Source organism: Pseudomonas canadensis (assembly GCF_030980095.1).
GTDB lineage: Bacteria > Pseudomonadota > Gammaproteobacteria > Pseudomonadales > Pseudomonadaceae > Aquipseudomonas > Aquipseudomonas canadensis.
In genome coordinates, this window is sequence record NZ_CP133298.1 from 5828014 (window position 1) to 5884411 (window position 56398).

The following is a 56398-nucleotide window of genomic DNA, read 5'->3' on the forward strand; positions in this document are numbered from 1 at the left end:
AGGTCAATCAGGTGCCTTCCACCGGCAAGATTGTCATCGGGCAGATCCATGCCTATGACAGCCAGAAGCCCCTGATCAAACTGGAGTATCAATTCAAGGAAAAGACCCAGACCGGCAATATCGTCGCCAAAGTGCGCATGCGCCCGGATGAGGATGAAGGACGGGTGATCATCGTTGCGTCGAATGTGCCGCTGGAGAAGAGCTTTACCTACGTGATCAACCTCAACAAAGCCGGACTGCTCAGCGTGTATGCGGCGGATGGGGAGTGGAATGAGCGCATTGGTGCAGCGTGGGGAGCGAAGCCGTTGTACTTCAAGGCAGGCGCCTATGTGCAGGATAACAGTGGGGATAGCAAGGAAGGCGCACGGGTGACGTTTGCCAAGTTGGATATTGATCACGACTGAATCGCAGCCACAAAAAAAGCCCGCATCGCTGCGGGCTTCTTTTATAAACGCTGAGGCTTAATTCACCTTGGCGTTCAACTCACCTTTCAAATAACGCTGGTACATCGCTTCCAACGAGATCGGTTTGATCTTCGAAGCATTACCGGCAGTGCCAAAGGCCTCGTAGCGCGCGATACACACATCACGCATCGCGGTCACGGTCGCGCCGAAGAACTTACGCGGGTCGAACTCGCTTGGGTTGGTGGCCATCAGGCGGCGCATCGCGCCAGTGGACGCCAGACGCAGGTCGGTGTCGATGTTGACCTTGCGCACGCCGTACTTGATGCCTTCAACAATTTCTTCAACCGGCACGCCGTAGGTTTCTTTGATGTCGCCGCCGTACTGGTTGATGATTGCCAGCCACTCTTGCGGGACCGAGGAAGAACCGTGCATCACCAGGTGGGTGTTAGGGATGCGCTTGTGGATTTCCTTGATGCGGTCGATGGCCAGCACGTCGCCGGTAGGCGGCTTGGTGAACTTGTAAGCGCCGTGGCTGGTACCGATGGCGATGGCCAGGGCGTCAACTTGGGTCTTTTTCACGAAGTCCGCGGCTTCTTCCGGGTCGGTCAGCATTTGGCTGTGATCCAGCACGCCTTCGGCGCCGATGCCGTCTTCTTCGCCGGCCATGCCGGTTTCCAGAGAACCCAGGCAGCCCAGCTCGCCTTCAACCGATACGCCGCAGGCGTGGGCCATGGCCACGGTTTGTTGGGTGACACGTACGTTGTACTCGTAGTCGGTCGGGGTCTTGCCGTCTTCGCCGAGGGAACCGTCCATCATCACCGAGCTGAAGCCCAGTTGGATGGAGCGCTGGCACACGTCAGGGCTGGTGCCGTGGTCCTGGTGCATGCACACCGGGATGTGCGGGAATTCTTCGATTGCGGCGAGGATCAGGTGACGCAGGAACGGGGCACCGGCGTATTTGCGGGCACCGGCCGAGGCCTGGACGATCACGGGGGAGTCGGTCTTGTCAGCGGCTTCCATGATGGCGCGCATCTGCTCAAGGTTGTTGACGTTAAAGGCTGGGACGCCATAGCCGAACTCGGCTGCGTGGTCCAGCATTTGACGCATGCTGATAAGTGCCATTGTGTTGTCTCTCCCGGTCGAGGGTCGTTAATCGTGCAAGCCTGCCGTAGCGGCGGCTGCTATTCAAGTTATTGCCGGCCAGGCTTTCAATACCTGGCCTGCTGAATCGTTATTGCTGTCAGGCTTACTGCGCTTTGCAGCCGCGCCCGATCAAATCATCGGTGGCAACCCAGTAAACCAGGCCTTCCTCACCTTTTGTGTGAAACGCCAATTGGCCGTCGCTGTACAGCACGCCCGAGGCGGCAACGTCCTGCTTGAGGCGGTAAACCTGGTCGGAACCGCCCAAACGGACATCCACCTCGGATTTGGCCTGATTAGCAAAGCGCCAGTTCACCTCGGCTTTGCTGTCGCAGGTCCACGTGGTCCACTTGTCGGCAGTTTCTGCCTTGTTGCTGAACAAGTTCATGCTGCTGCAGCCGGCCAACAGGGCCAGGGCTGCCAGGGCGAAAACGCCTTTCATTGCCAATCCTCGTGAGGCGACCGATGGCCGCCAGTTGATCAGACCCGTCAAGGGCAACCCTGTTCCTGACCGTTGGGCGCGGCGTCGTATTTCTCCAGCCGTTCGTTGCCGATGCGCTTGTTGATCACCGGCATGGTCTCGGCTTGCCAGTCCGCCTGGTAGCAGCTCTTTTTCTGCTGTGCCGCAGGCTTGCCAGCGTCCGGCTCTGCGTTTGGCGTGCTGCCGCAGCCGGCCAACAGGCCCGCTGCGATCACCATTGCCAACGACTTGATCATGGGAACACTCCTTTTCCGGATCACGAGCCTCAGCCTTTGGCTCGGGTTTCCAACACTTCCACGGCCGGCAGAACTTTGCCTTCGACGAATTCAAGGAACGCGCCGCCACCGGTAGAAATGTAGGAGATTTGGTCAGCAACGCCATATTTATCGATAGCTGCCAGGGTGTCGCCGCCGCCGGCGATGGAGAAAGCCGAGCTTTCTGCGATGGCCTTGGCCAGCACTTTGGTGCCGTTGCCGAACTGGTCGAACTCAAACACGCCAACCGGGCCATTCCACAGAATGGTCTGCGAGGCTTTCAGCAGTTCGGCGAAGTTGGCTGCGGTTTGTGGGCCGATGTCCAGGATCATGTCGTCGGCGGCCACATCAGCGATCAGCTTGACGGTGGCTTCGGCGCTTTCGGCAAATTCCTTGGCGACCACTACGTCGACCGGCAATGGCACGCTGACTTTGGCGGCGATGGCACGGGCCGTGTCGAGCAGGTCCGGTTCGTACAGGGACTTGCCCACCGGGTGACCGGCTGCGGCCAGGAAGGTGTTGGCGATGCCGCCACCGACTATCAACTGGTTGCAGATCTGGCTCAGGCTGTTGAGCACGTCCAGTTTGGTGGACACCTTGGAGCCGGCCACGATGGCAGCCATTGGCTGAGCCGGAGCGCCCAGCGCCTTGCCCAGTGCGTCCAGTTCAGCAGCCAGCAGCGGGCCAGCGGCGGCAACCTTGGCGAACTTGGCCACGCCGTGGGTCGAACCCTCAGCACGGTGAGCGGTGCCAAACGCGTCCATCACGAACACGTCGCACAGCGCCGCATATTGCTGGGCCAGTTCGTCGCTGTTCTTTTTCTCGCCCTTGTTGAAGCGTACGTTTTCGAACAACACGATGTCGCCAGCTTTCACGTCCACACCGCCCAGGTAATCAGCCACCAGCGGCACGTCGCGGCCCAGGGCCTTGCTGAGGTAATCGGCGACAGGCTTGAGGCTGTTTTCGGCGGAGAACTCACCTTCGGTCGGACGACCCAGGTGGGAGCAGACCATCACGGCCGCGCCTTTTTCCAGGGCCAGCTTGATGGTCGGCAGCGAGGCCAGGATTCGCGCATCGCTGGTGACAACACCGTCCTTGACTGGGACGTTGAGGTCTTCGCGGATCAGTACGCGCTTACCTTGCAGATCGAGGTCGGTCATCTTCAACACGGTCATGGGTCGCAGTTCCTGAATTACTGTTGAGGTTGTTTAGAGGCGATGTGCAGATAATGTTCCGCAACATCCAGCATTCGGTTGGCAAAGCCCCATTCGTTGTCGAACCAGGCCAGGATGTTCACCAGCCTCGGGCCGGAAACGCGGGTCTGGCTGGCATCGACAATTGCCGAATGCGGGTCATGATTGAAATCGCAACTGGCGTGCGGCAACTCGGTGTAGGCCAGCAGGCCTTTGAGCGGGCCGCTGGTGGCGGCGTCGCGCAGGATCCGGTTGACCTCTGTCGCATCGGTGTCACTGACGGTTTGCATGGTGATGTCCAGGCAGGACACGTTCACCGTCGGCACCCGTACGGCTTTGGCCTGGATTCGCCCGGCAAGTTCCGGCAACAGTCGTTCGATACCGCGAGCCAGGCCCGTGGACACCGGAATCACTGACTGGAACGCCGAACGCGTGCGACGCAGGTCTTCATGGTGATAGGCGTCGATCACCGGCTGGTCGTTCATTGCCGAGTGAATCGTGGTGATCGACACATAATCCAGGCCAATCGCCTGATCCAGCAGGCGCAACAGCGGCACGCTGCAGTTGGTGGTGCAGGAAGCGTTGGACACCAGCAGCTCATCGCCGGTCAGGCAATCCTGATTGATGCCGTAGACGATGGTGGCGTCGACATCCGCCTCGCTGGCCATCGGCTGGGAAAACAGCACACGCGGTGCGCCGGCGTCGAGGAAACGCTGGCCGTCGGCACGGGTGTGATAGACACCGGAACATTCCAGCACCAGGTCGACGCCCAATGCCTTCCAGTCGATGCCTTCGGGGGTGGCACTGCGCAAGACCTGCACGCAGTTGCCATTAATGTGCAGACAATCGCCTTCGACCCGTACTTCGCCGGGGAAGCGACCGTGGGTGGAGTCAAAGCGTGTCAGGTATTCGATGCTGGCCATGTCGGCCAAATCATTGATCGCGACAATTTCAAACCCGGCCGCCGCCCCTCGCTCGAACAGAGCACGCAAGACGCAACGACCAATGCGGCCGTAGCCGTTGAGTGCAACTTTGTAGGGACGCGGTTGAGGCATGGGGTTCTCGCATTATGGGCGACACAAACCATTGTAGGAGCTGGCTTGCCAGCGATGAGGCCATCAGCTTCAACATGGATGTTGGCTGGACGGACGCCATCGCTGGCAAGCCAGCTCCTACAAGGGGTGCGGCGGCCAGTCGACCACCGCGTTCGCGCTTTAGTCTTCCAGCAGCTCTTCAGCCTGACCCAGGATGTTTTCCAGGGTGAAACCGAACTCTTCGAACAACGCTGGCGCCGGCGCCGACTCACCGTAGGTGGTCATGCCAATCACGCGGCCTTCCAGGCCCACGTACTTGTACCAGTAGTCGGCATGCGCCGCTTCGATGGCAATGCGCGCGCTGACCTGCAACGGCAGCACCGATTGCTTGTAGCCGGCGTCCTGGGCTTCGAACACGCTGGTGCACGGCATGGACACAACGCGTACGTTGCGGCCTTGGGCAGTCAGCTTGTCATAAGCTTGAACGGTCAGGCCCACTTCGGAACCGGTGGAGATCAGAATCAGCTCCGGCTCGCCGATGCAGTCCTTGAGCACGTAGCCGCCACGGCTGATGTCGGCGATCTGCGCGTCGGTACGCACTTGGTGCTGCAGGTTCTGACGCGAGAAGATCAGCGCCGAAGGGCCGTCCTTGCGCTCGATGGCGTGCTTCCAGGCCACGGCGGATTCCACCGCGTCGGCTGGGCGCCAGCAATCCAGGTTCGGCGTGGTGCGCAGGCTGGTCAGCTGCTCGACCGGCTGGTGCGTCGGGCCGTCTTCACCAAGGCCGATCGAGTCGTGGGTGTACACGTGGATCACGCGCTTCTTCATCAGCGCGGCCATGCGTACAGCGTTGCGGGCGTATTCCATGAACATCAGGAAGGTCGCGCCGTAAGGCACCAGGCCGCCGTGCAGGGATACGCCATTCATGATCGCGCTCATGCCGAACTCACGTACGCCGTAGTACATGTAGTTGCCGCTGGCATCTTCCGCCGACACGCCCTTGCAGCCTTTCCACAGGGTCAGGTTGGAGCCGGCCAGGTCAGCCGAACCGCCGAGGATCTCCGGCAGCAGCGGGCCAAAGGCGTTCAGGGTGTTCTGGCTGGCTTTACGGCTGGCGATGGTTTCGCCCTTGGCCGCGACTTCGGCGATGTAGGCCGAGGCTTTTTCCGAGAAGTCGGCAGGCAGGTCACCGGCGAGGCGACGGACCAGCTCATTGGCCAGCTCAGGGAATTCGGCGGAGTAGGCCGCGAAACGCTGGTCCCACTCGGCTTCGGTGGCCAGGCCTTTTTCCTTGGCATCCCATTCGGCGTAGATGTCGGCCGGGATTTCGAACGGGCCGTGGTTCCACTTCAGGGCTTCACGGGTCAGGGCGATTTCCGCATCACCCAGGGGGGCGCCGTGGCAGTCTTCTTTGCCCTGCTTGTTCGGCGAACCGAAACCGATGGTGGTCTTGCAGCAGATCAGGGTTGGCTGCGCGCTCTTGCGAGCGGTGTCGATGGCGGTCTTGATCTCTTCCGGATCGTGGCCGTCGACGTTGCGGATCACCTGCCAGTTGTAGGCTTCGAAACGCTTAGGGGTGTCATCGGTGAACCAGCCTTCGACTTCGCCGTCGATGGAGATGCCGTTGTCATCGTAGAACGCGATCAGCTTGCCCAGGCCCAAGGTGCCGGCCAGGGAAGCGACTTCGTGGGAAATGCCTTCCATCATGCAACCATCACCCAGGAACACGTAGGTGTGGTGATCGACGATGTCATGGCCAGGGCGGTTGAACTGCGCGCCCAGGACTTTTTCAGCCAGCGCGAAGCCAACGGCGTTGGCCAGGCCTTGACCCAGGGGACCGGTGGTGGTCTCGACGCCTGGGGTGTAGCCGAATTCCGGGTGGCCCGGGGTGCGGCTGTGCAGTTGACGGAAGCTTTTCAGGTCGTCGATGGTGACGTCATAGCCGGTCAGGTGCAGCAGCGAGTAGATCAGCATCGAACCGTGGCCGTTGGACAGCACGAAGCGGTCACGGTCGGCGAACGACGGGTTGCTCGGGTTGTGTTTCAGGTAGTCACGCCAAAGCACCTCGGCGATATCCGCCATGCCCATCGGGGCACCGGGATGGCCGCTGTTGGCTTTTTGCACGGCATCCATGCTGAGGGCACGAATGGCGTTGGCACGCTCACGACGGCTGGGCATCGCTGATCTCCTGGGGTTTGCTGAAAAGAAACGGAAAAAAGGACCGGCATTTTCCCTCAGCCACCGCCTGCGGGCAATGACAGATAGTCACTTGAGGACGTTTTTCCTGTGCTTTGGTCATCAATCCCTTGCAGAAACCTTTAGCCGGTTCGTCTAAAGGTTATAGCGGCGGCTTATAACCGCCACTTATCGATCAATATCAAAACTTTTTGATATTGGCCTTGCGATGCATTCCGCCCGTCACTAGACTGCTGGCCTTATGAATCTACCCATGCCCTCACTGCGCCCCGACGACGGCGATGAACTGGCAGCCTTGTGCAAGGCCGCTGGCGATCCGTTGCGCTTGAACGTGTTGCGCGCACTGGCCAACGATTCCTTCGGCGTACTGGAACTGGCGCAGATCTTTGCCATCGGCCAATCCGGCATGAGCCACCATTTGAAGGTGCTGGCCCAGGCCGACCTGGTGGCTACCCGCCGGGAAGGCAATGCGATTTTCTACCGCCGCGCGCTGCCCCATACCGAGCTGCTGGGCGGCAAACTGCACGCAGCCCTGCTTGAAGAAGTGGATAACCTGAGCCTGCCGGGCGACGTACAGTCGCGCATCGGCCAGGTGCATGGGCAACGCGCCGCCGCCAGCCAGGATTTTTTCGCACGGGTTGCCGAGAAATTTCGCGCCCAGCAAGACCTGATTGCTGGCCTAGCCCAATACCGCGACAGCGTATTGGCGCTGCTCGACAAATTGAGCTTCAGTGATGACGCCACGGCACTGGAAGTCGGCCCTGGCGACGGCGGTTTCCTGCCAGAGCTGGCACGGCGTTTTCAGCAAGTCACAGCGTTGGACAACAGTCCGGCGATGCTCGAACTGGCGCGCCAGCTCTGCGAGCGTGAGTCGCTGGGCAACGTCAGCCTCCAATTGGCCGACGCACTGAACAGCACAAATTTAAAGGCCGACTGCGTGGTGTTGAACATGGTCTTGCACCATTTCGCCGCCCCCGCCGACGCCCTCAAGCAAATGGCCGGGCTGCTGCACCCCGGCGGTAGCCTGTTGGTTACGGATTTATGCAGCCACAACCAGAATTGGGCCAGGGAGGCCTGCGGTGATCTCTGGTTGGGTTTTGAACAGGATGATCTGGCCCGTTGGGCCACCGCTGCGGGACTTGTTCCCGGGGAAAGCCTCTATGTAGGTTTACGTAATGGTTTCCAGATCCAGGTCCGCCATTTTCAGCGGCCGGCTGGCGACACTCACCATCGGTAAATATCAGGAAAACATCGAGATGAGCGAATACTCCCTTTTCACCTCCGAGTCCGTGTCTGAAGGGCATCCGGACAAAATCGCCGACCAGATTTCTGACGCGGTACTGGACGCCATCATTGCTGAAGACAAGTTCGCCCGTGTGGCGTGCGAGACTCTGGTGAAAACCGGTGTAGCGATCATCGCTGGCGAAGTGACCACCACCGCCTGGGTTGACCTGGAGCAGATCGTTCGTGACGTGATCACCGACATCGGCTACACCAGCTCCGACGTCGGCTTCGACGGCGCGACCTGCGGCGTGATGAACATCATCGGCAAGCAGTCCCCGGACATCAACCAGGGTGTCGACCGTGCCAAGCCTGAAGATCAAGGCGCCGGCGACCAGGGCCTGATGTTCGGCTATGCCAGCAACGAAACCGACGTGCTGATGCCTGCGCCGATCACCTTCTCGCATCAACTGGTACAGCGTCAGGCCGAAGCGCGTAAATCCGGCTTGCTGCCGTGGCTGCGCCCGGACGCCAAGTCCCAGGTGACCTGCCGTTATGAAGGCGGCAAAGTCGTCGGTATCGACGCTGTCGTACTGTCGACCCAGCACAACCCGGACGTGTCCTACGCCGACCTGCGCGAAGGCGTGATGGAGCTGATCGTCAAGCACGTGCTGCCGGCCGAACTGCTCAGCAAGGACACCCAGTTCCACATCAACCCGACCGGCCAGTTCATCATCGGCGGCCCGGTAGGTGACTGTGGCCTGACCGGTCGCAAGATCATCGTCGACAGCTACGGCGGCATGGCCCGTCACGGCGGCGGCGCGTTCTCGGGTAAAGATCCATCCAAGGTTGACCGTTCAGCGGCCTACGCAGGTCGTTACGTGGCGAAGAACATCGTCGCCGCCGGCTTGGCCGAGCGCTGCGAGATTCAGGTTTCCTACGCCATTGGTGTGGCCCAGCCTACGTCGATCTCGCTGAATACCTTCGGCACCGGCAAGATCAGCGATGACAAGATTGTGAAGCTGGTGCGTGAGATCTTCGACCTGCGCCCTTACGCGATCACCACCATGCTCGACCTGCTGCACCCGATGTACCAGGAAACCGCAGCCTACGGCCACTTCGGTCGTACCCCTGCGCAGAAGACTGTCGGCGACGACACGTTCACCACCTTCACCTGGGAAAAAACCGACCGCGCCAACGACCTGCGCACTGCCGCCGGCCTGTAATCGCTATCGATGCACAAAAGCCTCGCCGGATTATTCCGGCGGGGCTTTTTTATTGCGCGACGACCTTCACGCTTTTTGGATCCAAAGCTTGCAGGCCAAATGATGGCCCCTTAGAATCCGCGCCCTCTCGGGCCCTTCACCTTATTTGGATATTGCCCTGCGCCAGCCCGGGACTCATCAGTGCGCAGGCAATCGAACATTGAGGTTTTTCATGCGCATTTCCACGCTCGCCCCTGCCGCCCTTCTGCTCAGCCTGTTCGCCCTGCCGGTAAACGCCGCTGACCTGAGCGCACTGAGTGGCGCCCTGAGCGCCCAACTGGGTGGCGGCAACTCCGGCGATTGCCAGAAACAAGCCAACGACCTGCAAGCCAAGATCGAGGCCGCCGAAGCTCAGAAAGACACCCTGAAAGTGAAGGCCTTCAAAGCCGCGCAGGACCAGATCAACAAAGGTTGTGACAAACTTTCTGAAGCCCAGGCCAAAGCCGACGCAAAGCAGCAAACACAGGAGGCCAAGGCAGATAAGCCAGACGCCGTGAAGGCCCTGGGTGGTCTGTTCAAGTAAATAGAAACACCCAGTAAAAAGCCCCGCAACGTCGGGGCTTTTTTGTGCCTGAGTGGATCATTTAGGCTGGGCACCCTTTTCGAGCAAGGATGCTCATGATGTATTTACTGCTAGCGCTTTTACTCAGCATTTTACCCAGCGTGGCGTGGGCCGAGGAGTGTCCCGACGCAGACCGGGCACAGGTCAAGACCTTGGCCGAACAGATACGCTTGTGGGACGACAGCTACCACCGCCTCAACCAATCCCCCGTCAGCGACGAACTCTATGATCAGGCGCGTCAACGCCTGGCCCGCTGGCGCCAATGTTTCCCCGATGCCCTAACGAAACCCGACAAGCCACTGGCGGGTTCACGCGGCACCCAAGCTCACCCCATTGCCCATACGGGTCTTGAGAAGCTGCTAGATGAACAGGCGGTCGATACCTGGCTGCAAACACGCGAAGAGGTATGGATTCAACCCAAGGTGGATGGCGTGGCAGTGACGCTGGTCTATCAACGAGGTCGCCTACGGCACGTGATCAGCCGGGGCGACGGCTTGATGGGCCGCGACTGGTCAGTGTCCGCGCGCAGGATCCCCGGCATTGTCCAGCAACTGCCGGAGCCTATCGACCTGGTGCTGCAAGGCGAACTCTACTGGCGACTCGACGACCATGTGCAATCGGCAAACGGCGGGCTCAATGCCCGCAGCAAGGTGGCCGGGCTGATGAGCCGCCTGCATCTGAGCGACGCCGACGCAGCCGGTATAGGCCTGTTCGTGTGGGCGTGGCCGGAGGGGCCTGACTCGTTTACCGAGCGCCTGGCCACACTGGCACGCTGGGGTTTTACTGATAGCCGACGCTACAGTCAGCCCATCCGGGATATCGCCGAAGCCACGCACTGGCGCACCTATTGGTACAACCATCCATTGCCATTCGCCAGCGATGGGGTGGTGCTGCACCAGGCGCAGCGCGCACCCGCCAAACGCTGGCAAGCCAGCGAACCTTATTGGGCGGTGGCCTGGAAGTATCCGGCTGCCAAGGCCCTGGCACTGGTGCGCAGTGTGCAATTCAAGATCGGTCGCACCGGACGCATTACACCCATGCTTGAGCTGGAACCCGTGCGGTTGGATGACCGGCAGATCAGCCGGGTGAGTACCGGTTCATTGAAGCGTTGGCAAGCGCTGGATATCCGCCCTGGCGACCAGGTTTCCATCAGCCTGGCGGGCCAGGTGATCCCGCGACTGGATGAAGTCATCCTGCGAAACACTCACCGGGCAGACCTGAAAGTGCCTGACCCACGGGACTTTCATGCCTTGAGCTGCTGGCAACTGGACCCTGGCTGCGAAGAGCAGTTACTCGCGCGCCTGACCTGGCTGAGCAGCAATCAAGGCCTTGCATTACCCCATATAGGCCGCGAGACCTGGAACATATTGATCCAGGCCGGTCTAATCGCAGGCTTTCTCGATTGGTTAACCCTGGATGCGGCAGAGCTTGCTAACATTGATGGCTTGGGTGATCGCAGCCGCGCGCGCGTGCTCGAAAGCCTCCACAACGCGCGGCAACAGTCCTTTGCTCAATGGCTCAAAGCCTTGGGCGTACCGCCTGCGGCACGCAACAACCTGGAAGGCGACTGGCAGACGCTAGTCGCGCGCGACACCCAGGCCTGGCTGGCCATCGATGGCATCGGCCCGGGCCGCGCGGCGCAACTGAGCGCTTTTTTCCGCGACCCGCAAGTACGGGCCTTGGCAAACACATTACACGTGGCCGGCATCGACGGTTTTTGAACCCGAGCCGACCACCAGATTGCGACCTTGGAGCTCCACATGAAATTTCTAGCCCCCTTTGCCCTGTTGACCGTCGCAAGCTTCATGGCGACCCCCCTGCTGGCCGCCGAAGAGGCCCCTCAGCTCACCGGCTGCGCCGCCAAGCGCCAAGCCATCAGCACGCAGATCGAACAGGCCAAAGCCCACGGCAACAGCGCCCAGCAAGCCGGCCTGGAAAAAGCCCTGAGCGAAGTCACCGCCAATTGCACCGACGCGTCCTTGAAGAAGGAGCGCGAAAACAAGGTGCTTGATGCCAAGCATGAAGTCAGCCGCCGTCAGGCCGACCTCGACAAGGCCATGAAAAAAGGCGACGCAGACAAGATCAACAAACGTAAGGACAAACTCGCCGAGTCCCGCAAAGAACTGCAGGACGCGGTGGAAGAACTCGATCAGTAAAACCGTCAGTGGTCCCGGAACTGCTTATGGCAGGCGCTGCAGGCATCTTCGACTTTCTGCACTGCCGGCCCCAGGTTGCTGGCTTTGTAAGGCTGAACCTGGCTCGCGGTCACCAATTCACCGGTGGCCGCTTCAAGGTCGCGGGCCAGTTGCTGGAATTGCGCCTGCTTCTGCCAGACATCATCCTTGGCACTGGTGTGATCTTCTTCGCGCACACTCGGAAAATGCTTCCAAGGCTCATGGGACAACGCGTCCAACTTGACCGCACCTTCGGCAAATTTGGCACCGTCGAACGGGATACGCCCACGCAGCATGCCGCCCAGGTCTTCGCCGGTCTTGAGCATCTGTTTGAAGATCGCCTTGCGCTGGCCCAGCGGCGAATTCGGATCCACGCCGCCACAGGCGGACAGTGTCAGGCAGGCCAGCAATACAACAGTCAGTCTTTTAAAAGTCATGGTTGCTTCGAGGTCACGGGAGACGGCGGCCAGTATCCTCGCCTCGCCCGCAAAGACCAATAGCCCTATTAATAATAAGGGTTGCCCAGCAGCGTTGCGACGCGGGCAACCGCTTCAGGAAGTGTTTGTATGAATGTCACCTTGAAACCCTGGAGCCGGCGCCTGGCGTGGGCTCTGCCGATGATCGCACTGCTGGCCGGCTGCGACGCGGGCAAAGAAACAGCCCAAGATGAAACACCCAAGCCCCACGCCGTCGCCACTTATGTCAATGCGCCGTGGGAAGCGTTGCCGGCGGTGTCCGACAGCGACTTGCTGGCGGGATTTGAATCCTGGCGCAGCGCCTGCCAACGCCTCAAGGCGGACCCGATCTGGGGTGCGACGTGCGCAGCCGCTGCGACCGTGCCCGCAAATGCGGCGGCGGTGCGGGGCTTCCTCAAGGAACGTCTGGATGTGTTCGGCCTGCGCTCTGCCGACAACACGCCCAACGGCTTGATCACCGGCTACTACGAACCGGTCTACCCCGGCAGCCTGACCAAGACCGCCAAAGCCAACGTGCCGGTATACGGCGTGCCAGACGACCTGATCATCGTCAACCTGGAAAGTATCTACCCCGAACTCAAGGGCAAGCGCCTGCGCGGTCGCCTGGAAGGTCGTGTGCTCAAGCCTTACGACGATGCCAACGCCATCAACGGCCAGGGTTCCACGGCCAAACCGATTGCCTGGCTGACGGACCCGATGGACCTGCAATTCCTGCAAATCCAGGGATCTGGCCGCATCCAACTGGCGGGTGGGCGCCAACTGCGCGTCGGTTATGGCGACCAGAACGGCTACCCCTATCGCCCTATCGGCCGCTGGTTGGTGGAGCAAGGCGAGCTGAAGAAGGAAGACGTCACTATGGGTGCCATCAGTGCCTGGGCCAAGGCGCACCCGCAGCGCATTCCGGAACTGCTGGCGAGCAACCCGAGCTACGTGTTCTTCAGCGCGCGCCCCGACAGCAACGAAGGCCCGCGCGGCTCGTTAAACGTGCCATTGACCGCCGGCTACAGCGTGGCGGTGGATCGCAAGGTGATTCCGCTGGGCAGCCTGTTGTGGCTGTCGACCACCAAGCCCGATGGTTCGCCAATCGCACGGCCCGTTGCGGCACAGGACACCGGTGGCGCGATCACGGGTGAAGTGCGTGCAGATTTGTTCTGGGGCACCGGCGATGCGGCGGGTGACCTGGCTGGGAATATGAAGCAGCAGGGGCAGATCTGGATGTTGTGGCCAAAGGGTGCAGCGTTGCCCCAGGTGCCGGATGTGAGTCCCGGGAGCTGAAGACGCTCTGCCCAACTCAATGTATTGGGGTGAGCAGGCTTGCTGTGGTGAGCGGGCTTGCCCCGCGCTGGGTGGCGAAGCCGCCCTAAAACCATACGCCTCGGCGCGCCTGAAGCAATGTGGTGAGGCTGATAGGGGCTGCTGCGCAGCCCAGCGCGGGGCAAGCCCGCTCACCACACAAGCCCGCTCCCACAGGGGATCTTCATCAACCCGTCAGATCGAGACGAAGAAGAAACTCGCAATCAACACCATCCCCACGAACCACACCAGCGAACGCAGCATCGCCCAGTCTGCCAGGTAGCAGATGATGTACAGCAGGCGGCTGGTGATAAACAGCACGGCCAGCACATTGATGGTCACCAATTCGGCCGTGCCGGCCAGGTGCGCGATGATCACTGCCGCCGCGAAGGCCGGCGTGACTTCGAAACTGTTGAGCTGGGCACTGTGGGCACGCTTGGCAAACCCTTCAAGGGTGTCCAGGAAAGCACGCGGGTCATGGTTCTGCCGTGGGCCGAACTTGCCACCGCTGAACTTGGCCACACCTGTGCACAGGTAGGGTAGAAAAATTGCGATCAACACACACCAGAAAGCGACCGTCATCACACATTCCTTTTGTAGTTTTAAACAGCGATTAGAGTTTTAGCACTATAAATACCAAACCGCACTCACCCGCTATGAGCCCTGGCTCACCCAAAGGTTCTATGGCGTTTTATCCAATGCCTTGCAACATCGCGTCTGTGGCGCGGTCCATCCCCCCAACAACGCACTGCCACCCAACTTCCAAGGACCCCGGATGCTTGAACTTGTCGCCGCCTTTATTTGCCTCACCACCCTGCTCACCTATGTGAACTTCCGCTTTATCGGTCTGCCGCCCACCATCGGTGTGATGGTCACGGCCCTGTTGTTTTCGCTGATCCTGCAAGGCTTGAGCGTTCTCGGTTACCCAGGCCTGGAAGAGCGCATCCAGCAGTTGATCGGCCAGATCGACTTCGGCGATTTGCTGATGAACTGGATGCTGTCGTTCCTGCTGTTCGCCGGCGCCCTGCACGTGAACCTGAACGACCTGCGCAGCTATCGCTGGCCCATCGGCCTGCTGGCGACCTTCGGCGTATTGATCGCGACCGGGGTGATCGGCAGCCTGGCGTATTACATCTTCGCCCTGTTTGGTTGGCATGTGAGCTTCCTTTACTGCCTGCTGTTCGGTGCGCTGATTTCGCCTACCGACCCGATTGCGGTGCTGGGTGTATTGCGTACGGCCAATGCCTCGAAACCGCTGAAAACCACCATCGTCGGCGAATCGCTGTTCAACGATGGCACCGCCGTGGTGGTCTTCACCGTATTGCTGGGTATCGCTCAATTGGGTGAAACGCCCACCCTCGGCGCCACCGCCATGCTATTCGCCCATGAAGCCATCGGCGGCGTGGTGTTCGGCGGGCTGATTGGCTACCTGGTCTACCTGATGATCAAGAGCATCGAGCAGCACCAGATCGAAGTGATGCTGACCCTCGCCCTGGTGATCGGCGGCTCGGCGATGGCCACCGAACTGCATGTCTCGGCACCGATTGCGATGGTGGTCGCCGGCCTGATCATCGGCAACCTGGGCCGCAAGCTGGCGATGAATGACATGACCCGTCGCTACCTCGATGGCTTCTGGGAATTACTCGATGACATGCTCAACGCCCTGCTGTTCGCCCTGATCGGCATGGAACTGCTGCTGTTGCCGTTCAACTGGCTGCATGTATTCGCCGCCAGCCTGCTGGCCGTGGCAATCCTGTTGTCGCGCCTGTTGACGGTGGCCCCGGCGATTCTGTTGCTACGGCGCTGGCGCACCGTGCCGCGCGGCACCATCCGCATCCTCACTTGGGGCGGTTTGCGTGGCGGAGTCTCGGTGGCACTGGCACTGGCTTTGCCGCTGGGTCCGGAACGCGACCTGCTGCTGAGCATCACCTACATTGTGGTGCTGTCGTCGATCCTGTTGCAGGGCTTGACCATTGGTAGAGTCGTAAAACGCGTAGCCGAGCCGCAGTAAGCCTTACACCACACGTTTGTCCATCGACGCTCTGCACAGGTGTTCAAGCAGATGCCGCATCGCCACCGGGCGGCGCGGCGTCGAGCTATGCATGACAACCAAGTCCCGCGCATAGCGCGGCGCGTCGTCGACCGGCAAGACGGATAGGCCATTGCATGACATCCCCGCCCACTGCGGTACCAGTGATACACCCATGCCTTGGGCGACGAGTATGGCAATGGTTTCCAAGGCATCCAACTCGCACAACACCTGTGGATCAAACGACTGGTCCTCCAGATAACGCTGGGCAATCTGCCCACCCCAGGACCGAGCGTCGTAGCGGATCAGTGACTGTTCACGCAGCAATGCTTCCAACGTCCGCGTTCCCCACTCCGTGGGCGCAATCAGAATCAACGGTTCGACCCGCAACAAAGTCGCCGTCAACGCCTTGGGCGGCTGAAACGGTGGTCTGACAAGAATCACCGCGTCCAATTCTTGGGTCAGCAATCGTTCATAGAGGCTTCTGGAATCTCCTGGTGTGATCTTCAGTCTCAGCCTCGGTGCCGACAGCGCCATTCGCTCGATCGCTTCTGGCAAGACGCCGGTCAATGCCGTTGAAATAGCACCAATCTTGATCTCTCCCGATAAACCATCTTGGCTCAGGTCCTCCTGCAACTCGCGCGCCTGCTCAATGACTGCCTGAATCTTTGGTAACAACAGCAGGCACTGGTCCGAGGCACAGGCACCATGCGCCGAGCGCATAAGCAGCGTGCAACCCAGCGTCCGCTCAAGCGCCTTGATCCGTTGGCTGATCGCCGCCGCCGTACGGTTTTCACGTCGTGCGGCCGCAGCAATGGAGCCGGCTTCAATGACGGCGACCAGGCTTCTCAGGAATCGAACATCCATAAGTTTTCCTTTCGCTCAGACCAAGGCGAATCCGTTTTACCCGGATATACGGTCTGTTTAATTTGAGGGCTCCCCCACCCGGAGATCCCCCATGAACAGACCTTTCCACGCTGCATACCATGTTTATGACCTAAACCAGGCGCGCATTTTTTATCGAGATGTTTTGGGCTGCACGGAAGGCCGTAGCAGCGAGACCTGGATCGACTTCGATTTTTTCGGCAACCAGCTTTCACTGCACCTGGGCACGCCCTTTCCCACCACGCGTACCGGCCTGGTAGGTGAGCATCATGTCTTGATGCCGCATCTTGGCGTCGTGCTGCCGCTTGAGGAGTGGACGGTGCTGGCCGAACGTCTCACCCACCTGGGCACGCCCTTCGAAATCCCGCCCGTGATCCGCTTCGCCGGCGAGCCGGGCGAACAACGCACCCTGTTTTTTCTCGACCCCAGTGGCAACCCCATCGAAGTGAAAGGCTTCAAGGACTACGCAGGACTGTTCGCGCAGTAAATCCCTGACAACGACAACAATAAAGGGCTACCCCCCATGACCATCAGAAAACCAACCAGCCTTGTCACCCGCATCATGATCGGCCTGGCGGCCGGGATAATTGTCGGCATCCTGCTCAACCAGTTCCCCGAACATAAGGCCTGGTTCATTGACAATCTGCTGCAACCGGCAGGTGACCTGTTCATCAAGCTGATGAAGATGATCGTCGTGCCTCTGGTCTTCGCCTGCATGACGGTCGGCATTGCCGGCATGGGCAATCCTGCCGCCCTGCGGCGCGTCGGCATAAAGACCTTCGTTTATTTCTTCACGATCACCAGTATTGCAATCGTGTTCGGCCTGGTGGTTGCCAATGTCGTCGAGCCAGGCGCAGGTGCCGAGTTCGCCAGCACGCTGCAGACGCCGGTCACAGGGCTGGTCGCCAACGGCACCACGCAGAACCTGGGCCAAACGTTACTAGCGATCGTGCCGGATAATGTCGTCCTGGCCATGTCGCAGGGCAAGCTGCTCTCGGTGCTGTTTTTCGCCATTCTGTTCGGCTGTGCGCTGTCCATGCTGCCCGAGGAGCGCAAAGCGCCGTTGATCAGTGTGATGCAAGGCGTCTCCGACACCATGTTCAAAGTCACCCACCTAGTCATGCGTTACTCGCCGATTGGAATTTTCGGACTGATCGCGGTCACTGTCGCCAGCTATGGCCTCAATGCCTTGCTGCCATTGGCCAAGCTGATCGGCACGACGTATGTGGCGGTGCTGTTATTTGCATTGTGCGTATTGGGCGCTGTCGCACGGCTGGCGGGCGTGCGCTTTTTCCACTTGGTGCGAGAAATACGCAGTGAGTTGCTACTGGCCTATAGCAGCGCCGCCTCGGCAACGGTAATGCCTCAACTGATCGAGAAGATGGAGCGCTATGGCGCGCCACGCCCTATCACCAGCATGGTTATCCCGCTGGGCTACTCGTTCAACCTGGATGGTGCATCGCTGTTTGCCGCCCTGGGCACATTGTTCATCGCCCAAGCGTATGGCATCGACTTGAGCCTGGCAGATCAGGGCATGCTGATATTGATCATGGTGTTGACTTCGAAGGGTGCAGCGGGCGTACCAGGCTTCATGTTTATCATCCTTACTGCGACCTTGACCACAGCTGGGCTCCCCGTGGAGGGCGTGGCGATCATCGCAGGGGTCTATCGCCTGATGGATATGCCGGTCACAGCTTTGAATGTACTGGGCAACGCGTTGGCCCCCTTGGTGATTGCCCGGTGGGAGGGTCAATTGAAGGCGCCTGACAGTACAACAGCGGTCGAGCCCGCCAGCGCACCGTTCAATGCCTGACGGCTCTATTCCAAACGCCCCGCAAAGCGTGCGCTCGAGCCTTTGCGGGGCGATTTCAGATCTTTTCCTTACGCTGAGGGTGCTGTTTCCCTGCGCCTGGGTGAGTACCAGAAGGCGCCTTGGTTTCGCTGCGAATCTGCGCGTGGCTGATCAACGCAAAGATAAAGCTGCCGCCGATGATATTGCCTGCCAAGGTCGGTCCGGCAAACACCAGCCAGAAGTCCTTCCACGCCAACTCGCCAGCAAACACCAAGTACGACACTTCCGCCGAGCCCACCACGATATGGGTAAAGTCCCCCAGCGCCATCAGGTAGGTAATCAAGATGATGATGAACATCTTGGCGCTTTCCATCGATGGGATCATCCACACCATGGTCGCGATCATCCAGCCGGAGATGATGCCTTTGGCGAACATCTGGCCAGCGTCGTTTTCCATGATCTTGCGCCCGATCTCGAGGAAGGCCTGGTCAGTCCGGGTATCGAAGATCGGCAGGTGCAGCATCACATACGCCACCAGCAGGGTGCCGCACAGGTTGCCGACCAGCACCACTGTCCATAACCGCAACAGTCGCCCGGCGTTGCCCAACGTGGGCTTGCTCATTACCGGCAACACGGCCGTCAGGGTGTTTTCAGTAAACAATTGCTGGCGCGCAAGGATCACCGCCAGGAAGCCTGCGCAGTAACCAAAGCTGGCGATCACCTTGAACGCTTCACCATCCGGCAGCCGCGAGTTCAGCAACCCCATCGCCATCAGCGACAACCCCATGGTCAACCCGGCTGCCAAGGCCGACCACCACAAGGCGGCGACGCTGCGCTCCAACTCCTGGTCGCCCTGGGTGCGAATGATTTCATGCAACACCGCCGCTCGAGGCGGCTGATTCTTGTCGACGTCCTGCTGCTCTTCCTGCGACAGGTTGGGGGTTTTGCCTGATTCGTCAGTGGCCATGATTTTCCGGAGTCCAAAGGGTGCGTGTAGCTACGACACGCCGCCGCGATGGCTGTTCAGTGGCCAGGCAACTAAACCTGCAACCTCCAGGCCTTGGCCATCTCCACGGTGGTTGAACGGAAGGCCTTGTCCCAGGGTTTGTTACGCGCCTTGTAACTGTCAGCGAGGGTGTCGAGTACCCGGTTGAATGCGGCGGGGGTGGTGGCCCATGCCAGGTCCTGAGCCGCACGGTGCAACAGTTCAACATTGGATTTGGGCTGGCCGGGTCGAAACAGCGACGGGTAGATCACCTCCCGCGTAAAGTTTTCAGCTTTTATCGCAATATCACGCACGCTCATCTCAGCGACAGCACTGCCAATGACCTTGGATATCGGCAATGCACCGCCTGCGATCTGCCTCGCCGCCACTTGCAGCAACTGCTGAAAGTTGGGTTGATTGGCGACGTTGAGGCGTCGCGCCAACCAATCAATTTGCTCAGGACGCTGGGCCAGGGCATCGAGATTACGCAGGGACGATAAGATTCTCGGCGTGAGCACCAGCGCGCCCTTTGCCTGGTTAGCCTCGGCAATCGAGGCATCCAGTACTTGCAACGCCTGTTGCGCGGTTTTCCGAAACATCAGCACATCCGAGGCGGCCGGGTCTTTTTGCAGCGCTGGCTGCACGCTGGCAAGCATTGCATCATCCATGGCCAACACCGCATCACTCAGCGACTGGAACGAGTGCTGCTCCAGTGCCGTGGTGCGGCGCTCCAAATGCGCATCTACCACCTGGCGCGCCTTCGCTTGCAGATGTTGCTTCTGCTCATCCTGCATCGTGAAGTTGACCGTGCCCGTGAGCAGCCCTCGAAAATCGCCTTTTTCGGTCTTCAGGGGCAATGTCACGATCTGCTCGGCGAACGCCTCGAGCTTTTTGTCTTGGAAGGCTCCAGCAGCCGTATGCGCAACGCCTGTGATGCGATCTGCCACACTGCCGAGAAAACTGCCAGTGCGCGCTCGCGTATCAGGTGCGTCGGACTCGAACTTGACGATCAGCGACTCAGACTTGGCCAGAGGGCTCTCGGGAAACACCCGATCCACCACCCCTGGAGCCGGGGTATTGAGCAGCAAGCCACCGTCCTTGAACGCGGTGCTTTCAGCTGAAGCCTGAAAACCGTGCCCTTGTTCCACCGGGCTTTTGAACACCAGTGGCAACGAACCGGAAATATGCGCCGCCCGGGCGATGTCCATCTGCGGGGTCAGGCTGGCATTGAACACCACCAACTGAGGACGGCCAGCGAACATGCCGGTGCCGGTGATGTTGAGTTGCTTGATTGCGGGAATGTGTCGGTTCAACACCTCAAGATCGCCAAACGTAGGGCCACTACCGGCACTCAACCTGTCAGCAATGCGCATGACTTCGGCCGAGCGGGTTTCCCGAGGGGTTTGCGCGATATGCCCCAGAATCGACCGGCGCGACTCGTTGCGGACCAGTTCCTCAAGGGGAAATGCCTCACTCTGCAGGCGCGGCAGCAAGGTCATCAACAACTGAGAGGTACTGCCGACGGCGCCGGGCAAGCGCCCCACAAGCTTGCCCAATGTCGAACTGGCTTCCTGCATCCAGGCCGTCACCGCGTCTTTGCTGTTCAGCTGGCTGGGCAAATCTATACCGTCCGACAACCGGTCGAACGCTTCAGCGCCCATGCCACTGGCAATCAAGGCCGCCGAAATCGCACCGGCAGATGAGCCGGAGATCGATTGGATACCTTGCAACTTCTGGGCATCTTCAAGTGCCCGCACCACCCCTGAGAAAGCAATGCCCTTGGCGCCACCCCCACTGAGTACCAAGCTGGTGACAGGGGGTGCCGATAAAAACACGTCTACCCGTCCCCGCTGATCACGCATGAGTGTCACATTGCGCGCGCCAACCCCCTCCACCAGCGGCGCCCCGACCGCTTGATGGGTCGTGGAATACGCCTTTTCAGTCAATGAGGGTTGGGTCTTGGCAATCGAGTTAAACACTTTCATCCACGGGCTCTCTCTACAGGGTGTAGTCCTGAGTGATGAGAGCGCCCGGGAAAGATCCGCGCGGAATGATTTGGTAAAGCAAATCAGGCCGCTGCTGGTTTACTCGGGAAGGCTATCGTCCTTGAATTGGTCCTTCACATACCTGATCTCGGTGCGACCGTGGGGCGCCGGCAAACCGTCTTCGCCCAGGTTGACGAAGACCATCTTCTCTACTGTGAGGATGCTTTTGCGGGTGATTTTGTTGCGCACTTCACAGGTCAGGGTGATGGAAGTGCGACCAAATTCGGTAGCCGTAATGCCCAGTTCGATGATGTCGCCCTGGCGCGAGGCGCTGACGAAGTTGATTTCGGAAATGTACTTGGTCACCACGCGCTGGTTGCCCAGTTGGACAATGGCATAGATCGCGGCTTCTTCGTCGATCCAGCGCAGCAGGCTGCCGCCGAACAGAGTGCCGTTGGGGTTGAGGTCTTCGGGTTTTACCCATTTGCGGGTGTGGAAGTTCATGGTCACTCCAAAGCGTCTTGCCGAATGATGGGCAACATCATGGCAGAGCCTGGGCCCAAGCTCTATGCGCCATTGCCTATCAACCCCATCAGCGATCTTCATATGGCCGACGGAAAGGCTTGGGAAGTCTGACGCACACAGCTATAATCGGCGCCGTTTCAAAACGGTCATCTCTAGTTGATACCGTTCTCCCGCCACCTGTCCGAGGGGCGCTGCAGCAGGTTCAACCTGTCAGGCTCGGATGGGGCGTTGTCCGGCCTGGTTAGCCAGTTGGATACTAAACGCACAACGGCGCCCATTCGCACACTACGAATGGAGGCTCTTCATGAGCGCAGTAAACACGCCTGCAGATTTCAACGACTACAAAGTCGCCGACATGTCCCTCGCCGCCTGGGGCCGTCGCGAAACCTTTATCGCCGAATCCGAAATGCCTGCCCTGATGGGTCTGCGCCGCAAGTACGCGGCTGAGCAGCCGCTCAAAGGCGCGAAGATCCTCGGCTGCATCCACATGACCATCCAGACTGCCGTGCTGATCGAAACCCTGGTTGCCCTGGGTGCCGAAGTACGTTGGTCGTCTTGCAACATCTTCTCGACTCAAGACCAGGCCGCTGCCGCTATCGCTGCTGCCGGTATCGCCGTATTCGCCTGGAAAGGCGAGACCGAAGAAGAGTACGAGTGGTGCCTGGAGCAAACCATCCTCAAGGATGGCGCGCCTTGGGATGCCAACATGATCCTCGACGACGGCGGTGACCTGACCGAGCTGCTGCACAAGAAGTATCCGCAGATCCTGGACCGCGTCCACGGTGTAACCGAAGAAACCACCACCGGCGTACACCGTCTGCTGGACATGCTGGCCAAGGGCGAGCTGAAAATCCCGGCCATCAACGTCAACGACTCGGTGACCAAGAGCAAGAACGACAACAAGTACGGCTGCCGTCACAGCCTGAACGATGCCATCAAGCGCGGCACCGACCACCTGCTGTCGGGCAAGCAAGCCCTGGTGATCGGCTACGGTGACGTGGGCAAGGGTTCGTCCCAGTCCCTGCGTCAGGAAGGCATGATCGTTAAAGTCTCCGAAGTTGACCCGATCTGCGCCATGCAAGCGTGCATGGACGGTTTCGAAGTGGTTTCGCCGTTCATCAACGGCCAGAACGACGGCACCGAAGCGAGCATCGACAAGGCGCTGCTGGGCAAGATCGACCTGATCGTGACCACCACCGGCAACGTGAATGTTTGCGACGCAAACATGCTCAAAGCTCTGAAGAAGCGTGCTGTTGTCTGCAACATCGGCCACTTCGACAACGAAATCGACACCGCTTTCATGCGCAAGAACTGGGCATGGGAAGAAGTGAAGCCACAGGTACACAAGGTTCACCGTACCGGCGCAGGTGATTTCGACCCGCAGAACGATGACTACCTGATCCTGCTGGCTGAAGGCCGCCTGGTTAACCTGGGCAACGCCACTGGCCACCCAAGCCGCATCATGGACGGCTCGTTCGCCAACCAGGTACTGGCGCAGATCTTCCTGTTCGGCCAGAAATACGCCGACCTGTCGCCTGCCCAGAAGGCCGAGCGCCTGACCGTGGAAGTACTGCCGAAGAAACTCGACGAAGAAGTGGCCCTGGAAATGGTACGTGGCTTCGGCGGCGTAGTGACTCAACTGACCAAGACCCAGGCCGACTACATCGGCGTGACCGTTGAAGGTCCGTTCAAGCCGCACGCTTATCGTTACTAAGTAACCGGCTCTCTCCCTGTCGGAGCGGGCTTGTGTGGGAGCGGGCTTGCTCGCGAATACGGAGTGTCAGTCGAAGCAATCATGACTGACCCACCGCATTCGCGAGCAAGCCCGCTCCCACATTGACGGTGTAAGCCTTCCAGTTTTGAGTTTCCAAGGATACGACCATGTCCCAAGATCGTCGCTACAGCTTCGAGTTCTTCCCGACCAAGACCGATGCTGGGCATGAAAAACTGATGGCCACGGCCACCCAGTTGGCCAGCTACAACCCCGACTTCTTTTCCTGCACCTACGGCGCCGGCGGCTCGACCCGTGACCGCACGATCAACACCGTGTTGCAGCTGGAAAGCCAAGTCAAAGTTCCCGCCGCTCCGCACTTGTCGTGCGTGGGCGACAGCAAGGACGACCTGCGCGGCCTGCTGACGCAATATAAGGCCGCCGGCATCAAGCGCATCGTCGCCCTGCGCGGCGACCTGCCGTCCGGTATGGGTATGGCCAGCGGTGAGCTGCGCCACGCCAATGACCTGGTGAGCTTCATCCGTGAAGAAACCGGCGACCACTTCCATATCGAAGTGGCGGCGTACCCGGAGATGCACCCCCAGGCACATAGTTTCGAAGACGATCTGCAGAATTTCGTGCGCAAGGCCAACGCCGGCGCCGACAGTGCGATCACCCAGTACTTCTTCAACGCCGACAGCTACTTCTACTTCGTCGAGCGTGTGCGGGCGATGGGCGTGAACATCCCGATCGTGCCGGGCATCATGCCGATCACCAACTACAGCAAGCTGGCGCGCTTCTCCGACGCCTGCGGTGCAGAGATCCCACGTTGGGTGCGCAAACAACTGGAAGCCTATGGCGACGACGTCAAGAGCATCCAGGCGTTTGGCGAGCAGGTCATCAGCACTATGTGTGAAGATTTGTTGCAAGGTGGCGCGCCAGGGTTGCACTTCTATACCCTGAACCAGGCTGAACCCAGCCTTGCCATCTGGAACAACCTCAAGCTGCCACGCTGAAGTTTGTCCGACTGTGCCAAGGCCTTCGTCTCTACGAGGGCCTTCGCCGTTTTACGTGCCCACGGAACCCAGCAGTCCATGAATACAGTGCCCACGACTTCCCGCCCACAACTGGTCTACCTGGTCTTCGGCTCCGAGACCTACCACCAGGAAGCGGTGTTCAGCATCGCCAGTGCGCTGGCCTTCCTGCGGGACACCCCGGACGCCGCCGTGGATATCCAGGTATTCAGCGACAACCCCGAGCCCTATCGCCTTTTACCCGTGCGCGTACGCCCGCTGGACGAAGCCACGCGCAAGCGCTGGAGCGAGCCCCACGGCTATCACTTCCGCACCAAGCATGTGGTGTTGCGCCAAGTGCTGGAAGAGTCCCCGGTGGCCATGCTGATCGACACCGACACCTTCTTCCATCATTCACCCATGGACCTGTTTGAGCGCGTGCAGCCTGGCACCCTGTTGTGCAACGCCTTCTACACCAAGTACGGCGATAACCACGAAAGTATCCTTTACACCGCCTTGCACCAGCGTCTGTTGGATATGGGTGTGGCCGACGATGACATGATGACCCTCAATTCCGGGGTCATGGGCCTGACGCAACAGGACGCGCACATCCTTGATCGCTCCATCGAGCTGATGGACGAACTGTTTCCCCATGCCCAAGGCGCCTACACCCTCGAAGAGTTCTGCCTGTCGATCGCGGCCTATCGCACGGTCAACGTGCGCGAATGCCCGGACCTGATCCATCATTACTGGAGTCGCAAGCAACTGTTCCGCGCCAAGGTCAAGGCCTGGATCGCCAAGCATGCGTCAGCCCCGACCAGCGCATTGGCACTGGCCGACACTCGCCAGGTCTCCTCACACCTGCCACGCCCTCCCCGCCTGCAACGCCTGCTGTACAAGCTGATCACGCTGGTATTGCCCAAACACCAGCAGCAGTTCATCCGCGAAATTCTCTATGGTTGCTACGAGCACGAGAACGAATTCGACCAAGCCTGTGGCCCGGTTTGGTGGGACAAAGCCCGACAGAACCTGGAAGAACGCCAGAAACGCCCGCTGGAAGCCCACCAGTTGGAACACTGGTTCGCCAACCCCGTGGTGCGCCTGATTCTCGGCGAACGCCGCGCGGCGATCTATGAGCATTTGATGAGGTCGCCGACCCAATAGCCCCGCCTGCGGATGCGCGTGCCAGAGCTTCTCTTTAGGGCAGGAGCATCGTAACCTCAGGGCATGCCCGTCATTCTCAAGTTGTTGACCGCCGCCCTCTTTACTTGCCTGAGCCTGGCCGCTTATGGCGAGAAACTGCGTATTGTGACCGAGCCCTGGGCGCCTTATGTGTACGACGACAAAGGCACCATGCGCGGCCTGGACTACGAAGCCACCGTCATCGTATTCCAGCGCCTGGGCATTGAGGTGCAATGGCAGTTCCTGCCCTGGAAGCGCTGCCTGGCCATGCTCGACCAAGGGAATGCCGACGGGGCGCTGGATATTTTCCACAGCCATGAGCGCGACGCATTGCTGCTGTACCCCAGCGAACCGCTGTCGGAGGTGGAGTTCGTGCTGTTCTACGCCAATGAGCGCCCCCACCCCGTTCAAAGCCTCGAAGATCTGCGCGGCCTTACTGTCGGTACGTCGCCGGGGTATCTGTACGGCGCAGCATTCAGCGATTCCACCCTGTTCAACCGCGAGCCTGCCCCCAGTCATGAGGCCAACTTCGGCAAATTGATGCTCGGGCGCATCGACATGGTGATCACGGACCGCCGGGTGGGCCAGCATGTGATCAAGGCGCTGGGCCTGGAAGGCAAGGTCAGCCAGGCTCCCGTGGTGGTCAGCCGCCAGCAGCAGTTCCTCGCGGTGCGCCGTGGCGCGGGCATGGACCTGTTGGTACAGCGCTTTGCCGCCGAGCTCAAACGCTTCAAACAAGAACCAGCCTATAGCGTCTTGAGCGCCAAATATGGTGGAATCCAAGCGATTACGGGGTCTGGACACACCGTTGAGCAGCAGGAAAGCAGCGCGCCGTGATTGCTCTGTTATACTCCGGCCTTTCCGCCAGGCTCACGCCCGGCCGCTGAGGTCTTGAAAAAGGCACCCAACCCCGCTACAGCGCAGCTTTCAGCCCGCGCGAGCCGGTGGAGTGCCCGCCAGACGCAGCAGGACCGGACGGGATTTCGCTCCCCTAAGCGTCATTCACGCCCGGCAAGATTATCCCTTTGGGCCAAGCCCTAACTAAAACAGGATTACTCATGTCCTTTGCTTCCCTCGGTCTCTCCGAGGCTTTAGTCCGCGCCATCGAGGCAGCGGGCTATACCGAGCCTACTCCGGTGCAACAGCGGGCCATTCCCGCCGTGTTGCAAGGTCGCGACCTGATGGTTGCGGCTCAGACAGGTACTGGTAAAACCGGCGGCTTCGCCCTCCCGATTCTGGAGCGGTTGTTTCCCAATGGTCACCCGGACAAATCCCAGCGTCACGGCCCGCGCCAACCGCGCGTACTGGTCCTGACCCCCACCCGCGAACTCGCAGCCCAAGTGCACGACAGCTTCAAGCTGTATGCCCGCGATTTGAAGTTCGTCAGCGCCTGCATCTTCGGCGGCGTCGGCATGAACCCACAGGTTCAGGCCATGTCCCGCGGCGTGGACGTGCTGGTCGCGTGCCCGGGTCGTTTGCTCGACCTGTGCGGCCAAGGCAGCGTCGACCTGTCCCACGTGGAAATCCTCGTGCTGGACGAAGCCGACCGGATGCTCGACATGGGCTTTGTCCATGACGTGAAAAAAGTCCTCGCCCGCCTGCCGGCCAAACGCCAGAACCTGCTGTTCTCGGCCACGTTCTCCCAGGACATCACTGCCCTGGCCGGCAAGCTGCTGCACAACCCGGAGCGCATCGAAGTCACGCCGCCGAACACCACGGTCGAGCGCATCGAGCAACGCGTCTTCCGCCTGCCAGCCAGCCACAAGCGTGCGCTGCTGGCCCACCTGATCACCGCCGGTGCGTGGGAACAGGTGTTGGTCTTCACCCGTACCAAGCACGGCGCCAACCGCCTGGCCGAGTACCTGGACAAGCACGGCCTCACCGCCGTCGCCATCCACGGCAACAAGAGCCAGAACGCGCGCACCAAGGCCCTGGCTGACTTCAAGGCCGGCTCTGTGCGCATCTTGGTTGCCACCGATATCGCCGCCCGCGGCCTGGATATCGACCAACTGCCGCACGTGGTCAACTTCGAGCTGCCGAACGTCGATGAAGATTACGTGCACCGTATCGGCCGCACCGGCCGTGCCGGTCGTTCGGGTGAAGCCATCTCCCTGGTTGCGCCGGACGAAGAAAAACTGCTGAAAAGCATCGAGCGCATGACCAAGCAGAAAATCGCCGACGGCGACCTGATGGGCTTCGATGCCAGCGCCGTTGAGGCTGAGAAGCCTGAAGCGCGCGAACGTCCGGACGTGCGCAACCCGCGCAACCCACGCGGTCCGAAGGGCGATGGCCCGAACGGCGGCGGTGGTGGCGGCGGTCGTCGCGACAAAGGCAAAGACAAAGGCAAGGAAAAATCCGCCTCCAGCGGCCGTGGCGAACGCCCAGCCCGTGAGCAGAAACCCCGTGAAGGCACCCCGGCCCGCGAACAGCGCCAGCCGAGCCAGCCACCTCGCGCTGCTGCCGACCGCGCTCCGGACGAGTTCCTCGACGACGATGTGGATAACTTCGGTAACCGCGTTGACTACGTGCCACAGGCCAAACCGGCCCAAGGCCGTGGCCGTCGTCCAGGTGCCCCGGCACAGGGTGCAGGCGCAGGCGCTCCACGTGGCGGCCAGCCACAAGGCGGTCGCCAGAACGGCCCGCGCAACAGCAGCGGCGGCACCACCGGTACGCCGCCTGCCAAGCGCAACGGCCCGCGTAACGGTGCACCCCGTGACGGCCAGGCTCGCCGCGAAGACTCGCGCAGCAACAACCGCCGCCCAGCCCGTGACGACCAGCCTCGCTCCTCCGAACCGGCCGTGCAGAACCCACGCGGTGGCCCGGCGCCAAAGATCATCCACAAGGAGTCGAAGGCTGACCGCTTCCCGACACCCGAGCAGTTGGATCAACTGCCAGGCCGCCCTCGTGGTGAAAAACCAGCGTTGCTGACGCGCAACCGCTAGTTTCAAAACGCCAAAAAAAATGCCTCGCATCGAAAGATGCGGGGCATTTTTTTAGCGCTTTGAAACTGTAGGAGCCGGCTTGCCGGCGATAGCGGTCATTGGGTCACTGCAAACCTCAAGGGCCTCATCGCCGGCAAGCCGGCTCCTACGTACGAAGCATTACTTCGTCTTCACACCTTCCAGCGAGATGTCCAGATCCACGGTCTGCGAGGACGGGCCTGGGCCTTTGATGCCGAAGTCGTTCAGGTTGACAGTAGTCTTGGCGTTGAAGCCGGCGCGCTCGCCGCCCCACGGGTCTTTGCCCTCACCGTTGAAGGTGGCCTTGAAGGTCACCGGCTTGGTCACGCCGTGGAAGGTCAGGTCGCCGGTCACGTCAGCGGTTTTGTCGCCGGTGGACTTGACTGCGGTGGAGACGAACTTGGCATCAGCGAACTTGGCAACGTCCAGGAAGTCTTTGCTGGCGATGTGCTTGTCACGCTCGGCGTGGTTGGACCACAGGCTGGCGGTTTTCACGTCGACCGCGATTTTGCTGGCCTCAGGCTTGGCGGCATCCCAGCTAAAGGTGCCATCCCAATCCTTGAAGGTGCCGTGGATGAAGCTGTAGCCCAGGTGGCTGATTTTCCAGTCGATGAAGGCGTGCTGGCCTTCTTTATCGATCTTGTAGTCAGCAGCCATCACCTGACCTGCAGACAGCAGGGCGGTACCGATTGCCAGCGCAGCGAGTGTCTTTTTCAACATGCTTTCTATTCCTTGTGAGTCGAGGTTGAACATCAGGCTTTGCGCCCCAGCATACGAACCAGGGTCGCATCACGATCGATAAAGTGGTGTTTCAACGCAGCCACGCCGTGCAAGCCGGCGAAGACCACCAACACCCAAGCGAGGTACAGATGCACCAGGCCGGCGTTATCTGCCTGGTCCGGTAGTCCGGAAACCACAGCAGGAATCTCAAACAGGCCAAACACCGGGATACCGACACCGTCTGCGGTGGAAATCAGGTAACCGGCGATCATCACGGCAAACAACCCGAGATAAAGGAACCCGTGGCCGAAGGCAGCGCCGATACGGGTCATGCGGCTGTAGCTGGCCAGCGGTGGCGGCGGCGGGCTCACCAGGCGCCAGACAATACGCACCAGCATGATGGCGAACAGCGTGATGCCAATGCTCTTGTGCAAGTCCGGCGCGTCTTTGCGCCAGGCGCTGTAATAGTCAAGACCGACCATCCACAGGCCCAGGGCGAACAAGCCAAACACCACCAGGGCCACGCCCCAGTGCAAAACCATGCTGACCCAACCATAGCGGGCCGGTGAATTGCGTAACTGCATGTACTTAATCCCGTAGTAGTGCGCCCAAGACTAGCGATTTACCTATCGAATTAAAGCGGAAAATTTCGCTTTGAAATATCGAGAAATACGATCTTGAGGGTATGAAGCGTAAATTAACATCGGATTAAGGACTATCCAGAAGAAACGTGACAGACCGTCCTGCCTTTACCGTCAATTCATAGGTAATGGCTTGTGACACAGCCATGCATTGCATAGGCTTGCGCGATTGTTTTACCTGCGCCCGCCGCAGGACCGCTTCGAGGAGATCACCGATGGGCTTGAACAACCAGTGGATGCAACGCGACCTTGCGGTGCTGTGGCATCCCTGCACCCAGATGAAAGACCACCAGCAACTGCCGCTGATCCCGATCAAACGCGGTGAAGGCGTGTGGCTGGAAGACTTCGAAGGCAAGCGCTACCTCGATGCCGTCAGTTCCTGGTGGGTCAACGTGTTTGGCCACGCCAACCCGCGCATCAACCAACGCATCAAGGACCAGGTCGACCAACTGGAACATGTGATCCTCGCCGGTTTCAGCCACCAGCCGGTGATCGAGCTGTCCGAGCGCCTGGTGCAAATGACGCCTGAAGGCCTGACCCGCTGCTTCTATGCCGACAACGGCTCGTCCTGCATCGAAGTAGCGTTGAAGATGAGCTTCCACTATTGGCTCAACCGCGGCCTGCCAAATAAAAAGCGCTTCGTCACCCTGACCAACAGCTACCACGGCGAAACCATCGCCGCGATGTCGGTGGGCGACGTGCCGCTGTTCACCGAGACCTACAAGGCGCTGCTGCTCGACACGATCAAAGTGCCAAGCCCCGATTGCTACCTGCGCCCCGAAGGCGTGAGCTGGGAAGACCACTCGCGCACGATGGCCCAGGTGATGGAACAGACCCTCGCCGAGCACCACGACACCGTCGCCGCCGTGATCATCGAACCGCTGATCCAGGGTGCCGGCGGCATGCGCATGTATCACCCGGTGTATCTCAAATTGCTGCGCGAAGCCTGCGATCGCTACGGCGTGCACTTGATACACGACGAAATCGCCGTAGGCTTCGGTCGCACCGGCAGCATGTTCGCCTGTGAGCAGGCCGGCATCCGCCCGGACTTCCTGTGCCTGTCCAAGGCCCTCACCGGCGGTTACCTGCCGTTGGCCGCCGTAGTCACCACCGATGACGTGTACGACGCGTTCTACGACGACTACCCGACCCTGCGCGCCTTCCTGCACTCCCACAGCTACACCGGCAACCCGCTGGCGTGTGCGGCAGCATTGGCGACCCTGGATATCTTCGAAGAAGACAACGTCATCGAGAACAACAAGGCCCTGGCCCAGCGCATGGCCACCGCCACCGCGCACCTAGTGGACCATCCGCACGTGTCGGAAGTGCGCCAGACCGGCATGGTGCTGGCCATCGAGATGGTGCAGGACAAGGCCACCAAGACCGCCTACCCCTGGCAGGAACGCCGTGGCCTGAAGGTGTTCGAGCACGCCTTGGAACGCGGCGCACTGTTGCGGCCTCTGGGCAGCGTCGTGTACTTCTTGCCGCCCTATGTGATTACGCCGGAGCAGATCGACTTCCTTGCTGAAGTGGCCAGCGAAGGCATCGATATCGCCACCAATAGCAAAGTCAGCGTCGCCGTTCCAGACAATTTCCACCCCGATTTCCGCGACCCAGGCTAGCCCCCTTTGTGGGAGCCGGCTTGCCGGCGATGAGGCCTTTACGCCTTGCAGCGAGCTTACAGCCGCCATCGCCGGCAAGCCGGCTCCTACAGGAATTTGTCATCGCTCCCATTTTCCAGAGAACAGAAATGAGACTGTCCCGTTTTTTCACCGACACCCCGCTGAGCATTGGCGATCACGAACTGCCGGAAGCCCAGGCGCACTACATCAGTCGTGTACTGCGCATGGGCGAAGGTGACGCCGTGCAATTGTTCGACGGCTCCGGCCAGGAGTTCCGGGGCAGCTTGCTGGAGGTCGGCAAGAAACGCGTTAGCGTGCAACTCACTGAAAGCTTCGCCGGCCAGACCGAGTCGCCGCTGCATATCCACCTCGGCCAAGGCCTGTCCCGTGGCGAGCGCATGGATTGGGCGATTCAGAAAGCCACCGAACTGGGCGTCAACGCCATCACGCCGATTTTCAGCGAGCGCTGCGAAGTGCGCCTCAAGGACGAACGCGCCGACAAACGCCTGCTGCACTGGCGCCAGGTGGCGATCAGCGCCTGCGAGCAATGCGGGCGCTCCACGGTGCCGGTGATTCACCCACCGCTGCTGCTGGCGGACTGGTTGAAACAGACCGAAGCGGACTTGAAGCTGGTGCTGCACCCGGTGGCCGAGCCGATGGTCAGTCACGCCAAGCCTTCCAGCCTGGCCTTTCTGATCGGCCCTGAAGGTGGGCTGACCGATAATGAAGTCGACAGCGCCCAAGCCGCCGGCTACCACGCCGCCCGCCTCGGCCCGCGGGTGTTGCGTACCGAGACGGCGCCGGTGGTGGCGTTGGCAGTCGCCCAACAATTGTGGGGCGACTTCTAGGGTTTATTCCACCGGGTCACTGACCGGCTTGGCAATGATCGCCTTCAACTCGCTGGTCATCGGGAATTCCAGGTTCAGGCCCTTGGGCGGAATCGGCTGTTCAAACCAGCGCTGGTAAATCCCGTTGATCTCGCCACTGCGGTACAGGTCGGCGAGTGTTTCGTTGACCACCGCCAGAAACTGCGGGTCGTCCTTGCGCACCATGCAACTGTAGATTTCCCGCGATTGCTCCTCGCCCACCACGACCCAGTTGTGTGGGTCCTTGGCCTTGGCGCGCTCGCCGTAGAGCAACGCGTCGTCCATGTAGAACGCCACAGCGCGGCCGGTTTCGAGCATCTTGAACGCTTCGCCGTGGTCCTTGGCGCTGATCACGAACATGTTGGTCTTGTGCTCGGCGTTGTAACTCTTGAGGAAGCGCTCGTTGGTGGTGCCCGCGGTGGTCACCACGTTCTTGCCCGCCAGGTCGGGAAAGCCTTTGATGCCGCTGTCCTTGGCCGTGAGCAATTGCCCCTTCACGTAGATAAACCCGTAGGAAAACGCCACCTGCTTCTGCCGCTCGGCGGTCACGCCGGTGGAGCCGCATTCCAGGTCGACGGTGCCATTTTGCACCAAGGGGATACGGGTCTGCGACGTCACCAGGTTGTACTTCACATTGAGCTTCGCCACCCCGGTTTTCTGCTGGATGCGCTCGACGATCTTGTTCGCCAGCTCCACCGAATAGCCCATGGGCTTGCCACTGTGATCCCCCACGTAGGAAAACGGCACCGACGCATCGCGATAGCCCAAGGTTATGGACTTGGCGCTGGCGATCTTGCCCAGCGTGCCGTCCAGCGGCACTTGATTCGCATGGGCCTGCGCGCCCAGCAAAAGCCCCAGGGTGCAGCCGGTCAACAGGATCTTTTTCATTGTTATTCTCCGTTGGTCTTTGAAGTTATTGACGTACTGCGATCACACTGATTTCCACCAGCACACTCGGTCGCGCCAGTTCTGCTTGCAAGGTGGTGCGCGTCGGCGCCATGCCGGGCGACAGCCAGGCTGACCACTCGTCGTTCATCGGCGCAAAACCTGCACCGATGTCTTTCAGGTAAATCGTCGCGTTGAGCAGGTGATCCTTGTCGCTGCCCGCCTGGGCCAACAGCGCATCGATCTTGGCCAGCACTTCGCGGGTCTGCGTGGCCACATCCTGGCCATCGCCGGGCACTTGGCCCGAGAGAAACACCAGGTCCTTGAAAATGGCCGCGCCACTCAGGCGTTCATTGCTGCTGATTCGGGTGATGGTCATCGGTGCATCCTCATGCAGCGCGGGGCGCAAGGCCCTGCATATCAATGGAAGGGGCGCGCTGGCTGATCAGCTCGGCCAGCAGTTGGCCGCTACCGCAGGCCAGGGTAAAACCGAGAGCGCCGTGGCCAAGGTTCAGCCACAGGTTGCGGCAAGTGCTGGCGCCAATCAGCGGTACGCCAGTCGGGGTGGCCGGACGCATACCGGCCCACTCCACCGCATGGGTGTAATCGCCCGCCAGTGGAAAGGTCTCCAGAGCCTGACGTTTCATCAATGCAAGGCGCTTGGGTTCAAGGCGGGCGTCGAAGCCGACGATATCCACCATGGCCGCGACCCGCAGTTGCTCACCAATACGCGCGTAGACGATCTTGCGGTCGTAATCGGTGATGCTCACATTCGGCGCCTGATGTTGCATGCCAATCGGCACGCTGAGGCTGTAGCCCTTGAGCGGGTACAGCGGCAACGGCACCCCCAACTCGGCGCTGCGATACCCGGCCGCCAGCACCAGATGCTCGACCGGCATGACCTCATCGCCCAACTCGATGGCCTGCACCACTCCGCCAGCCTGACGAATGCCGGTGACCTTGCGACCCAGCAAAAAGCGGCATCGTCCCGACGCTTCCAATCGCGCCGCCAACTGCTGGCAGAACGCATGACAATCACCGACCTCCTCATTGGGCGTGTAGATCCCGCCGACAAAACCACCGCCCGCCAGCGCGGGTTCCAGGCTTGCGCAATCGGCGCCCGAAAGCACTTGCTGTTGCAGGATATCGGCGACCTTGCTGCGCGCCTGGCCAAAAGAGCCGGCATTGCGGAAGGTCACCAGCTTGCCGTTGCGCCGCCAATCGAAGCCATCCAGGTGATCTTCGTCACGCCACTGTTGCAAGGTGTCCTGGCTCAGGGATGCCAGGCGCAGCAGGTGCGCGGCATTGCGTTTGTTCACCGAGCCACGGCAGGCACCGAGAAACGCCGCCATCCAGCGCCACTGTTGCGGGTCGAGACGCGGGCGCAGCTTCAAGGGAGAGTCACCTCGCAACAACCAACCAATGGCTTGCAGCGGCACACCGGCATCGGCCAGTGGCGCGACGTAGCGATAAGACAGCTGCCCACCGTTGGCAAAGCTGGTCTCGCTGCCCAGGGTCTGGCGCGCATCGATCACCGTCACCTCATGACCTGCACGCACCAACGCATAGGCGCTGGCCAGACCAATCACTCCACCCCCGATGATGCACACCATTGCCGCCACCCGCCGTTGAATCAAGAGGCCTCAAGCCTAGGGGCAGGTGACAGGTCGCCGACAATGAATAAAGATGGCGCACCTATAAACAAAGGTTATGGACTTGCCATGCGCTTGCGTCATATCGAAATCTTCCAGGCCATCCGCCAAACCGGCTCCGTCAGCGCCGCCGCGCAGTTGCTGCACGTGTCGCAACCGGCAGTGACCAAGGTGTTGCAACACGCTGAATTGCAGCTGGGCTTCCCCCTGTTCCTGCGGGTACGCGGCAAATTGCAGCCCACCCCGGAAGCCCTGGCGCTGGAAAGCGAAGTGGAGAAAGTCACCGAAAGCCTGCAAGGGGTGCGGCGCCTGGCCAAGAGTCTGCGCCGTGCGCCAGGCCAGAGCGTACGCATTGGCGCGATCCCGGCGCTGGCCCTCTCGTTGCTGCCACCGGCGATTCTGGAATGGAAGCGCGACTATCCGGAGATGGCCTGCGAGCTGTCCAGCGACCACAGCCGCGAGTTGGTGCAAAAGCTGCTGATGCGTGAAATCGACCTGGCGCTGACGCTCAACTTCTCCGGGCATCCGGGTTTGACCACGCAGGTGCTGGCCAACGGTGTGCTGGTGGCGCTGGCATCCAAAGGCTATTGGTCCGACGCCGAGCTGAGCCAGCCGCTACCCCTGGCGGACCTGGCAGGCACCGCATTGATTGGTCTTTCCAGCGCCGATCCGCTGGCGGCGAAACTCGACAGCTACCTGGAAAACGTCGACCCACCGCCGCGGGTGACAATCTCCGTACAAACCTACTCCCTGGCCCGCGCCATGGTGGAGTCCGGCGCCGGCCTGACGGTGATCGACCCCTTTACTGCCCTCGGTGCCTCGACAGCCACCACGTGCATCCGCACACTCACGCCGCCGCTGCCGATTACCCTATACGCCCTCACCCGCGCCGATGAACCACCGCCGCACATGCTGGCCAATCTGCTGCAGATTTTTGGCCACCGAGCCCGTGAGCTTCTGGAGCGTTTATAGGACGTAATGCATGATCGCCACGAAGTGCAGCAAACTCCCACCGATCACAAACAAATGCCAGATCCCATGGGAATGCCGCAGACGGTCCTCCAGGGCAAAGAAGATGATGCCAACGGTGTACAACACCCCGCCCGAGGCCAACCAGATAAACCCCGCCGTGCCCAAGGCGGCGAGTAGCGGCTTGACCGCCACCAGCACGATCCAGCCCATCACCGCGTAAATCACGATCGACAGGATGCGCGCCTCGGAGCGCGGCTTGATCTCCTGCAGGATGCCAATCACCGCCAGCCCCCACACGATGCCAAACAGCGTCCAGCCCCACGGCCCTCTCAAGGTCACCAGGCAGAAAGGCGTGTAACTGCCGGCGATCAGCAGGTAGATCGAAAAGTGATCAACCTTTTGCATGATCTCTTTTCGACGCCCACGCACGCTGTGGTACACCGTGGACGCGCTGTACAGCACCATCAGCGTAAAGCCGTAAATCGCCACGCTGACGATCTTCCAGGGGCTGCCGTCCAGGCTTGCCACTACCAACATCCATACGGCGCCAATACACGCCGCGACTGCACCGAGCAAATGGCTCCAAGCGTTGAATCGTTCCCCGTGGTACATGTGCCGCTGACCTCCTGTAACCGTTAAGGGCTGATGGGCAAGCGTCCAGCCTTGCGCATAAGAGTGCAAGTGGCGTGTGACGTTCCGGGGACGGCGCGCGGTTTTGCGGGCACAATCGAGGGTATTCGAACAAGAGCCACGGCCATGCTGATCGACGAAGAATTCACCCTCAAAAAGCTCGAGATCTTCCTGGCGTTCATGCGCACCGGCAACCTGGCCCGCGCTGCCGCCGAGCTGCAAACCAGCAACGTCAGCGTGCACCGCGCCATCCATTCCCTGGAAAATGCCCTGCGCTGCCCGCTGTTCAAGCACGAAGGGCGCAACCTCACGCCGCTGGAAAGCGCCTACGTCTTGGAAGAACGCGCACAGAAGCTGGTGGCCGATGTGGTCGACAGCGTACGCCTCACCCGCGAAGCGGCCGGCTTCTCGGCCGAACGCTTCAAGCTCGGCTCACTGTACTCGCTGACGGTGAAGACCGTGCCGCAGCTGATCATGGGCCTGAAGATCCGCCGCAGCGAACTCAATATCGACCTGATCCTGGGCTCCAACTTCGACCTGCTCTACAAGCTCAAGAACATGGAAGTGGACGCGATCCTCATCTCCCTCGACGAGCACGCCAACGACCCGGACTGCGAACAGATTGCCTTGTTCTCCGACGACATCTTCCTCGCCACCCCGGCGGATTCACCGTTCGACCGCGATCAACAGATCGACCTGGCGGATGTGCGCGACGCAACCTTCATCACCCTCACCCAAGGCTTCGCCACACACCAGGATGGCAATCGCGTGTTCAAGCAGGCGGGGTTCGAGCCGAAGGTGGCGATGCAGGTCAATGACATCTTCACGCTGTTGAGCATGGTCAGTTCAGGCGTGGGTTATGCGCTGTTGCCGGGCAGGATCGCGGCGGTGTATGAAAACCGTGTGAAGTTGATACCGCTGCAACCCCTGTACCGGTTGCAGCAGCATATTGGCGTGGTGTTCCTGAAGGCCAAGGAGCGTGATCCGAACTTGCTGGCGTTGTTGGCGGAGTGTCGGATGTATGCCAATCGGCAGGGTTAGAGCATTTTCGATAACGCTACTTAGCAGACCTGACACAGGTGCGTCGACACAGGTTAAACTCTGAGGACTCCCCACAAATCTACTCCAAGCTCTTCGTCTGATAATGCACCTCATCGCGCAGGGCTTTCTCCAATATTTCCAAGCATTCTCGACCACCAAAATCTGTGCAACTACGCCAATAGTCCAAGCCTAGCCGCCACAATGAAAGTACCCGTTTCGCCTTGAACCTGTTGATTTGATAGCGCGGCTCCAAGCCACTCTCCCAAGCCTAGAACCTGGTTAAAAATATGAGATTTGGCTAGCGCAGCAATTAACAAGCACACATCTATGCGCTTTTGTGCATTTGCTTCGATGCAGACTAAAACCCAACTTCAAGTGCTCACTTTTCACATTTCGGAAGCCTTCTATGATCTGCACGAGCAGCTTATAAAGCTCGACTTTTTTGCTGGACTCCACTCACTTTGTGTCAGATTGCTTGCCAGCAAACACAGCTCTCGCTCACATCTGGCGGATTACCGCCTGAGTTTGCTTTTAGCAATTGATCCCGTGACTCGTTGAGGTTTACGGCCCTTGGCAGAGTGTCGTACGCAGTACAAATCGATGGTGCGGGGATAGGCCTGACTTGGCATGAAGCGCCCGAATACAGTCAGTGTGAGACGACGGCCATGCAGTAACGATCTGACACAACTCATCAGCATCGTCAGACGACGAGAATGGATCGAGGGCGGCGTTTGAGCGAGCGCTCTGTATAAAAATCGGATGATCTGCACGATTCGGAATCTTAGTTGTGTGTGGTGAAAACCAAGGTACCGATGCATACAAACCTCTTCAACATCCACAACCTATTCACTTAATGCAATAAAAATCAACCACTCAGGATCAGGACGGAGCTGACAACAACTGCGTTTGAGATGCAGCTAGTCAACCCGTAACCGCACAATTAAGAAAGGGACCATAAATCAAGGAAACAGTTCTGTCTTTCGACCAATTGAGGTTTTTGAATTTCAAGTAAAAAAGCATCAAATATCTGCAGACCCTTTAGCCTCCCTAATGCTTTAAAGTTGCCGACCAATGAAAACACCTGGCGCTCTGGAGTTTTCATTGGCAGCACACAATATTGACAACATAACACCAAAAATCATTTAAACATGCAACCAATGATTTTATTTATTCTTGCAAACTCCCGAAACCAAAAAATCTCCATCTAACTATGAGTAAACAAGCTCTACTCTTGTATCATCTGACTTTGTGAATGATATGGTGTCATACTCCCCCGTGCGCTTATTAGTAATTATTCCATACAAATAATTATAGCTAAAGTCATCACTTCGAAGGTCACACCTTTCTTCACCAAAGTCGAATGTTATCGCTGAAGCAGTGTTGCCCTCATCACCTGTTGTTCTCAACCTAGTGTACCCAGAAGTACCACCAAGATTCGAACCCAAAAACTTGTTTTTCCCCCACCTACCTGTAAACGATCCCCTATCATAATCCGCAAAAGTTATATAAACCGTATAATAGGACTTCCCCTTATCTGTAACATTACTAAACCAGTTTGCTTGAAGTGCCGGATTTTCCTTGCTCATGATTTGTGCCCCCAGTAGATATTAATTTGGAAACTCAAAAAAGAAAAATAGCTTGAATTTCTTTTTTTGTTCCACGTAAACACTACATCGCAACTACCGATCGGCAACCTGTTAGAACTCACAGTTTTTTATATATTTTCGCGATATACGTTATAGAAAAAGAATCTCAAAAGCGTATTGATCGCTCTCACTCTGCGTCACGGTTTCAAGAGCGGACGCAGAACGTCTAGGGCTTCATTCCCACGTAGAGCGTTCATCGTTCGACACAAGTCTCGATGAGCCTGGGAAATGGGGCTCAAACCGCAGCCGCAGGCTGAACATAGATCCCTGTCGAAGTAGGTTCAAACGCCCTATTTCTGGGGCTGTACTGGCCCTTCGTGAACAAGCTCGCTCCCACCGCCTTCGGCCAGAATCAAAGCGAACTTTTGTATAACGTTGAGCGCAGAGCCTGGGATCGATCATTGGGTTAGCCAACCAACCCGCGCACGATGAAATAGAGCAACGAAGGCCCGAGCAAGCAACCCAACCCGGTGTGGAACGTCGCCGTCAACGCGCCATACGGCACCAACCGCCGATCTGTCGCCGCCAAGCCAGCGGTCACGCCGCTCACCGTGCCGGCCAACCCACCAAACACCATCGCCGAACGCGGGTTATCCAAGCCCATCCAGCGCGCCGCCACAGGCGTACCCACCATCACCAGAATCGCCTTGATCAACCCGGTGGCAATCGACAGCGCCATCACATCCGACGTCGCGCCAATCGCCGCACCGGTCACCGGGCCGACGATATAGGTCACGGCACCCGCGCCAATGGTGGTCATGCTGATCGCATCGCGATAACCAAAGGCCCAGGCCATGCTTGCACCGACGATAAACGGCAGGATCGTGCCCAACAGCAGCGCAATCACACCGATCATCCCGGCCTTGCGCGCCTCGGTGGCTTGCACTTCGAACGCGGTGGCGACGATGGCGAAGTCGCGCAGCATCGCGCCGCCCATCAGGCCGATGCCGGAGAACAGCGCCAGGTCCGCCAGGCCTTTCTGGCCGCCAGTGATCGTGCCGCCGACCCAGGCCAATACCAGGCCGATGACAATGGCAATCGCCGAGCCATGAATACGCCCGAAGGTCAGGCGCTTGGACAGCACCACCGAAATCCACATGACCACGCCAACGAAGGCAAACGCGGTAATCAGGCCGTTGTGTTCCAAACCTTTTTCAATGAGATCCCACATATCAGCGACCTCCTACTGGCGCGATCAGCGGCTCTTCATCGGGCAAGGGTTCGCCCTTGTGGGTACGGCTGATCAGCGCGATGGTGCAACCACACACCACCACAGAACCAATCGCCGCGAGTACCGCCACCGGCCCACCGTGCAGGGCGGTGACCACGTTTTGTTGCGCAGCCATCGCCACCACCACGGGGATGTACATCGCGCCCCAGAAGCCCACGCCCATTTCGCAGTCCTTGGTCATGCCGCCGCGCTTTTGCATCCACAGGCGGGCGCAGATCAGCAGGATCATCGCGATCCCCACCCCGCCCACGTTGGATTTGACGCCCAGCAACACGCCAAGCATGTCGCCCATGATCACGCCTGCAAGCGTGCAGATCGCCAGCAGTGCCACACCGTAGATAATCATTGTTGTTGTCCTCAAAGTGCTCGATCGAAATTGTTGTTGTTGTGCTTCGAAAGCCTTGGGTGCTGCTTTATCGGTGGCGGCGTTCCTCCTCTTGCAGCAGGGCCTGCAAAGTGTCCAGGCGTGCGCCTTCGCAGGCGATCACCGTGCCCTGTTCAAACACCCGGCGCGACAGGCCGGTGAGCACCGCGCCCGGAGGCAGTTCGATTTGCAGGCGCACGCCGCGCTCGTAGGCGCTTTGCACGGTGCCGCGCCAGTCGACGATGCGACACATGTTGAAGGCCAGGTCGTCGCGCAATTGTTCGGGGTTGTGGATCGGCCGCGCACGGGTGCTGCTCAGGTAGGTGATGCGCGGTGCCTTGAGCGGCACGAAGGCTTGTGCCAAAGCCTGGGCTGGCTGCTCCAGCAACGCGCAGTGAGACGGCACACTGACGGCCAGGCGCTTGGCGATGCCGTTGCCTTTGATGCGACTGGCGACAAGCTTCATGGCTTTGTCGCTGCCGGCGATCACCGTCTGGTTGTCGGCGTTGATATTGGCCAGGTACACCGGGGTTTCGGGGCTGTGGATCTCGGCCAGCAGGTTTTCGACGGTGGATAACTCCGGACCGATGATCGCGGTCATGCCGTAGCCCTGTGGATAAGCGTTTTGCATCAGCTCGCCGCGCAGGCTGACCAGCTTGAGAGCGTCGGCGAAATCCAGCGCACCGGCAATCACCGCTGCCGGGTAAGCACCGATGGACAGTCCTGCTACGTAATCCGGCGTGTGCTGCAGCAAGCGGGCGTGGGCCACGCCGGCGATCAGCAGGCAAAGCTGCACGGCGCGGGTACTCGCCAGGGCATGCGCCGAATCCAATGCACGAACGTCTTCACCCAAGGCTTCGCTGGCGTATTCCAACACATCGGCCGGCAACGCCTGGAGCATGCCGGGGCGTTGGGCGCCCTGGCCGGGGAAGACAAGAAGGCTGCTCATGCTAAGGCCTGCCAAGGGTCGGGGACGAGGTGCGCACCGCTGACCGTTTTCAACAGCACCCGCCGCGATGGACCGGCCCATTCGCGCAGGGCGATAGCGCCGAAAGGTGTTTGCAGTTGCATATCCACAGCGCACGCGGCTTTGTCCAAGGCTGCCAGCAAGTCGCGTGCATCGTTGCGATCCAGCGGCTCGGGCGTGCGCAGAATCAGGTCCAGATCGCTCTGGGCATGCAGCGCTTCAATGCCCGTGGCCAGCTCAAAACCCGCGCTGCCGGTGATGCCCCAATTCAAGGGCGCCAGCACCGGCCGCAGTTGTTCCAGTGCCTGCAAGGCCGGTAAGTCCCGTGTCGAGGCAACATCACGCAGCGCTTCCGGCGTTACTCGCCGCTGCACCGCGGCAATCGGCATTTCGGCGGCAAACCGCTGCTCGCGCAAACGCCCGCGCACGCCTACCGCGACCCAGCCCGGCGTGACGGTGGCGCGACGCACCACCACCGTGCCTACTGCCTCCACCGCCCACGCCGGAGCGTCAGCAGGCAGATGCGCCGGGGTCATGCCCCAGAGCAAGTCGTGGGCGTTCACCATTGCTCTCGCAGCAGTTGGCGCACGTGGCTGGAGGCGGCGCGATTGGTCGCACCCAGGCGGCCGCTCAAGTCGGTGCTGCCAATATCCTTGATCGCACTCACCAGGCAATCGCTGACCCGCGCCACATCCTCCGGCGTGGGCTGTTCAATCTGGCTGACCGACAAGGTTTCCCACAGCAACCCCAGGCTGGCGTAACTGTCGATGTCGTAGGCCATGGGCGGCACGCTGGCGGCCAGGGCTTCCAACTCTTCAACGCTGCGCAGCGTCACGCGCGCGGCCGAGGCCTTGCCCATGGCGTGCACCATCACACCGGGATCGCGCAGGGCAATCAGGCGATTGGCTTGATACCCATGGGCGAGAAACGCCCCGGACATCGCCTTGCCCACCAGCAGCGCAATCACCGGGTGCCCCGCCAGACGCGCACGGGCATAGCTGTCGGCGGCGGCGGCCAGGGCTTGGTGAATGCCGAGGGCTTCTTCGCGACGGCCATAGGCTTGGCTCGGTACATCGACGATGGCGATGATCGGGCGTTTATCGCCACGGGCGATAGCTTCATCGACGGCCTTCGCCAGCCCCCAGCCTTCCAGCAGGCCGACTTCGCCGTTGCGTGCGCGGGGGAAGCGGTTTTGCGCGTCGGTGACCACAGCGATATAGCGCACAGGCTGCTCACCCAGCACACCATCGGCGACTTTCAGCGAGTTGGGCAAACCCTCAACGGCTGTCGCTCCGGCGCTCAATGCGTTGAACCACTGCAAACCTCTCATGAGCGATCTCCTTGAAACAGCGCGCGTACCGTCGCCGGGTCGATTTGCGGCGTTGCGTCCAGTTCGGCCAAGCGCGCCAGGTAATAGTCGGCCTGACGACTGCGTTGTTGGGTGGGCAGGCCTTGTTGTCGTAATGCGCTGACGGTCTGTTGAATCTCGGCCACATCGTCAGCGACATAGCGATCGGCCAGGCCGCTGTTGAAGCGTTGCTCACCGCCGGTCAGGCTCCAGATGAAAGGCCGATCGCGGGAGTCGTACTCCTCAAGCCCCGCTTCCTGTTCGATGACTTGCGGGCCATTCAAACCCAGGCGCGCTTCGCGGGTGACGACAAGGTAACTGCACAATCCAGCCGCAATGGACATGCCGCCAAAGCAACCGACACTGCCCGCCACCACGCCGATCACCGGCTGGTGTTGGCGCAGATCGACAATCGCCGCGTGGATATCCGCGATGGCCGCCAGGCCCAGGTTGGCTTCCTGCAAGCGCACGCCACCGGTTTCCAGCAACAGGACGGCGCAGGTGGGAATGCCCTTGCGATTGTCCTCGGCCGCCAGCTCCAAGGCGCCAGCGATTTTTGCGCCGCCGACTTCGCCGAGACTGCCACCCTGGAAGTTGCCTTCGATGGCGGCAATGACGACAGGTTTGCCGTCGATGCTGCCCTTGGCGATCACCACGCCGTCATCGGCCTGCGGCACTACACCTTGGCGACTGAGCCACGGCGACATGACGCGCTGGAACGGGTCGATCAATTCGCGGTAGGAACCGGCGTCCAGCAACGCCTTGGCCCGCTGCCGAGCGCCCAGCTCAACGAAGCTGTGTAGGGCGAGTAAGTCAGTCATGGCCGATCTCCTCGAAACCCTGCTCCAGGCGCAAACGCACCACGCCGGGGGTGGCACCGAAGTCGTGGATATCAATGTTCAACGCCGGTGGCGTCTGCTCCTGGAAGATGCGCTCGAACAGATGCTGCCAGCGTTGCTCGGCGCCATTCACCGAGGTTTGCACCTGGATGGTCAGCGTGCCCGGCGTACCCGGTTCCAGCAGCACCTCCAGATCGCCCGAGCCGACGCAACCCACCAGCGCACGGCCTTTTGGCGGCTGCCCGGCGGGGAATTCAAAGGACAAGGTTTCCATCACAACGCTCCGTCGAGGCGGTCGATAAACAGGCAGGCAGCCAACAGGTCGGCGGCGCCGCCGGGGGAGGCATTCAGGGACAGCAGTTGAAGGTCCAGCGCGTGCAGTTGGCGACGACCGCCGAGGGTTGCGCTGCCGCCTGCCTCCAGCACGGCCTGGGCGCCGCGTTGCATCGCGTAGAGGCCTTCGGGACCGGCGCGGTAAAGCACGCAGGTGTCGGCCAGGTCCGTCATGATCGCGAGCAAGGCGTCCAGGCGCGCGTTCTGTTCGCCGGCGTTTTGCTGGCGGCTTCGGTGCAGCTGCGGCAAGCCGCGTTGCACCACGGACGGGAAGCCCAGTTGCGCTTCTTCACGAGCGCCGCGTGCGCCGTAACGTTGGGCGACTTGAGCACCGTGGCTCACGGGCTGCGGCGCATAGCGGTCGTTGAGCAAGGCCAGTTTGGCTGCCGTCAGCGTGACGGCGCGGGGTTCCAGCGCCGCCGCTGCCGTGAGCAAACCAAGGGCCCAGATCGCACCGCGATGGGTGTTCACGCCGTTGGTGGTGGTCAACATTGCTTGCTCACCTTCACGGCCAATGCGCCCAAGGGCTTCGCGCAGGGGCAAACCGACTTCACCGAATTCAATCGCCGCCTCGGCCATCTCCTTAAACATCGGCCACAGCGACAACGCCGAGGCGTGCATCAGGCCCAGGTGCAAATCACTGTGGGCGCCGTTGCCACGCCGGTCCACCAGCGCGGGTTTGGGCGACAGGTCCGCTTCATCGATCAGCGCATCGACGGCCAGATCGGCCAGGCGATCCGCAAGACTGAGTTCATGCAATTTAAGGGCGCGCATTTACCAGCTCCTGAATTTGGCGGGCGGGTTGTACAAGCCACCGGACCACTCCACCAGGTCGGACACGCTCTTGGCGGCCAACAACTCGCGGGTGGCGTCGGTGCGGCGGATGCCCAAGTCTTCGGGCAAGGCGATCAACCCTTCGCGGCGCATGCGCGCGGTGTCCTTGGGGTTGTGGCGCATGCCAATCGCCGTGACACCTGCGACGGCAGCGATCATCGCCTGGCGCTCTTCGAGTGAACGCGCTTTGTACAGGTAGGCTATGCCCTCTTCGGTAAGCAAGTGCGTGACGTCATCGCCGTAGATCATGATCGGTGCCAGGGGCATGCCGCTTTTGCGCGCGACCTCCACGGCATCGAGGGTGTCGACGAAGGTGGGTTTGCCGCCTTCCTGGAAGGTCTCGACCATTTGCACCACAAGCTTTTTGCCGCGCTCCAACAAGGCTTCGGGCGCATCGTCGTGGCGCATATCCAACCACGCCGGCGTGCCATGGCGGCGACCGCGCGGGTCGTGACCCATGTTCGGTGCGCCACCAAAACCCGCGAGTCGGCCACGGGTCACGGTGGAGGAATGGCCGTCACCGTCGACTTGCAGCGTCGCACCGATAAACAGGTCCACCGCGTATTGGCCGGCGAGCTGGCAGAACATACGGTTGGAACGCATCGAGCCGTCGCGGCCAGTGAAGAACACATCCGGCCGTGCGGCGATGTAGTTCTCCATGCCCAGTTCGGTGCCGAAGCAATGCACGCTTTCCACCCAGCCGCTTTCAATCGCAGGGATCAGCGTGGGGTGCGGGTTGAGGGTCCAGTTGCGGCAGATCTTGCCCTTAAGGCCGAGAGACTCGCCGTAGGTGGGCAGGATCAACTCGATGGCGGCGGTGTTGAAGCCGATGCCGTGGTTAAGCGACTGCACATTGTGTTTTTCGTAGATGCCACGGATCGCCATCATCGCCATCAGCACGTGCACCGGCTTGATATGGCGCGGGTCGCGAGTGAACAGCGGCTCGATATAGAACGGCTTGTCGGCCACCACCACAAAATCCACCCAGCTCGCCGGGATATCCACACGCGGCAAATCGGTGACGTCATCCACCAACTGGTTGACCTGCACGATCACGATGCCATCGCTGAACGCGGCGGGCTCGATCAGGGCCGGGGTGTCTTCAGTGCTGGCGCCGGTGTAGATGTTGCCGGCGCGGTCGGCCATAAACCCGGCGGAAAGCACCACGTTGGGGATCAGGTCCACCACCAGCCGCGCATAGAGTTCGATGTAGGTGTGGATCGCGCCGATTTCCAGCAGACCGTCTTCGAGCAATTGGCTGATGCGTAGGGATTGGGTGCCGGCGAAAGAGAAATCCAGCTTGCGGGCGATGCCTTTTTCAAACAGGTCCAGGTGCTCGGAACGGCCAACACTCGGCATGATCATGTGCAAATCGTGGAGCTTGGACGGGTCGGCTTTGGCGAGGGAGCGCGAGAGGAAATCCGCCTGCTTCTGGTTATTGCCCTCCAACACCACACGGTCGCCGGGCAGGATCAGCGCCTCAAGCGCCTCGACGATCCTGTCACTGGGTAACACCGCCCCGTCTGCGTATTTTTTGACCAGCCCGAGCCGCCGCTGCTTCTCGTCGCGCCGCCGCGTCCAGCGCGAGTCGGGGGTGATTGTTGTTGTCATGGTCGCTCCACGGGTTTGCTGTCGTGGGCTGTACCTTAGGAGTGATTCAGAGGGCCATCAATCAAGCTCGGCGGTGAACCGTTACGGCTGGAGTAACAAAGCCTGTGTAGGAGCTGGCTTGCCAGCGATAACGGTCGCTAATTGAACAATGTGCCAACTGACAGCACGCCATCGCCGGCAAGCCGGCTCCTACAGTTGACCGGTGATTCATTCCCACCTATGACCAGCAAGCAATGCTTGCACATTGCTCATTAATATCTTCGCACCTTCCATTAATTGGCCCAGCAGCGCCTCATCTTCATCCATGTACCCTTCATATTCCGCGAGGTTCCGACGCTCATGACACAAAGCCAACAACCTCACCTGCACCTTGCCGGCGTCTGCGGTATGAACCAGGCATTGGAAGACCAGATAGCGTTTATCCGAGCGATAACCTTGCAAGCGCAAGGCCGTAAGGGCGATAGCATGAGCGGCGTTGTAAGCCAGGTCGAAACGACTGGCGAATGATAACTGCGGATTACCGGCGTCCCTCAGCCGATCCCTGGCTGAACGCATCAGCCCATCACACTCTTTGCGATCCGGCGGCTCAGCCTTCAAGCCGCCGCTACGTTGCAGATTCTCCAGGTTTACCTTGTTGTCCATCCGTGGATTCCAGGGGGTTGCTCCCCATCAGGTTGATCTTGTCCTGCTGCACGACCCGCTGCACAAAACTGTTCCCGGCATTCCATTTGCCGATCCAGTCTTCAGGGGTGTAAAGCGTCGGGTTGAGGGTGCGGCCCAGTTGCTCTTCCAGCGGCATGAGCTGCTCCATGACTTCACTGTAGTTGAGGCTTTCGCCGATCAACATGAGATCTATGTCACTGGATGAGTGCGCCTCGCCTTTGGCGATGGAGCCGTAGATAAACGCCCAGGTTATCTGCTTGGCGAACGGAGCCAGTGCAGTGCGCAATGGTTCATCCAGGCTCAGGGTCTTGCGCACGATGGCCAACAACTCCGAGTAAATCGGGCATTGGGGGTTGGCTTGGTAATGGGTCTGGTTGCCTTGGCGCGTCATGCTCAAGATGCCCGCCAATTGCAGACGTTCAAGCTCACGAGTGAGGCTGCCCTTGCCCACCTGGGCCCATCGCGCAATTTCATTGGTGAAGAAGCTTTGGTCGGGTTTGCCGAACAGCAGGCCCAGTACTTTTTGTTGGGTGACGGTGAAGAGTGCAGTGCTGATCGGCAAGGTGTGCATGGCAGCGGCCAAAGAGTCCCAAAAAGGGAACGATAGGTCCCTTTTTGGGAACGATCAAGTTTTAAGCGACTGCAGAAGGGGAAATCTGTTCCAGGGCCCGATCCACTAATAGCTGCCCCAGCTCCGCCATTTGCTGGATGCCGAGCATGATCGCGCGCTGGGAGGTGTCCAGGTCGAAGGCGAGATTGCAGGTGAGTGCGTTAAGAGAAGACAGGGTTTCGCTGGCGTTGACCAGCAGGGTTTCGGTGTTTTCGTGCGGGTTTACGGTGAAGAGGGGCGGATTGGGGGTAGGTTTGACCATGATTTACAGCTCCGATATGTGATGGAGACTGCCCTCTTCCGCTTGCACGCGAATAAAGGTGGCAGCTGTGCGCAGGTGTGCAAGACCGGGCATATCGGACCCCGGCAGACCCCGAAGGGTCTCCCACGCACAGCCGCCATAACAAATACAGCAGGCATAAAAAACGCCCGTTGAATGGCTATGGGCGTTGGTGCGCCGATATGTAACCGGACTTGCACGTCCGTGTCACCGTTTTTTGCGATGACAGGACGAAGACTAGGCGCGCTGACGGCACGCGACAAGTTCATGCACGGCCCAACATCTTGCAGGAAAAATCCGAAGCCAGCCGGTCTACAACTTCATGTCTATGCTCACAGCGCCCAAACCTTCAAGCGGATAGCTGCGGTACGCATAAACCTCACCACGAACAGTGAGGTGGATGACGCCATCCTGCCGGGTCACTTGAACATCCGGCGCTTTGGTTTTCAAAAAGGGATGTGCCGAAACCAGCGCTGTCAGTATCTCCCGATCACTACCTAAGTCTTTATGAACGTAGTACCTGTAGGAAAATCCCACTGTCGCGCCGCCCTGACCGTCACGTGCTCCATAAATTGAGCTGCCGTTGCCCAAGGAGTGTTTCAAAACCACTTCGTCCAAATCCGGTGTACCGGATGACATGATCCAATTGCCCCCGATATAAATCAGGCAGGCTACCAGCAGGCAGTTGCGCAGAACCGGCAAGAGGCCCTTAGTAGCCCTGAGAAATTGCATACTCAATACCCCTCCTTATCCAATATTGATCTCGAGGATCATCGCCAAAAGGGTCTGCGCCCCACCATGACCCAAATTCCGGCTTGGTGGTTTTTGCGAATGTTTGAGCGACACCTGCTGCCCGTAACAGAACATGCTCGGGAATACCCAGCACCGTACCTGTAGCACCATAATTGAAGTTACCAAAAGCTTCGTACTGACGCCCTCGCTTCTTGTAGTTCCATGGGCCGGCAGCCCTGACCTGTGAGTAAAACCAGGAATAAGCGAATGCCGAGCCTGGCTGGAGATGAGTGCCTTTACACTTGGCGGTCGCCATATTTTCGAGAAGTGAAACACCCGGCGGCATTAACGGTACGGCCATTTGCGAATCCTTGCTGGCTGTGAGGAGCGCCGAACCTAGCACCCCACCTGGCACTGAACATCCCGCGCAATCCAGATACAGAACTTGCCTACAACAGCTCCATCCCGTTCCGACATATTGATTTTCTCCACACAGAGCCTGGGAACGAGCGCGATTTAGTGTAGGAGCTGGCTTGCCAGCGATAGCGGTGGGTCAGTTGTTAATGAGTGGGCTGGCAGACCGTCATCGCCGGCAAGCCGGCTCCTACAGGGATCTATGCCAAACCGGATTCGACCAGCAGGGCCTCAAGCCCCATAAGGTCCGGCACCTTCGCCACATGCTCGCCCACCTGCACCGCCGCCAGCTCCAGCGGGCACAGCGGCACGTCCACGTAGCTCAATTCACTATCAAGCTTGTACGACCGGGGAATCCCCTGGATCACCAGCGCAATAAACTTCAGCGTCGGCCGCCCGCCCAACGCGTTCAACACCACTATCCGCGAGCGTTCGCCGGTCACGCTGGCTTCACCGCACACCGCTTCAAAGCTGATCAGCGGGATTTGCCTGTCGCGCCAGGTCACTTGCCGCAAATACCACGGCGGTGCATCGCTGGCCGGTTCGCCGCGCTGAAAGTCGATCAGTTCGGCGATGGCGACGTTGGGTAGCACCAGATGGCGGTCGGCCAGGGGCAGCAGCAGGCCGGTGAGTTGGCTGGTGCGGTGGTCAAGCATGGGACTTGCTCCAGTAGGCGATGCTTTCGAGCAGCACCGATTCCTGGTACGGCTTGCCGAGGTAGTCATTCACGCCGATGGCCATGGCGCGGTCGCGGTGTTTCTGGCCGGTGCGCGAGGTGATCATGATGATCGGCAGGCGCATCAGCCGGGGGTCGTTGCGCACTTGGGTGGCGACTTCGAAGCCGTCCATGCGCGGCATTTCGATGTCGAGCAGCATCAGGTCCGGGCTGTGCTCTTCCAGCACGGCGAGGGCGTCGATGCCGTCTTTGGCAGTGAGCACGTTCATGCCGTTGCGTTCCAGCAGGCGGCTGGTGACTTTGCGCACGGTGACCGAGTCGTCCACCACCAGCACCAGCAACGGACGCTTTTTCAGCGGGTCGTTGAGGATCAGTGGCGCATCCACTGACTGGGCCGGCAAGGCCGGCTGGCGTGCGCGAATATGCGCGAGCAAATCGATGATCAGCACCACGCGACCGTCGCCCAGGATCGTCGCGCCCGACAGGCCCTGCACGCCGGCAAACTGCGGCCCCAGGCCCTTGACCACGATTTCCCGCGTGCCGGCCATGGCGTCCACATGGATCGCCACGCGCCGCTCGTTGCATTGCACCAGCAGTACCGGGACCGGCTGATATTGGCCCAACAGTTTCGGGCGGCTGACGGTGTGCAACAGGTCGCCCAGGTAAAACAGCTCGTAACGCTGGCCGGCGTATTCATAACGCGGTGGATCTTGCTGGTAGTGCCCGGCCAGCTCATGGGGCAACACACGCACCAGGCCTTCGATGGTGTTGAGCGGGATCGCATATTGGTCGTCCGCACATTGCACCATCAGCGCGCGGTTGACCGACACGGTGAACGGCAGGCGAATACGGAAGTGCACGCCCATACCCGGCGTCGAGTCGATGAACATCGAACCGCCCAACTGACGCACTTCCTCATGCACCACGTCCATGCCCACACCACGCCCGGAAATCTGCGTGATCTTTTCCGCCGTGGAGAAGCCCGGTTGCAGGATGAACTGCAACACGTCGCGGTCGCTGATCTCCTGATTGGGATCGAGCAAACCGCGCTTGATCGCCTTGCGCCGCACCGCCTCCAGCGGCACACCCGCGCCGTCGTCGCGCATGTCGAAGACGATGTCGCCGCCTTCGTGGGTCAGGTCCAGGGTGATGCGACCTTTCTCGGGCTTGCCGGCCAGCAGCCGTGCATCGCGGGACTCCAGGCCGTGGTCGACGGCGTTGCGCAGCATATGCTCCAGCGGCGCGGCCATGCGCTCCAGTACGTTGCGGTCCATCTCGCCCTCGGCGTTGCCGACGACGAATTCCACGTCCTTGCCCAGCTCACCCGCCACCTGGCGCACGATGCGCTTGAGGCGCGGCAGCATGCGCTCGAACGGCACCATGCGCGTGCGCATCAGGCCTTCCTGCAACTCGGTGTTGATGCGTGCCTGCTGCTGCAACAGATCGTGGGCGTCTTCGTTGCGGCGCTCAAGGGTGTCCTTGAGGTCGAGCAGGTCAGAGGCGGATTCGGACAACGCGCGAGACAGTTGCTGCAACTGCGAATGACGGTCCATTTCCAGCGGGTCGAAGTCTTCATAGCCCAGGCGCTCGGCCTCGGCTTGCTGGCGGCTGAGGATGCGGCCCTGGGTTTCGGTGTCGAGGCGACGCAGTTGGTCGCGCATGCGCTCAATCGTAGTTTCCACTTCGGTCAGGGCGATGCGTGCGTCGTTGACTTGCTGTTCGATGCGGCCACGGAAGATCGAGGTTTCACCGGCCAGGTTTACCAGGTCGTCGAGTAGCTCGGCAGAGATCTTCACCATGTCGGCCATCGGATCGACGACGGCCTCCGCCTTGCCCGCCGGCAACGCCAATGGCGTCACGGGCTCATCGCTCGGGTGCACCAGGCTTTTGATGCGCTCGATGAGCTTGTCCACCGAGCCGACCGGCAAGCCGTCCGCCACCGCGTCGATCATCTGCGCCAGGCGATCATGGCAGCCTTGCAGCAACGCGAACAACTCCGGGGATGGCGCGAGCAATCCGGCGGACAGGCCTTCATAGAGAAATTCCAGCTCATGAGCCAGGTCGCCAATGGGCGCAATCTCGACCATGCGCGCGCCGCCCTTGAGGGTGTGCAGGTCGCGCAGCAGGGTCTCCACTTCCTGGCGATTGCCGGGCTCGGCCTGCCAGCGCGACAGCGCAGCACTGGAGCTGTCGAGGATGTCTGCGGCCTCTTCGAGGAAGATATCCAGCAGCTCAGGGTCGGCGCCGGACGCCGGCGGCGCGGCGACCGGTGCTGCTGGCGCGCTGCCTTGGCGCAGTGCGCGCACCCTGGCGATCAGCTCGTCGCTATCGCTCAGAGGCTGGTGATGGTGCAGTTCTTCAAGCTGCAAGGCGAGGCGCTCATGGCTGGCCATCAGCACGTGGGACAGTTCGGCAGAGTAGCTGTAGCGGCGGTCCACCAGCCCTTCATACAGGCATTCCAACTCGTGGGCCAGGTCGCCAATCGGCTCGATTTCAGCCATGCGCGCACCGCCCTTGAGGGTGTGCAGATCGCGTTGCAACGACGACAGCGGCGCGGCGTTGTCGGGCTCCAGCAACCAGCGCTTGAGCGACTGCCCGGCGCTGTCGAGGATGTCCACGGCTTCTTCGAGGAAGATCTCGACGATCTCGTCGTCCATCGCCGTTTGGTGATCCAACTGCTGTGTGGCGGCACCCAGTTCGGCAATGCTCAGCGCACGGCTGCCATCGCTTTTGATCAGGCCGGTGGCGGACGGGTCGAGGGCTTCATCCAGCAGCTCATGCAGGGCTTGGACACGGGCCGGCGCCGGGCTGATTTCCTGGCCGGCGGCCAGTTGGTCGAGCATGCTGATCAGCGCTTCATGGGCCTGTTCGGCCTCATGGAAAAACCGCTCGCTGACCGCCAGGCTGCTTTCCTCAACGGCGCCGTACAGGTCGAGCAAGGCTTCGCAGAGTGCGTCGATGGCGTACAGGTCGGCAACGTGCGCGCCCTCCCCCAACGTGGTCAATTCATCCAGCAGCGCAGTGAGCTCCTGGCGATCGCCGGGGTGTTGCTGCCAGCGACGCAGCAGGCTTTCGGCGTCGAGCAGGATGTCCATGCCCTGGGCCAGGAAGTTGGCGATCAGTTGTGGATCGCGCTTGATGCGCACGTCGAGCAGCGCTTCAAGCTGCTGATCCAGCAAACGTTGAGTGCGGCTGATCAAGTCCTCTGCACCGTTGATCGGCGCCAGGGGATCGCTCTCCAGATCCCGTAGACCCCGCTGGAACAGTCCTTCGGCTTCCAGCAACAACTCCACTTCGTCCAGGTCCAGCGGCAGGCGGTGGGCCTTGTACTCGCGGGTCAGGTGGTCGAGCGGGCGCGCCAGCTCGGCAATGGGCAGCACGCCAGCCATATAGGCGCTGCCCTTGAGGGTGTGCAGGGCGCGTTGCAGTTCATCGCTGACTTGCAGCGGTACATGCTCGGCGGCCTGTTGCAGGAAGTGGTTGAGGCTGTCCAGATGGCTTTGGGCTTCGTTGCGGAAAATCTCCAGCAGCATCGGATCATGAGGCTCGGCGGCCAGCGCGGGTGTACCGCTGGCCAAGGCGTGGGCACGGGCGGCCAGGGCGTCGACTTCATCGCGTTGACGCTGGTCGTCGATGGCAAAGTCAGCGATCAACTCCGGCAGCAAGGCCACCGCTTCATCCAGCACCTGCTGCACATCCGGACCGAGGGTCACGCTGCGTTCCAGCACACGGTTCAGCAGGTTCTCCACAGCCCAGGCCAACTCCGCCAAGACCAGGGCGCGCACCATGCGCCCGCTGCCTTTGAGGGTGTGGAAGGCGCGGCGCATTTCGGCCTGGGCGGTTTTGTCCGCGCTGTTAGGCAGGTAACGGTGCAGCACCTCGAGGACTTCGTCGGTCTCCTCAAGGAAGACTTCGCGCAGTTCATCATCGATAGGCTCTTCATCGGCCGGCGGCGGCAACAGGCTGCCAGGGCGCTGCAGGGCCGGCGGGTTCAGCCGCGACGTTGGGCTGGCGAGTGCGTCGAACTGCGATTGGCTCGGCGTAACCTCGGCCGAGAGCGCGCCATCCGGTACGACCAGGGCCTGGCGCCAGGGTTTTTCGGCGGGCAGGTAACCCAGTGCGGCCAAGCCTTGGGTGGCCAGTTCCAGCACACGCTCACCCGCCGCATCCGGGTCCTGGAGCATGCGCTCCAGGTAATATTCCAGGCTGCTGATCACGTCGGCGAAATGCGCCAGTTGCATCTCGGAAGGCGGTGCATCGTTGCCCATCAACTGCTCGTCGACGTAATCGGTGCAGCCGCGCATCAGGCTTGCCGCGCGGGGTAACGGGATCATCGCCAGGGCGCCACGCACCTGGCTCAGCAGCTCCGGCAAGGACTCCAGGCGCTGGCGATCCCAATCGGCTTCGATGCAGTCGATCACCAGTTCCTTGGCCTGCTTGAGGCACTGGCAGGACTCACGGATCACCAACTGGTGGATCTGGGTCAGGTCGGTGGTGGGCAAGCGGCTTTCTTCGCGGCTTTCCGGTTCGACGGTGCCAACCATGCCCGCCAACGTGGCTTCGACGTAGAGCAAGGCGCCGGCGACATCCATCAATACAGCGTCATTGGGTTCGCGCTGGCCTTGGACCAGGCTCAGCACCACGGCGAGTTGGTCGATGATGACTTTACGCGGCTGGCCGAAGCCCAGCACCGCCAGGGTGTCGGCGATCTGCCGCAACGGCGCCAGCAGTGCATCAAGGTCGCTGGTGTGCTGGCGGTCGCTGCGTACGAACAAATCGAGGCGTTCTTTGACCCGAACCAGCTCTTCACACAAGGCGCCCAGCACCGAGCCCATGGCGTTGCGATCCGGTCCGGCCAGACGGGCGCGTTCGGCATCGACCACCGCGCTGTCAGGCAAGGCTTCATCCAGGCCGTAGCGTTCCTTGAGGCTTTGCATGCGCGGCGTCGGACGGGTGACCTTGGCCACATAGAACAGCAGGCTCTTGAGCAATTCATCCGGCGCCGGCTGGTTGATCCCGCCGATGCCCTGGGCCAGCAGGCGTTTGAGTTGCTTGTCACTGGCCTTGAGCAGACTGCGCAACGCCGGACTGTTGGCGATCACGCCGGTGAGCATGCCTTCGACCAGCGCCGAGGTGACCTGCCACAGCGGCAACAGCGGCGCGCCTTGGCACAGTGCCTCGAGGCGTGCGAACACCCGCGCCATGTCTTCCAGGTTGCTGGGGCCATGGTCTTCACGCAGCAGCCCGGCCAGCGCCTGCTGCAAAAGCTGGTGCCACTGGCGCAATTGCTCTTTCAGGTCGGGCGCCGCGCGTTGGGCCAGGGCCTCATCCGGCAGCGCCGCGATGGTCAGCAGTTGCGGGCTGAACAGGCTGGTTTCCGACAGCAGGCTTTCGCCGCGCGCACTGCGCAGGTCATTGAGCAGTGGCAACACCACCAGCGGCAGGTCGCGGCGGGCGCTGTGCACGCGGTCCAGGTACAACGGCAATTGAGTCAGGGCCTGTTGCAGCAGGCGGATGCTTTCGTCGCGCTGACCGACACTCCCGGCTTGCAGGGCCAGCGCCAGCGCTTCGACTTCTTCCGCCAACAGCGCCGCGCCGTAGAACTCGACCATCTGCAACGCGCCATGCACTTGATGGACACACGCCAGGCACTCGCTGATCGCTTCGGCGTCTGAGGTTTCGACGTACGCGTCTAGCGCCGAACGGGCCTGTTTCAGGGTTTCGGCAATGTCGCCCTTGACCCATTCGAGGGCCACGTAGTCGTGCCGATCAACCATAACTGCTCCGCTTAGAATTCGTGGGTTGCTGGTGGTACGAGATCTCAAGACAGATAGAGATCAAATGTGGGAGGGGGCTTGCCCCCGATGGCGATGCATCAGTCAAAGATTGGGTGACTGACCCACTGCTATCGGGGGCAAGCCCCCTCCCACATTGGCACTGCATTTCAATCGTCGACCTGCTTCGGTGGCGGCAAGGTGAAACCCGACACCGACCGGCGCAGTTGGCTGGCCATTTTTGCCAGGTTGCCGATGCTTTCGGCGGTGGCCGTCGACCCCGACGA

General features: G+C 60.5%; 55 protein-coding genes and 1 riboswitch (2 of these 56 running past the window's edge). Of the genes, 19 read left to right on the forward strand and 36 right to left on the reverse strand.

Annotated features, from left to right (window positions below):
- On the forward strand, nucleotides 1–404 hold the 3' portion of the coding sequence (locus RB216_RS27165) for a polysaccharide lyase family 7 protein (RefSeq protein WP_016977762.1). The gene continues 262 nt to the left of window position 1, outside the view; 404 of the gene's 666 nt are visible here — the last part of the coding sequence; its start codon lies beyond the left edge, outside the window; its stop codon occupies nucleotides 402–404.
- 57 nt (nucleotides 405–461) lie between these two features.
- Here RB216_RS27165 and fba read toward each other — a convergent pair whose 3' ends face one another.
- From fba to tkt, 6 genes are all read right to left on the reverse strand, one after another.
- Nucleotides 462–1526, reverse strand: a complete 1065-nt coding sequence (fba, locus tag RB216_RS27170) for a class II fructose-bisphosphate aldolase (RefSeq protein WP_003177554.1) — start codon at nucleotides 1524–1526, stop codon at nucleotides 462–464.
- A 124-nt stretch (nucleotides 1527–1650) separates the two neighbouring features.
- A complete protein-coding gene (locus tag RB216_RS27175; protein ID WP_068937840.1) occupies nucleotides 1651–1986 on the reverse strand; it encodes an MliC family protein in 336 nt (111 codons plus the stop codon).
- Between the two features lie 47 nt (nucleotides 1987–2033).
- On the reverse strand, nucleotides 2034–2261 hold the full coding sequence (locus tag RB216_RS27180; RefSeq protein ID WP_016977755.1) for a hypothetical protein: 228 nt from the start codon (nucleotides 2259–2261) through the stop codon (nucleotides 2034–2036).
- 29 nt (nucleotides 2262–2290) lie between these two features.
- Entirely contained in the window at nucleotides 2291–3454 is a 1164-nt protein-coding gene (locus RB216_RS27185) for a phosphoglycerate kinase (protein WP_025857657.1), read from the reverse strand.
- A gap of 17 nt (nucleotides 3455–3471) precedes the next feature.
- Complete coding sequence (gene epd / locus RB216_RS27190) at nucleotides 3472–4527, reverse strand: erythrose-4-phosphate dehydrogenase (RefSeq protein WP_016977753.1); 1056 nt, start codon at nucleotides 4525–4527, stop codon at nucleotides 3472–3474.
- Nucleotides 4528–4686: 159 nt separating this feature from the next.
- Entirely contained in the window at nucleotides 4687–6684 is a 1998-nt protein-coding gene (gene tkt, locus RB216_RS27195) for a transketolase (RefSeq protein ID WP_028618256.1), read from the reverse strand.
- 259 nt (nucleotides 6685–6943) lie between these two features.
- On the opposite strand from tkt, the gene RB216_RS27200 reads away from it, so the two are divergent.
- The 5 genes from RB216_RS27200 to RB216_RS27220 all read left to right on the forward strand — a co-directional run bounded on the left by RB216_RS27200 (nucleotide 6944) and on the right by RB216_RS27220 (nucleotide 11906).
- Nucleotides 6944–7939: an ArsR/SmtB family transcription factor gene (locus tag RB216_RS27200; protein ID WP_028618257.1), complete on the forward strand. Its 996-nt coding sequence runs from the start codon at nucleotides 6944–6946 to the stop codon at nucleotides 7937–7939.
- 19 nt (nucleotides 7940–7958) lie between these two features.
- A complete protein-coding gene (metK, locus tag RB216_RS27205) occupies nucleotides 7959–9149 on the forward strand; it encodes a methionine adenosyltransferase (protein WP_028618258.1) in 1191 nt (396 codons plus the stop codon).
- Nucleotides 9150–9360: 211 nt separating this feature from the next.
- The gene (locus tag RB216_RS27210; RefSeq protein ID WP_028618259.1) at nucleotides 9361–9711 is read left to right on the forward strand and encodes a hypothetical protein; all 351 of its coding nucleotides are present in this window, start codon (nucleotides 9361–9363) and stop codon (nucleotides 9709–9711) included.
- Between the two features lie 95 nt (nucleotides 9712–9806).
- Nucleotides 9807–11471, forward strand: a complete 1665-nt coding sequence (gene ligB / locus RB216_RS27215) for an NAD-dependent DNA ligase LigB (protein ID WP_308908088.1) — start codon at nucleotides 9807–9809, stop codon at nucleotides 11469–11471.
- A 39-nt stretch (nucleotides 11472–11510) separates the two neighbouring features.
- Entirely contained in the window at nucleotides 11511–11906 is a 396-nt protein-coding gene (locus RB216_RS27220) for a DUF1090 domain-containing protein (RefSeq protein WP_068937837.1), read from the forward strand.
- A 5-nt stretch (nucleotides 11907–11911) separates the two neighbouring features.
- Here the strand turns inward: RB216_RS27220 and RB216_RS27225 are convergent, their stop codons facing one another.
- Nucleotides 11912–12361, reverse strand: coding sequence for a c-type cytochrome (locus RB216_RS27225; RefSeq protein ID WP_028618262.1), 450 nt, complete (start codon nucleotides 12359–12361; stop codon nucleotides 11912–11914).
- Nucleotides 12362–12490: 129 nt separating this feature from the next.
- Here RB216_RS27225 and mltA point away from each other — a divergent pair, with 129 nt between their 5' ends.
- Complete coding sequence (gene mltA, locus RB216_RS27230; RefSeq protein ID WP_308908089.1) at nucleotides 12491–13675, forward strand: murein transglycosylase A; 1185 nt, start codon at nucleotides 12491–12493, stop codon at nucleotides 13673–13675.
- 213 nt (nucleotides 13676–13888) lie between these two features.
- Here mltA and RB216_RS27235 read toward each other — a convergent pair whose 3' ends face one another.
- Entirely contained in the window at nucleotides 13889–14275 is a 387-nt protein-coding gene (locus RB216_RS27235; protein ID WP_028618264.1) for an MAPEG family protein, read from the reverse strand.
- A gap of 193 nt (nucleotides 14276–14468) precedes the next feature.
- Here RB216_RS27235 and RB216_RS27240 point away from each other — a divergent pair, with 193 nt between their 5' ends.
- On the forward strand, nucleotides 14469–15704 hold the full coding sequence (locus RB216_RS27240; RefSeq protein ID WP_028618265.1) for a cation:proton antiporter: 1236 nt from the start codon (nucleotides 14469–14471) through the stop codon (nucleotides 15702–15704).
- A 3-nt stretch (nucleotides 15705–15707) separates the two neighbouring features.
- On the opposite strand, the gene RB216_RS27245 is transcribed toward RB216_RS27240, so the two are convergent.
- A complete protein-coding gene (locus tag RB216_RS27245) occupies nucleotides 15708–16589 on the reverse strand; it encodes a LysR substrate-binding domain-containing protein (RefSeq protein WP_028618266.1) in 882 nt (293 codons plus the stop codon).
- A gap of 91 nt (nucleotides 16590–16680) precedes the next feature.
- Between RB216_RS27245 and RB216_RS27250 the strand changes: the two genes are divergently transcribed.
- Nucleotides 16681–17094 (forward strand): VOC family protein, encoded by a 414-nt coding sequence (locus RB216_RS27250; RefSeq protein WP_028618267.1) that lies wholly within the window; start codon nucleotides 16681–16683, stop codon nucleotides 17092–17094.
- Between the two features lie 36 nt (nucleotides 17095–17130).
- Complete coding sequence (locus RB216_RS27255) at nucleotides 17131–18420, forward strand: cation:dicarboxylate symporter family transporter (RefSeq protein WP_308908090.1); 1290 nt, start codon at nucleotides 17131–17133, stop codon at nucleotides 18418–18420.
- Nucleotides 18421–18475: 55 nt separating this feature from the next.
- Here RB216_RS27255 and RB216_RS27260 read toward each other — a convergent pair whose 3' ends face one another.
- From RB216_RS27260 to RB216_RS27270, 3 genes are all read right to left on the reverse strand, one after another.
- A complete protein-coding gene (locus tag RB216_RS27260) occupies nucleotides 18476–19366 on the reverse strand; it encodes a formate/nitrite transporter family protein (protein ID WP_068937834.1) in 891 nt (296 codons plus the stop codon).
- Nucleotides 19367–19437: 71 nt separating this feature from the next.
- Nucleotides 19438–21369 (reverse strand): patatin-like phospholipase family protein, encoded by a 1932-nt coding sequence (locus RB216_RS27265; RefSeq protein ID WP_308908091.1) that lies wholly within the window; start codon nucleotides 21367–21369, stop codon nucleotides 19438–19440.
- A 99-nt stretch (nucleotides 21370–21468) separates the two neighbouring features.
- Nucleotides 21469–21873, reverse strand: a complete 405-nt coding sequence (locus RB216_RS27270; RefSeq protein WP_010207175.1) for an acyl-CoA thioesterase — start codon at nucleotides 21871–21873, stop codon at nucleotides 21469–21471.
- Nucleotides 21874–22071: 198 nt separating this feature from the next.
- Nucleotides 22072–22177, forward strand: a riboswitch (S-adenosyl-L-homocysteine riboswitch).
- Between the two features lie 21 nt (nucleotides 22178–22198).
- Here RB216_RS27270 and ahcY point away from each other — a divergent pair.
- The 5 genes from ahcY (at nucleotide 22199) to rhlE2 (ending at nucleotide 28742) form a co-directional block, all read left to right on the forward strand.
- Complete coding sequence (gene ahcY / locus RB216_RS27275; RefSeq protein ID WP_016977735.1) at nucleotides 22199–23608, forward strand: adenosylhomocysteinase; 1410 nt, start codon at nucleotides 22199–22201, stop codon at nucleotides 23606–23608.
- Nucleotides 23609–23775: 167 nt separating this feature from the next.
- Entirely contained in the window at nucleotides 23776–24621 is an 846-nt protein-coding gene (metF, locus tag RB216_RS27280) for a methylenetetrahydrofolate reductase [NAD(P)H] (RefSeq protein ID WP_028618271.1), read from the forward strand.
- A gap of 78 nt (nucleotides 24622–24699) precedes the next feature.
- Entirely contained in the window at nucleotides 24700–25782 is a 1083-nt protein-coding gene (locus RB216_RS27285; RefSeq protein ID WP_308908092.1) for a hypothetical protein, read from the forward strand.
- Between the two features lie 63 nt (nucleotides 25783–25845).
- Nucleotides 25846–26637 carry a substrate-binding periplasmic protein gene (locus RB216_RS27290; protein ID WP_028618273.1) on the forward strand — a complete coding sequence of 264 codons (792 nt, stop codon included), beginning with the start codon at nucleotides 25846–25848 and terminating at the stop codon, nucleotides 26635–26637.
- Nucleotides 26638–26858: 221 nt separating this feature from the next.
- The gene (gene rhlE2 / locus RB216_RS27295; RefSeq protein WP_028618274.1) at nucleotides 26859–28742 is read left to right on the forward strand and encodes an RNA helicase RhlE2; all 1884 of its coding nucleotides are present in this window, start codon (nucleotides 26859–26861) and stop codon (nucleotides 28740–28742) included.
- Nucleotides 28743–28901: 159 nt separating this feature from the next.
- On the opposite strand, the gene RB216_RS27300 is transcribed toward rhlE2, so the two are convergent.
- Nucleotides 28902–29480, reverse strand: coding sequence for a YceI family protein (locus tag RB216_RS27300; protein WP_028618275.1), 579 nt, complete (start codon nucleotides 29478–29480; stop codon nucleotides 28902–28904).
- 32 nt (nucleotides 29481–29512) lie between these two features.
- Nucleotides 29513–30064 (reverse strand): cytochrome b, encoded by a 552-nt coding sequence (locus RB216_RS27305; protein ID WP_028618276.1) that lies wholly within the window; start codon nucleotides 30062–30064, stop codon nucleotides 29513–29515.
- 272 nt (nucleotides 30065–30336) lie between these two features.
- Here RB216_RS27305 and RB216_RS27310 point away from each other — a divergent pair, with 272 nt between their 5' ends.
- Nucleotides 30337–31743, forward strand: coding sequence for an adenosylmethionine--8-amino-7-oxononanoate transaminase (locus RB216_RS27310; protein WP_122686878.1), 1407 nt, complete (start codon nucleotides 30337–30339; stop codon nucleotides 31741–31743).
- A 128-nt stretch (nucleotides 31744–31871) separates the two neighbouring features.
- Nucleotides 31872–32591, forward strand: coding sequence for a 16S rRNA (uracil(1498)-N(3))-methyltransferase (locus RB216_RS27315; RefSeq protein ID WP_028618278.1), 720 nt, complete (start codon nucleotides 31872–31874; stop codon nucleotides 32589–32591).
- Between the two features lie 3 nt (nucleotides 32592–32594).
- On the opposite strand, the gene RB216_RS27320 is transcribed toward RB216_RS27315, so the two are convergent.
- Genes RB216_RS27320 through RB216_RS27330 form a run of 3 tightly spaced genes read right to left on the reverse strand, consistent with a single transcriptional unit; the run spans nucleotide 32595 to nucleotide 35116 of the window.
- Nucleotides 32595–33497: a transporter substrate-binding domain-containing protein gene (locus RB216_RS27320; RefSeq protein ID WP_028618279.1), complete on the reverse strand. Its 903-nt coding sequence runs from the start codon at nucleotides 33495–33497 to the stop codon at nucleotides 32595–32597.
- A gap of 25 nt (nucleotides 33498–33522) precedes the next feature.
- Nucleotides 33523–33873, reverse strand: coding sequence for a RidA family protein (locus RB216_RS27325; protein ID WP_028618280.1), 351 nt, complete (start codon nucleotides 33871–33873; stop codon nucleotides 33523–33525).
- A 10-nt stretch (nucleotides 33874–33883) separates the two neighbouring features.
- On the reverse strand, nucleotides 33884–35116 hold the full coding sequence (locus RB216_RS27330) for a D-amino acid dehydrogenase (protein ID WP_308908903.1): 1233 nt from the start codon (nucleotides 35114–35116) through the stop codon (nucleotides 33884–33886).
- A 99-nt stretch (nucleotides 35117–35215) separates the two neighbouring features.
- Between RB216_RS27330 and RB216_RS27335 the strand changes: the two genes are divergently transcribed.
- The gene (locus tag RB216_RS27335; protein ID WP_028618282.1) at nucleotides 35216–36118 is read left to right on the forward strand and encodes a LysR family transcriptional regulator; all 903 of its coding nucleotides are present in this window, start codon (nucleotides 35216–35218) and stop codon (nucleotides 36116–36118) included.
- Here the strand turns inward: RB216_RS27335 and trhA are convergent.
- Nucleotides 36113–36730 carry a PAQR family membrane homeostasis protein TrhA gene (gene trhA / locus RB216_RS27340; RefSeq protein WP_010207192.1) on the reverse strand — a complete coding sequence of 206 codons (618 nt, stop codon included), beginning with the start codon at nucleotides 36728–36730 and terminating at the stop codon, nucleotides 36113–36115. The genes RB216_RS27335 and trhA overlap by 6 nt on opposite strands.
- Before the next feature lie 144 nt (nucleotides 36731–36874).
- On the opposite strand from trhA, the gene RB216_RS27345 reads away from it, so the two are divergent.
- A complete protein-coding gene (locus RB216_RS27345; RefSeq protein WP_028618283.1) occupies nucleotides 36875–37789 on the forward strand; it encodes a LysR family transcriptional regulator in 915 nt (304 codons plus the stop codon).
- A gap of 1208 nt (nucleotides 37790–38997) precedes the next feature.
- On the opposite strand, the gene RB216_RS27350 is transcribed toward RB216_RS27345, so the two are convergent.
- From RB216_RS27350 to RB216_RS27435, 18 genes are all read right to left on the reverse strand, one after another.
- Nucleotides 38998–39375 (reverse strand): hypothetical protein, encoded by a 378-nt coding sequence (locus RB216_RS27350; protein ID WP_152537926.1) that lies wholly within the window; start codon nucleotides 39373–39375, stop codon nucleotides 38998–39000.
- 466 nt (nucleotides 39376–39841) lie between these two features.
- A complete protein-coding gene (gene madM / locus RB216_RS27355) occupies nucleotides 39842–40606 on the reverse strand; it encodes a malonate transporter subunit MadM (protein WP_010207194.1) in 765 nt (254 codons plus the stop codon).
- 1 nt (nucleotide 40607) lies between these two features.
- Entirely contained in the window at nucleotides 40608–41012 is a 405-nt protein-coding gene (gene madL / locus RB216_RS27360; protein ID WP_015886323.1) for a malonate transporter subunit MadL, read from the reverse strand.
- Nucleotides 41013–41079: 67 nt separating this feature from the next.
- Nucleotides 41080–41979: a malonate decarboxylase subunit epsilon gene (gene mdcH, locus RB216_RS27365; RefSeq protein ID WP_308908093.1), complete on the reverse strand. Its 900-nt coding sequence runs from the start codon at nucleotides 41977–41979 to the stop codon at nucleotides 41080–41082.
- Nucleotides 41976–42563 carry a malonate decarboxylase holo-ACP synthase gene (locus tag RB216_RS27370; protein WP_122686887.1) on the reverse strand — a complete coding sequence of 196 codons (588 nt, stop codon included), beginning with the start codon at nucleotides 42561–42563 and terminating at the stop codon, nucleotides 41976–41978. Before RB216_RS27370 ends, mdcH begins: the two co-directional genes overlap by 4 nt.
- Nucleotides 42557–43327: a biotin-independent malonate decarboxylase subunit gamma gene (gene mdcE, locus RB216_RS27375; protein ID WP_028618286.1), complete on the reverse strand. Its 771-nt coding sequence runs from the start codon at nucleotides 43325–43327 to the stop codon at nucleotides 42557–42559. Before mdcE ends, RB216_RS27370 begins: the two co-directional genes overlap by 7 nt.
- Nucleotides 43324–44166: a biotin-independent malonate decarboxylase subunit beta gene (locus RB216_RS27380; protein WP_308908094.1), complete on the reverse strand. Its 843-nt coding sequence runs from the start codon at nucleotides 44164–44166 to the stop codon at nucleotides 43324–43326. The genes mdcE and RB216_RS27380 overlap by 4 nt, the downstream gene beginning before the upstream one ends.
- The gene (locus RB216_RS27385) at nucleotides 44159–44458 is read right to left on the reverse strand and encodes a malonate decarboxylase subunit delta (RefSeq protein WP_015886328.1); all 300 of its coding nucleotides are present in this window, start codon (nucleotides 44456–44458) and stop codon (nucleotides 44159–44161) included. The genes RB216_RS27380 and RB216_RS27385 overlap by 8 nt, the downstream gene beginning before the upstream one ends.
- Nucleotides 44458–45291, reverse strand: a complete 834-nt coding sequence (locus RB216_RS27390; protein ID WP_028618288.1) for a triphosphoribosyl-dephospho-CoA synthase — start codon at nucleotides 45289–45291, stop codon at nucleotides 44458–44460. Before RB216_RS27390 ends, RB216_RS27385 begins: the two co-directional genes overlap by 1 nt.
- Nucleotides 45292–46962, reverse strand: coding sequence for a malonate decarboxylase subunit alpha (gene mdcA / locus RB216_RS27395; protein WP_305383195.1), 1671 nt, complete (start codon nucleotides 46960–46962; stop codon nucleotides 45292–45294). It abuts the gene before it with no gap.
- A gap of 207 nt (nucleotides 46963–47169) precedes the next feature.
- Nucleotides 47170–47604 (reverse strand): hypothetical protein, encoded by a 435-nt coding sequence (locus RB216_RS27400; protein WP_028618290.1) that lies wholly within the window; start codon nucleotides 47602–47604, stop codon nucleotides 47170–47172.
- Complete coding sequence (locus RB216_RS27405; protein WP_068937827.1) at nucleotides 47567–48196, reverse strand: nucleotidyltransferase domain-containing protein; 630 nt, start codon at nucleotides 48194–48196, stop codon at nucleotides 47567–47569. Before RB216_RS27405 ends, RB216_RS27400 begins: the two co-directional genes overlap by 38 nt.
- 61 nt (nucleotides 48197–48257) lie before the next feature.
- A complete protein-coding gene (locus tag RB216_RS27410) occupies nucleotides 48258–48497 on the reverse strand; it encodes a DUF6124 family protein (protein WP_028618292.1) in 240 nt (79 codons plus the stop codon).
- A 330-nt stretch (nucleotides 48498–48827) separates the two neighbouring features.
- Nucleotides 48828–49247, reverse strand: coding sequence for a hypothetical protein (locus tag RB216_RS27415; RefSeq protein ID WP_028618293.1), 420 nt, complete (start codon nucleotides 49245–49247; stop codon nucleotides 48828–48830).
- Nucleotides 49225–49608: a polymorphic toxin type 44 domain-containing protein gene (locus RB216_RS27420; protein WP_073860050.1), complete on the reverse strand. Its 384-nt coding sequence runs from the start codon at nucleotides 49606–49608 to the stop codon at nucleotides 49225–49227. Before RB216_RS27420 ends, RB216_RS27415 begins: the two co-directional genes overlap by 23 nt.
- Nucleotides 49609–49861: 253 nt before the next feature.
- Nucleotides 49862–50317 (reverse strand): chemotaxis protein CheW, encoded by a 456-nt coding sequence (locus RB216_RS27425; RefSeq protein ID WP_010207210.1) that lies wholly within the window; start codon nucleotides 50315–50317, stop codon nucleotides 49862–49864.
- Nucleotides 50310–56114: an Hpt domain-containing protein gene (locus RB216_RS27430; protein ID WP_308908095.1), complete on the reverse strand. Its 5805-nt coding sequence runs from the start codon at nucleotides 56112–56114 to the stop codon at nucleotides 50310–50312. The genes RB216_RS27425 and RB216_RS27430 overlap by 8 nt, the downstream gene beginning before the upstream one ends.
- A 167-nt stretch (nucleotides 56115–56281) precedes the next feature.
- Nucleotides 56282–56398 carry the end of a methyl-accepting chemotaxis protein gene (locus RB216_RS27435; RefSeq protein ID WP_028618295.1) on the reverse strand. It continues 1935 nt past the right edge of the window, so only the last 117 of its 2052 coding nucleotides appear in the window; its start codon lies off the right edge, out of view; the stop codon is at nucleotides 56282–56284.

Coding starts and splice junctions, on each gene's coding strand:
- fba (WP_003177554.1), bottom strand. CDS start 1,526: ATGGCACTTATCAGCATGCGTCAAATGCTGGACCACGCAGCCGAGTTC.
- RB216_RS27175 (WP_068937840.1), bottom strand. CDS start 1,986: ATGAAAGGCGTTTTCGCCCTGGCAGCCCTGGCCCTGTTGGCCGGCTGC.
- RB216_RS27180 (WP_016977755.1), bottom strand. CDS start 2,261: ATGATCAAGTCGTTGGCAATGGTGATCGCAGCGGGCCTGTTGGCCGGC.
- RB216_RS27185 (WP_025857657.1), bottom strand. CDS start 3,454: ATGACCGTGTTGAAGATGACCGACCTCGATCTGCAAGGTAAGCGCGTA.
- epd (WP_016977753.1), bottom strand. CDS start 4,527: ATGCCTCAACCGCGTCCCTACAAAGTTGCACTCAACGGCTACGGCCGC.
- tkt (WP_028618256.1), bottom strand. CDS start 6,684: ATGCCCAGCCGTCGTGAGCGTGCCAACGCCATTCGTGCCCTCAGCATG.
- RB216_RS27200 (WP_028618257.1), top strand. CDS start 6,944: ATGAATCTACCCATGCCCTCACTGCGCCCCGACGACGGCGATGAACTG.
- metK (WP_028618258.1), top strand. CDS start 7,959: ATGAGCGAATACTCCCTTTTCACCTCCGAGTCCGTGTCTGAAGGGCAT.
- RB216_RS27210 (WP_028618259.1), top strand. CDS start 9,361: ATGCGCATTTCCACGCTCGCCCCTGCCGCCCTTCTGCTCAGCCTGTTC.
- ligB (WP_308908088.1), top strand. CDS start 9,807: ATGATGTATTTACTGCTAGCGCTTTTACTCAGCATTTTACCCAGCGTG.
- RB216_RS27220 (WP_068937837.1), top strand. CDS start 11,511: ATGAAATTTCTAGCCCCCTTTGCCCTGTTGACCGTCGCAAGCTTCATG.
- RB216_RS27225 (WP_028618262.1), bottom strand. CDS start 12,361: ATGACTTTTAAAAGACTGACTGTTGTATTGCTGGCCTGCCTGACACTG.
- mltA (WP_308908089.1), top strand. CDS start 12,491: ATGAATGTCACCTTGAAACCCTGGAGCCGGCGCCTGGCGTGGGCTCTG.
- RB216_RS27235 (WP_028618264.1), bottom strand. CDS start 14,275: ATGACGGTCGCTTTCTGGTGTGTGTTGATCGCAATTTTTCTACCCTAC.
- RB216_RS27240 (WP_028618265.1), top strand. CDS start 14,469: ATGCTTGAACTTGTCGCCGCCTTTATTTGCCTCACCACCCTGCTCACC.
- RB216_RS27245 (WP_028618266.1), bottom strand. CDS start 16,589: ATGGATGTTCGATTCCTGAGAAGCCTGGTCGCCGTCATTGAAGCCGGC.
- RB216_RS27250 (WP_028618267.1), top strand. CDS start 16,681: ATGAACAGACCTTTCCACGCTGCATACCATGTTTATGACCTAAACCAG.
- RB216_RS27255 (WP_308908090.1), top strand. CDS start 17,131: ATGACCATCAGAAAACCAACCAGCCTTGTCACCCGCATCATGATCGGC.
- RB216_RS27260 (WP_068937834.1), bottom strand. CDS start 19,366: ATGGCCACTGACGAATCAGGCAAAACCCCCAACCTGTCGCAGGAAGAG.
- RB216_RS27265 (WP_308908091.1), bottom strand. CDS start 21,369: ATGAAAGTGTTTAACTCGATTGCCAAGACCCAACCCTCATTGACTGAA.
- RB216_RS27270 (WP_010207175.1), bottom strand. CDS start 21,873: ATGAACTTCCACACCCGCAAATGGGTAAAACCCGAAGACCTCAACCCC.
- ahcY (WP_016977735.1), top strand. CDS start 22,199: ATGAGCGCAGTAAACACGCCTGCAGATTTCAACGACTACAAAGTCGCC.
- metF (WP_028618271.1), top strand. CDS start 23,776: ATGTCCCAAGATCGTCGCTACAGCTTCGAGTTCTTCCCGACCAAGACC.
- RB216_RS27285 (WP_308908092.1), top strand. CDS start 24,700: ATGAATACAGTGCCCACGACTTCCCGCCCACAACTGGTCTACCTGGTC.
- RB216_RS27290 (WP_028618273.1), top strand. CDS start 25,846: ATGCCCGTCATTCTCAAGTTGTTGACCGCCGCCCTCTTTACTTGCCTG.
- rhlE2 (WP_028618274.1), top strand. CDS start 26,859: ATGTCCTTTGCTTCCCTCGGTCTCTCCGAGGCTTTAGTCCGCGCCATC.
- RB216_RS27300 (WP_028618275.1), bottom strand. CDS start 29,480: ATGTTGAAAAAGACACTCGCTGCGCTGGCAATCGGTACCGCCCTGCTG.
- RB216_RS27305 (WP_028618276.1), bottom strand. CDS start 30,064: ATGCAGTTACGCAATTCACCGGCCCGCTATGGTTGGGTCAGCATGGTT.
- RB216_RS27310 (WP_122686878.1), top strand. CDS start 30,337: ATGGGCTTGAACAACCAGTGGATGCAACGCGACCTTGCGGTGCTGTGG.
- RB216_RS27315 (WP_028618278.1), top strand. CDS start 31,872: ATGAGACTGTCCCGTTTTTTCACCGACACCCCGCTGAGCATTGGCGAT.
- RB216_RS27320 (WP_028618279.1), bottom strand. CDS start 33,497: ATGAAAAAGATCCTGTTGACCGGCTGCACCCTGGGGCTTTTGCTGGGC.
- RB216_RS27325 (WP_028618280.1), bottom strand. CDS start 33,873: ATGACCATCACCCGAATCAGCAGCAATGAACGCCTGAGTGGCGCGGCC.
- RB216_RS27335 (WP_028618282.1), top strand. CDS start 35,216: ATGCGCTTGCGTCATATCGAAATCTTCCAGGCCATCCGCCAAACCGGC.
- trhA (WP_010207192.1), bottom strand. CDS start 36,730: ATGTACCACGGGGAACGATTCAACGCTTGGAGCCATTTGCTCGGTGCA.
- RB216_RS27345 (WP_028618283.1), top strand. CDS start 36,875: ATGCTGATCGACGAAGAATTCACCCTCAAAAAGCTCGAGATCTTCCTG.
- RB216_RS27350 (WP_152537926.1), bottom strand. CDS start 39,375: ATGAGCAAGGAAAATCCGGCACTTCAAGCAAACTGGTTTAGTAATGTT.
- madM (WP_010207194.1), bottom strand. CDS start 40,606: ATGTGGGATCTCATTGAAAAAGGTTTGGAACACAACGGCCTGATTACC.
- madL (WP_015886323.1), bottom strand. CDS start 41,012: ATGATTATCTACGGTGTGGCACTGCTGGCGATCTGCACGCTTGCAGGC.
- mdcH (WP_308908093.1), bottom strand. CDS start 41,979: ATGAGCAGCCTTCTTGTCTTCCCCGGCCAGGGCGCCCAACGCCCCGGC.
- RB216_RS27370 (WP_122686887.1), bottom strand. CDS start 42,563: ATGGTGAACGCCCACGACTTGCTCTGGGGCATGACCCCGGCGCATCTG.
- mdcE (WP_028618286.1), bottom strand. CDS start 43,327: ATGAGAGGTTTGCAGTGGTTCAACGCATTGAGCGCCGGAGCGACAGCC.
- RB216_RS27380 (WP_308908094.1), bottom strand. CDS start 44,166: ATGACTGACTTACTCGCCCTACACAGCTTCGTTGAGCTGGGCGCTCGG.
- RB216_RS27385 (WP_015886328.1), bottom strand. CDS start 44,458: ATGGAAACCTTGTCCTTTGAATTCCCCGCCGGGCAGCCGCCAAAAGGC.
- RB216_RS27390 (WP_028618288.1), bottom strand. CDS start 45,291: ATGCGCGCCCTTAAATTGCATGAACTCAGTCTTGCGGATCGCCTGGCC.
- mdcA (WP_305383195.1), bottom strand. CDS start 46,962: ATGACAACAACAATCACCCCCGACTCGCGCTGGACGCGGCGGCGCGAC.
- RB216_RS27400 (WP_028618290.1), bottom strand. CDS start 47,604: ATGGACAACAAGGTAAACCTGGAGAATCTGCAACGTAGCGGCGGCTTG.
- RB216_RS27405 (WP_068937827.1), bottom strand. CDS start 48,196: ATGCACACCTTGCCGATCAGCACTGCACTCTTCACCGTCACCCAACAA.
- RB216_RS27410 (WP_028618292.1), bottom strand. CDS start 48,497: ATGGTCAAACCTACCCCCAATCCGCCCCTCTTCACCGTAAACCCGCAC.
- RB216_RS27415 (WP_028618293.1), bottom strand. CDS start 49,247: ATGCAATTTCTCAGGGCTACTAAGGGCCTCTTGCCGGTTCTGCGCAAC.
- RB216_RS27420 (WP_073860050.1), bottom strand. CDS start 49,608: ATGGCCGTACCGTTAATGCCGCCGGGTGTTTCACTTCTCGAAAATATG.
- RB216_RS27425 (WP_010207210.1), bottom strand. CDS start 50,317: ATGCTTGACCACCGCACCAGCCAACTCACCGGCCTGCTGCTGCCCCTG.
- RB216_RS27430 (WP_308908095.1), bottom strand. CDS start 56,114: ATGGTTGATCGGCACGACTACGTGGCCCTCGAATGGGTCAAGGGCGAC.